The 51,952-nt window shown below is 65.0% G+C and carries 61 protein-coding genes, 2 tRNA genes and 2 pseudogenes; 60 read left to right on the top strand and 5 right to left on the bottom strand.

Annotated elements, in window-relative coordinates; translation table 11 throughout:
• From O9335_RS02060 to rpoC, 10 genes and pseudogenes are all read left to right on the top strand, one after another.
• Positions 1-119 (top strand): annotated as a pseudogene (locus tag O9335_RS02060) (elongation factor Tu); the annotation flags it as partial.
• Positions 120-134: 15 nt separating this feature from the next.
• Positions 135-210: transfer RNA gene (locus tag O9335_RS02065), tRNA-Trp, on the top strand.
• 121 nt (positions 211-331) lie between these two features.
• Positions 332-715 carry a preprotein translocase subunit SecE gene (secE, locus tag O9335_RS02070; RefSeq protein ID WP_298382818.1) on the top strand — a complete coding sequence of 128 codons (384 nt, stop codon included), beginning with the start codon at positions 332-334 and terminating at the stop codon, positions 713-715.
• Between the two features lie 14 nt (positions 716-729).
• On the top strand, positions 730-1,293 hold the full coding sequence (gene nusG / locus O9335_RS02075) for a transcription termination/antitermination protein NusG (protein WP_298382821.1): 564 nt from the start codon (positions 730-732) through the stop codon (positions 1,291-1,293).
• Between the two features lie 200 nt (positions 1,294-1,493).
• Positions 1,494-1,925, top strand: coding sequence for a 50S ribosomal protein L11 (gene rplK / locus O9335_RS02080; RefSeq protein WP_298382824.1), 432 nt, complete (start codon positions 1,494-1,496; stop codon positions 1,923-1,925).
• Between the two features lies 1 nt (position 1,926).
• Positions 1,927-2,637, top strand: a complete 711-nt coding sequence (gene rplA / locus O9335_RS02085; protein WP_298382826.1) for a 50S ribosomal protein L1 — start codon at positions 1,927-1,929, stop codon at positions 2,635-2,637.
• Between the two features lie 234 nt (positions 2,638-2,871).
• Positions 2,872-3,384: a 50S ribosomal protein L10 gene (rplJ, locus tag O9335_RS02090; RefSeq protein ID WP_298382829.1), complete on the top strand. Its 513-nt coding sequence runs from the start codon at positions 2,872-2,874 to the stop codon at positions 3,382-3,384.
• A 42-nt stretch (positions 3,385-3,426) separates the two neighbouring features.
• Positions 3,427-3,804, top strand: a complete 378-nt coding sequence (rplL, locus tag O9335_RS02095; protein ID WP_127682639.1) for a 50S ribosomal protein L7/L12 — start codon at positions 3,427-3,429, stop codon at positions 3,802-3,804.
• Positions 3,805-4,193: 389 nt separating this feature from the next.
• Entirely contained in the window at positions 4,194-8,321 is a 4,128-nt protein-coding gene (rpoB, locus tag O9335_RS02100) for a DNA-directed RNA polymerase subunit beta (protein ID WP_298382836.1), read from the top strand.
• A 20-nt stretch (positions 8,322-8,341) separates the two neighbouring features.
• Complete coding sequence (gene rpoC / locus O9335_RS02105) at positions 8,342-12,556, top strand: DNA-directed RNA polymerase subunit beta' (RefSeq protein ID WP_298382839.1); 4,215 nt, start codon at positions 8,342-8,344, stop codon at positions 12,554-12,556.
• Positions 12,557-12,631: 75 nt separating this feature from the next.
• On the opposite strand, the gene O9335_RS02110 is transcribed toward rpoC, so the two are convergent.
• On the bottom strand, positions 12,632-13,114 hold the full coding sequence (locus O9335_RS02110) for a putative toxin-antitoxin system toxin component, PIN family (RefSeq protein ID WP_298382841.1): 483 nt from the start codon (positions 13,112-13,114) through the stop codon (positions 12,632-12,634).
• A 117-nt stretch (positions 13,115-13,231) separates the two neighbouring features.
• Between O9335_RS02110 and rpsL the strand changes: the two genes are divergently transcribed.
• From rpsL to O9335_RS02290, 36 genes are all read left to right on the top strand, one after another.
• Positions 13,232-13,606 carry a 30S ribosomal protein S12 gene (rpsL, locus tag O9335_RS02115; RefSeq protein ID WP_298382844.1) on the top strand — a complete coding sequence of 125 codons (375 nt, stop codon included), beginning with the start codon at positions 13,232-13,234 and terminating at the stop codon, positions 13,604-13,606.
• 88 nt (positions 13,607-13,694) lie between these two features.
• Complete coding sequence (gene rpsG / locus O9335_RS02120) at positions 13,695-14,165, top strand: 30S ribosomal protein S7 (protein WP_298382847.1); 471 nt, start codon at positions 13,695-13,697, stop codon at positions 14,163-14,165.
• A gap of 69 nt (positions 14,166-14,234) precedes the next feature.
• Positions 14,235-16,337 (top strand): elongation factor G, encoded by a 2,103-nt coding sequence (gene fusA / locus O9335_RS02125; protein ID WP_298382850.1) that lies wholly within the window; start codon positions 14,235-14,237, stop codon positions 16,335-16,337.
• A 109-nt stretch (positions 16,338-16,446) separates the two neighbouring features.
• Entirely contained in the window at positions 16,447-17,637 is a 1,191-nt protein-coding gene (tuf, locus tag O9335_RS02130; protein ID WP_298382852.1) for an elongation factor Tu, read from the top strand.
• Between the two features lie 46 nt (positions 17,638-17,683).
• Positions 17,684-17,995: a 30S ribosomal protein S10 gene (gene rpsJ / locus O9335_RS02135; RefSeq protein WP_127682645.1), complete on the top strand. Its 312-nt coding sequence runs from the start codon at positions 17,684-17,686 to the stop codon at positions 17,993-17,995.
• 262 nt (positions 17,996-18,257) lie between these two features.
• Positions 18,258-18,926 (top strand): 50S ribosomal protein L3, encoded by a 669-nt coding sequence (gene rplC / locus O9335_RS02140; protein ID WP_298382856.1) that lies wholly within the window; start codon positions 18,258-18,260, stop codon positions 18,924-18,926.
• Positions 18,926-19,546 (top strand): 50S ribosomal protein L4, encoded by a 621-nt coding sequence (rplD, locus tag O9335_RS02145; RefSeq protein WP_298382858.1) that lies wholly within the window; start codon positions 18,926-18,928, stop codon positions 19,544-19,546. Before rplC ends, rplD begins: the two co-directional genes overlap by 1 nt.
• Complete coding sequence (gene rplW, locus O9335_RS02150; RefSeq protein ID WP_298382861.1) at positions 19,543-19,857, top strand: 50S ribosomal protein L23; 315 nt, start codon at positions 19,543-19,545, stop codon at positions 19,855-19,857. The genes rplD and rplW overlap by 4 nt, the downstream gene beginning before the upstream one ends.
• The gene (gene rplB, locus O9335_RS02155) at positions 19,857-20,681 is read left to right on the top strand and encodes a 50S ribosomal protein L2 (RefSeq protein WP_298382863.1); all 825 of its coding nucleotides are present in this window, start codon (positions 19,857-19,859) and stop codon (positions 20,679-20,681) included. Before rplW ends, rplB begins: the two co-directional genes overlap by 1 nt.
• 12 nt (positions 20,682-20,693) lie before the next feature.
• Entirely contained in the window at positions 20,694-20,972 is a 279-nt protein-coding gene (gene rpsS / locus O9335_RS02160; RefSeq protein ID WP_127682649.1) for a 30S ribosomal protein S19, read from the top strand.
• A gap of 11 nt (positions 20,973-20,983) precedes the next feature.
• On the top strand, positions 20,984-21,313 hold the full coding sequence (gene rplV, locus O9335_RS02165; protein WP_298382866.1) for a 50S ribosomal protein L22: 330 nt from the start codon (positions 20,984-20,986) through the stop codon (positions 21,311-21,313).
• A 16-nt stretch (positions 21,314-21,329) separates the two neighbouring features.
• Positions 21,330-22,139 (top strand): 30S ribosomal protein S3, encoded by an 810-nt coding sequence (gene rpsC / locus O9335_RS02170; RefSeq protein ID WP_298382868.1) that lies wholly within the window; start codon positions 21,330-21,332, stop codon positions 22,137-22,139.
• A 2-nt stretch (positions 22,140-22,141) separates the two neighbouring features.
• Complete coding sequence (rplP, locus tag O9335_RS02175; RefSeq protein ID WP_127682652.1) at positions 22,142-22,558, top strand: 50S ribosomal protein L16; 417 nt, start codon at positions 22,142-22,144, stop codon at positions 22,556-22,558.
• An 11-nt stretch (positions 22,559-22,569) separates the two neighbouring features.
• Positions 22,570-22,770: a 50S ribosomal protein L29 gene (gene rpmC, locus O9335_RS02180; protein ID WP_298382872.1), complete on the top strand. Its 201-nt coding sequence runs from the start codon at positions 22,570-22,572 to the stop codon at positions 22,768-22,770.
• A complete protein-coding gene (gene rpsQ, locus O9335_RS02185) occupies positions 22,767-23,039 on the top strand; it encodes a 30S ribosomal protein S17 (RefSeq protein WP_298382875.1) in 273 nt (90 codons plus the stop codon). Before rpmC ends, rpsQ begins: the two co-directional genes overlap by 4 nt.
• Before the next feature lie 76 nt (positions 23,040-23,115).
• Positions 23,116-23,631, top strand: a complete 516-nt coding sequence (locus O9335_RS02190) for a peroxiredoxin (protein WP_298382878.1) — start codon at positions 23,116-23,118, stop codon at positions 23,629-23,631.
• A gap of 213 nt (positions 23,632-23,844) precedes the next feature.
• Positions 23,845-24,213: a 50S ribosomal protein L14 gene (rplN, locus tag O9335_RS02195; RefSeq protein WP_210809882.1), complete on the top strand. Its 369-nt coding sequence runs from the start codon at positions 23,845-23,847 to the stop codon at positions 24,211-24,213.
• 25 nt (positions 24,214-24,238) lie between these two features.
• Positions 24,239-24,556, top strand: a complete 318-nt coding sequence (gene rplX / locus O9335_RS02200) for a 50S ribosomal protein L24 (protein WP_298382884.1) — start codon at positions 24,239-24,241, stop codon at positions 24,554-24,556.
• An 11-nt stretch (positions 24,557-24,567) separates the two neighbouring features.
• Positions 24,568-25,107: a 50S ribosomal protein L5 gene (gene rplE, locus O9335_RS02205; protein ID WP_298382887.1), complete on the top strand. Its 540-nt coding sequence runs from the start codon at positions 24,568-24,570 to the stop codon at positions 25,105-25,107.
• A gap of 8 nt (positions 25,108-25,115) precedes the next feature.
• Positions 25,116-25,421, top strand: coding sequence for a 30S ribosomal protein S14 (gene rpsN / locus O9335_RS02210; RefSeq protein ID WP_127682659.1), 306 nt, complete (start codon positions 25,116-25,118; stop codon positions 25,419-25,421).
• A gap of 24 nt (positions 25,422-25,445) precedes the next feature.
• Positions 25,446-25,841, top strand: coding sequence for a 30S ribosomal protein S8 (rpsH, locus tag O9335_RS02215; RefSeq protein ID WP_298382891.1), 396 nt, complete (start codon positions 25,446-25,448; stop codon positions 25,839-25,841).
• Positions 25,842-25,858: 17 nt separating this feature from the next.
• Positions 25,859-26,392, top strand: a complete 534-nt coding sequence (gene rplF, locus O9335_RS02220; RefSeq protein ID WP_298382894.1) for a 50S ribosomal protein L6 — start codon at positions 25,859-25,861, stop codon at positions 26,390-26,392.
• A gap of 11 nt (positions 26,393-26,403) precedes the next feature.
• Positions 26,404-26,763 carry a 50S ribosomal protein L18 gene (gene rplR / locus O9335_RS02225; RefSeq protein ID WP_298382897.1) on the top strand — a complete coding sequence of 120 codons (360 nt, stop codon included), beginning with the start codon at positions 26,404-26,406 and terminating at the stop codon, positions 26,761-26,763.
• A 19-nt stretch (positions 26,764-26,782) separates the two neighbouring features.
• On the top strand, positions 26,783-27,301 hold the full coding sequence (rpsE, locus tag O9335_RS02230; protein ID WP_298382900.1) for a 30S ribosomal protein S5: 519 nt from the start codon (positions 26,783-26,785) through the stop codon (positions 27,299-27,301).
• Between the two features lie 20 nt (positions 27,302-27,321).
• Complete coding sequence (rpmD, locus tag O9335_RS02235) at positions 27,322-27,504, top strand: 50S ribosomal protein L30 (RefSeq protein WP_298382903.1); 183 nt, start codon at positions 27,322-27,324, stop codon at positions 27,502-27,504.
• Between the two features lie 22 nt (positions 27,505-27,526).
• On the top strand, positions 27,527-27,958 hold the full coding sequence (gene rplO, locus O9335_RS02240; RefSeq protein WP_298382905.1) for a 50S ribosomal protein L15: 432 nt from the start codon (positions 27,527-27,529) through the stop codon (positions 27,956-27,958).
• 17 nt (positions 27,959-27,975) lie between these two features.
• A complete protein-coding gene (gene secY, locus O9335_RS02245) occupies positions 27,976-29,295 on the top strand; it encodes a preprotein translocase subunit SecY (RefSeq protein WP_298382908.1) in 1,320 nt (439 codons plus the stop codon).
• 34 nt (positions 29,296-29,329) lie between these two features.
• Positions 29,330-29,548 (top strand): translation initiation factor IF-1, encoded by a 219-nt coding sequence (gene infA / locus O9335_RS02250; protein ID WP_223907181.1) that lies wholly within the window; start codon positions 29,330-29,332, stop codon positions 29,546-29,548.
• Positions 29,549-29,609: 61 nt separating this feature from the next.
• Positions 29,610-29,723 (top strand): 50S ribosomal protein L36, encoded by a 114-nt coding sequence (rpmJ, locus tag O9335_RS02255; protein WP_035036301.1) that lies wholly within the window; start codon positions 29,610-29,612, stop codon positions 29,721-29,723.
• Positions 29,724-29,762: 39 nt separating this feature from the next.
• A complete protein-coding gene (rpsM, locus tag O9335_RS02260; protein ID WP_298382913.1) occupies positions 29,763-30,128 on the top strand; it encodes a 30S ribosomal protein S13 in 366 nt (121 codons plus the stop codon).
• 29 nt (positions 30,129-30,157) lie between these two features.
• Positions 30,158-30,562 carry a 30S ribosomal protein S11 gene (rpsK, locus tag O9335_RS02265; RefSeq protein WP_298382916.1) on the top strand — a complete coding sequence of 135 codons (405 nt, stop codon included), beginning with the start codon at positions 30,158-30,160 and terminating at the stop codon, positions 30,560-30,562.
• 229 nt (positions 30,563-30,791) lie between these two features.
• Entirely contained in the window at positions 30,792-31,415 is a 624-nt protein-coding gene (gene rpsD, locus O9335_RS02270; RefSeq protein ID WP_298382920.1) for a 30S ribosomal protein S4, read from the top strand.
• A 137-nt stretch (positions 31,416-31,552) separates the two neighbouring features.
• Positions 31,553-32,542, top strand: a complete 990-nt coding sequence (gene rpoA / locus O9335_RS02275) for a DNA-directed RNA polymerase subunit alpha (RefSeq protein ID WP_298382923.1) — start codon at positions 31,553-31,555, stop codon at positions 32,540-32,542.
• Between the two features lie 106 nt (positions 32,543-32,648).
• Complete coding sequence (rplQ, locus tag O9335_RS02280; RefSeq protein ID WP_298382926.1) at positions 32,649-33,041, top strand: 50S ribosomal protein L17; 393 nt, start codon at positions 32,649-32,651, stop codon at positions 33,039-33,041.
• A 161-nt stretch (positions 33,042-33,202) separates the two neighbouring features.
• Positions 33,203-33,279, top strand: a tRNA-Met gene (locus tag O9335_RS02285).
• Positions 33,280-33,524: 245 nt separating this feature from the next.
• Positions 33,525-34,031, top strand: coding sequence for a host attachment protein (locus O9335_RS02290; RefSeq protein WP_298382928.1), 507 nt, complete (start codon positions 33,525-33,527; stop codon positions 34,029-34,031).
• 9 nt (positions 34,032-34,040) lie between these two features.
• Here O9335_RS02290 and O9335_RS02295 read toward each other — a convergent pair whose 3' ends face one another.
• Positions 34,041-34,988: a helix-hairpin-helix domain-containing protein gene (locus tag O9335_RS02295; protein ID WP_298382931.1), complete on the bottom strand. Its 948-nt coding sequence runs from the start codon at positions 34,986-34,988 to the stop codon at positions 34,041-34,043.
• Positions 34,989-35,330: 342 nt separating this feature from the next.
• Between O9335_RS02295 and O9335_RS02300 the strand changes: the two genes are divergently transcribed.
• The 4 genes from O9335_RS02300 to O9335_RS02315 all read left to right on the top strand — a co-directional run bounded on the left by O9335_RS02300 (position 35,331) and on the right by O9335_RS02315 (position 39,975).
• Entirely contained in the window at positions 35,331-36,287 is a 957-nt protein-coding gene (locus O9335_RS02300; RefSeq protein WP_367185394.1) for a glycosyltransferase family 2 protein, read from the top strand.
• Positions 36,284-37,900, top strand: a complete 1,617-nt coding sequence (locus O9335_RS02305) for a glycosyltransferase family 39 protein (protein ID WP_298382937.1) — start codon at positions 36,284-36,286, stop codon at positions 37,898-37,900. The genes O9335_RS02300 and O9335_RS02305 overlap by 4 nt, the downstream gene beginning before the upstream one ends.
• A 249-nt stretch (positions 37,901-38,149) precedes the next feature.
• Positions 38,150-38,668, top strand: a complete 519-nt coding sequence (locus tag O9335_RS02310; RefSeq protein ID WP_298382940.1) for a hypothetical protein — start codon at positions 38,150-38,152, stop codon at positions 38,666-38,668.
• Positions 38,669-38,676: 8 nt separating this feature from the next.
• Positions 38,677-39,975, top strand: coding sequence for a cyclopropane-fatty-acyl-phospholipid synthase family protein (locus O9335_RS02315; RefSeq protein ID WP_298382943.1), 1,299 nt, complete (start codon positions 38,677-38,679; stop codon positions 39,973-39,975).
• Between the two features lie 561 nt (positions 39,976-40,536).
• On the opposite strand, the gene O9335_RS02320 is transcribed toward O9335_RS02315, so the two are convergent.
• The 3 genes from O9335_RS02320 to O9335_RS02330 are packed head-to-tail and all read right to left on the bottom strand — an operon-like array spanning position 40,537 to position 42,502.
• Positions 40,537-41,214 (bottom strand): DUF3047 domain-containing protein, encoded by a 678-nt coding sequence (locus O9335_RS02320; RefSeq protein WP_298382946.1) that lies wholly within the window; start codon positions 41,212-41,214, stop codon positions 40,537-40,539.
• The gene (locus O9335_RS02325) at positions 41,211-41,846 is read right to left on the bottom strand and encodes an NrsF family protein (RefSeq protein ID WP_298382950.1); all 636 of its coding nucleotides are present in this window, start codon (positions 41,844-41,846) and stop codon (positions 41,211-41,213) included. The genes O9335_RS02320 and O9335_RS02325 overlap by 4 nt, the downstream gene beginning before the upstream one ends.
• Positions 41,843-42,502: a sigma-70 family RNA polymerase sigma factor gene (locus O9335_RS02330; protein WP_367185393.1), complete on the bottom strand. Its 660-nt coding sequence runs from the start codon at positions 42,500-42,502 to the stop codon at positions 41,843-41,845. Before O9335_RS02330 ends, O9335_RS02325 begins: the two co-directional genes overlap by 4 nt.
• Before the next feature lie 24 nt (positions 42,503-42,526).
• On the opposite strand from O9335_RS02330, the gene arsS reads away from it, so the two are divergent.
• From arsS to O9335_RS02380, 10 genes and pseudogenes are all read left to right on the top strand, one after another.
• Entirely contained in the window at positions 42,527-43,486 is a 960-nt protein-coding gene (gene arsS / locus O9335_RS02335; RefSeq protein ID WP_298382957.1) for an arsenosugar biosynthesis radical SAM (seleno)protein ArsS, read from the top strand.
• The gene (locus O9335_RS02340) at positions 43,483-45,633 is read left to right on the top strand and encodes an FAD-dependent oxidoreductase (RefSeq protein ID WP_298382960.1); all 2,151 of its coding nucleotides are present in this window, start codon (positions 43,483-43,485) and stop codon (positions 45,631-45,633) included. Before arsS ends, O9335_RS02340 begins: the two co-directional genes overlap by 4 nt.
• Entirely contained in the window at positions 45,618-46,415 is a 798-nt protein-coding gene (locus tag O9335_RS02345; protein ID WP_298382964.1) for a DUF547 domain-containing protein, read from the top strand. The genes O9335_RS02340 and O9335_RS02345 overlap by 16 nt, the downstream gene beginning before the upstream one ends.
• Entirely contained in the window at positions 46,412-47,089 is a 678-nt protein-coding gene (locus O9335_RS02350) for a TIGR04283 family arsenosugar biosynthesis glycosyltransferase (protein ID WP_298382967.1), read from the top strand. The genes O9335_RS02345 and O9335_RS02350 overlap by 4 nt, the downstream gene beginning before the upstream one ends.
• Positions 47,086-47,703: a TIGR04282 family arsenosugar biosynthesis glycosyltransferase gene (locus O9335_RS02355; RefSeq protein ID WP_298382970.1), complete on the top strand. Its 618-nt coding sequence runs from the start codon at positions 47,086-47,088 to the stop codon at positions 47,701-47,703. Before O9335_RS02350 ends, O9335_RS02355 begins: the two co-directional genes overlap by 4 nt.
• Positions 47,700-48,839 carry an FAD-dependent oxidoreductase gene (locus O9335_RS02360; protein WP_298382973.1) on the top strand — a complete coding sequence of 380 codons (1,140 nt, stop codon included), beginning with the start codon at positions 47,700-47,702 and terminating at the stop codon, positions 48,837-48,839. Before O9335_RS02355 ends, O9335_RS02360 begins: the two co-directional genes overlap by 4 nt.
• Positions 48,839-49,729 (top strand): phosphate/phosphite/phosphonate ABC transporter substrate-binding protein, encoded by an 891-nt coding sequence (locus O9335_RS02365; RefSeq protein ID WP_298382976.1) that lies wholly within the window; start codon positions 48,839-48,841, stop codon positions 49,727-49,729. The genes O9335_RS02360 and O9335_RS02365 overlap by 1 nt, the downstream gene beginning before the upstream one ends.
• 2 nt (positions 49,730-49,731) lie before the next feature.
• A complete protein-coding gene (gene phnE / locus O9335_RS02370; RefSeq protein WP_298382979.1) occupies positions 49,732-50,574 on the top strand; it encodes a phosphonate ABC transporter, permease protein PhnE in 843 nt (280 codons plus the stop codon).
• Positions 50,571-51,371, top strand: coding sequence for a phosphonate ABC transporter ATP-binding protein (locus tag O9335_RS02375; RefSeq protein ID WP_298382982.1), 801 nt, complete (start codon positions 50,571-50,573; stop codon positions 51,369-51,371). The genes phnE and O9335_RS02375 overlap by 4 nt, the downstream gene beginning before the upstream one ends.
• A pseudogene (locus O9335_RS02380) lies at positions 51,368-51,952 on the top strand (hypothetical protein); the annotation flags it as partial. The gene O9335_RS02375 and the pseudogene O9335_RS02380, both read left to right, overlap by 4 nt.

The following is a 51,952-nucleotide window of genomic DNA, read 5'->3' on the forward strand; positions in this document are numbered from 1 at the left end:
ACGTCAGCATCACCGTCAAGCTGATCGCCCCCATCGCCATGGAGCAAGGCCTGCGTTTCGCCATCCGCGAAGGTGGCCGCACCGTGGGTTCGGGCGTCGTGGCAACCATCGTCGAGTAAATCGTTTCAGGCCGCAGGGGCATAGCTCAATTGGCAGAGCGTCGGTCTCCAAAACCGAAGGTTGGGGGTTCGAGACCCTCTGCCCCTGCCACCCAGGCCTGAATCACAACCGATCCGCAAGGATTTGCCAGCCAGCCCGCTGCGGTGACAACACCGCGCGGGCTTTGCTGCTGGTGGTGCTGTCTCGCAAGGGGCGGTGCTGAACGAGAAACATGTCCATGACCCAAGTCGAAACCGTTCACACTGGCGCTGACAAGGCCAAACTGGCTGCCGCTGCATTGATGGTGGTGGGCGGTCTGGTGGCCTACTACCTGCTCGCCAAGCAAGGCGTCTATGCGCAATGGGGCGCTTTGCTGGCCTTGGTCGCGGTGGCGGTGTTGTTGTTTTTCACCTCGGAGTCCGGCAAGCAGTTGGTGGCCTACGGCCGCGACAGCTGGCGCGAGGCGCGCAAGGTGGTGTGGCCAACGCGCAAAGAATCCCTGCAAATGACGGGCTACGTCTTCGCCTTCGTGGTGGTCATGGCCTTGTTCCTGTGGGCGACCGACAAGACCTTGGAATGGGTCATCTTCAGCCTGATTCTGGGCTGGACGCGCTGAAGGGTGGGATGGCAATGAGCGAACAACAAAGCACCGAGAGCGGCAGCCCGAAGCGCTGGTACGTGGTGCACGCTTACTCCGGCATGGAGAAGGCGGTCGAGCGCAACCTGCGCGAGCGCATCGAGCGGGCCGGGATGCAAGACAAGTTCGGCCGCATCTTGGTGCCGACTGAAGAGGTCGTGGAGCTCAAGAACGGCAAGAAATCGATCACCGAGCGCCGCTTCTTCCCGGGTTATGTGCTGGTGGAGATGCTGCTGGACGACGATTCTTGGCACTTGGTCAAGCACACCAGCAAGGTCACAGGCTTTGTCGGTGGGGCCCGCAATCGTCCCGCGCCGATCTCCGAAGCCGAGGTCATGAAGATCGTCAACCAGATGCAAGAAGGCGTGGAAAAGCCGCGCCCCAAGTTCGAGTGGACGGTGGGCGAGGTGGTGCGTGTGAAGGATGGTCCGTTCGCCGACTTCAATGGCGCCATCGAGGAAGTGAACTACGACAAGAGCAAGGTGCGCGTGTCGGTGACCATCTTCGGTCGCGCCACGCCCGTCGAGTTGGACTTCGGTCAGGTTGAAAAAGTCTGAGCCAGCGGCTCAGACTTTTCGGCGAAGGGCGAAGCCCTTAGCCGAAAGGTCTCCAGGCATGTCAGAGCCTGATTCGGGCAACCGAATCCACTGGCCGCGGTAGCCGGGCGCGTTTCCCGGCATGAGGAGCCAGCCGCTCGTTCAGGGCTGGCGTTTGTACTCGGGGCGGTCGTGTTTCGACCGCTCCTCAGGAGTGAGATATGGCAAAGAAAATTGTCGGCTTCATCAAGCTGCAAGTGCCGGCCGGCAAGGCGAACCCTTCGCCCCCGATCGGCCCCGCGCTGGGTCAGCGCGGTCTGAACATCATGGAGTTCTGCAAGGCGTTCAACGCCAAGACGCAGGGCGTGGAGCCGGGTCTGGTGCTGCCGGTGGTCATCACCGCCTTCGCTGACAAGAGCTTCACCTTCGAGATCAAGTCGCCGCCCGCGACCGTGCTGATCAAGAAGGCCGCAAAGATCGACAAGGGTTCGCAGCGCCCGCACCTGGACAAGGTCGGCAAGCTGAACCGCGCCCAGTTGGAAGAAATCGCGAAGGTCAAGATGAAGGACATGAACGCCGCCGACCTGGACGGCGCGGTCCGCATCATCGCGGGCTCGGCCCGGTCGATGGGCATCATCGTGGAGGGCGTGTGACATGGCTAAGTTGACGAAAAAGCAAAAGGCCGTGGCCGGCAAGGTCGAATCGACCAAGCTGTATCCGCTGGGTGACGCCCTGGCCCTGGTGAAGAGCCTGGCCACCGCCAAGTTTGACGAGTCCATCGACGTGGCCGTGCAACTCGGTGTGGATGCCAAGAAGTCGGACCAAGTCGTTCGTGGCGCTGTCGTGCTGCCCAACGGCACCGGCAAGACCAAGCGCGTGGCCGTGTTCGCCCAGGGCGCCAAGGCCGAAGAGGCCAAGGCCGCGGGTGCTGACGTGGTGGGCATGGAAGACCTGGCCGAGCGCGTCAAGGCCGGCGACATGCCCTTTGACGTCGTGATCGCCTCGCCCGACACGATGCGCGTCGTCGGTACCTTGGGCCAGATCCTGGGCCCCCGTGGCCTGATGCCGAACCCGAAGGTGGGCACCGTCACCCCCGATGTCGCCACGGCCGTGAAGAACGCCAAGGCCGGTCAGGTGCAGTTCCGCGTTGACAAGGGCGGCATCATCCACGCCACGATCGGCCGTCGTTCGTTCGACGACGACAAGCTGGCGGGCAACCTGCGTGCGCTGGTCGAAGCCCTGAACAAGGCCAAGCCGGCCTCGAGCAAGGGCGTGTACCTGCGCAAGGTGGCGCTGTCGTCGACCATGGGCGTGGGCGCCCGGGTTGACGTGTCCTCGATCAACGCTCAGGCCAACGCGGCCTGAGTTTGAAGTGGTGGCCGTGGTCCTTCGGGGTCACGGGCCATCCAAGACCGCTGGTGCGGGGCAACCCGCTTAATGACCCACCCTCGGGTGGGGCGTCAGCGCAGATGGCGTACCCGCCGACAAGGAATGTCCCGTGTGTGCTCACGCGCTTCGGGGGCTCCAAGACGGCAAGGTCGCTGAAACCGGTGCGGTGCAAGGGCGTCAGCCTGCGCGCCGCGATGTGAGGAGAAGACCTTGAGTCTGAATCGCAACGAGAAGGCAGCCGTCGTCTCGGAAGTGGCAGCGCAAGCCGCCAAGTCCCAGACGCTCGCGATCGCCGAGTACCGTGGCCTCACCGTGGAAGCTCTGAACAAGCTGCGCGTCGACGCGCGGAGCAAGGGTGTGTACCTTCATGTGCTGAAGAACACCCTGGCCCGTCGCGCTGTCGCCGGCACCTCGTTCGAGCCCGCGGCGGAGCTGATGGTCGGTCCGCTGATCTACGGCTTTTCTGAAGATGCTGTCGCTGCCGCGAAGGTGGTGGCCGACTTCGCCAAGAGCAACGACAAGCTGGTCCTCAAGGGTGGCGCCTACAACGGCAAAGCCCTGGATGTGAGCGGCCTGAAGACCCTGGCTTCTGTGCCCAGCAAGGAAGTTTTGCTGTCGCAGATCGCCGGCTTGCTCAAGTCGCCCGTGCAGCGCACCGCTGCCGTGCTGGCGGCCCTGGCGGCCAAGCGTGGCGAGGGCGCCGAAGCCCCCGCCGCCGCGTAAGCATCTGTTTTTCAATACACCAACGATTCAAAGGAGCCCCAAATGGCTTTCGATAAAGACGCTTTCCTGACCGCCCTCGACAGCATGTCCGTGATGGAACTCAATGACCTGGTGAAGGCCATTGAAGAGAAGTTCGGCGTGTCCGCCGCTTCGATGGCTGCCCCCGCCGCTGGCGGTGGTGGCGCTGCCGCCCCGGCCGCTGAAGAGAAGACCGAATTCAATGTCGTGCTGCTCGAAGCCGGCGCCAACAAGGTTGGCGTCATCAAGGCCGTGCGCGAAATCACCGGTCTGGGCCTCAAGGAAGCCAAGGACCTGGTCGATGGCGCCCCCAAGACGGTCAAGGAAGCCTTGCCCAAGGCCGACGCTGACGCCGCCGTCAAGAAGCTGGTGGAAGCCGGCGCCAAGGCCGAGGCGAAGTAAATCGGCGCTCGGCGACTGCGCCGGGCCATCTCGCTCCTGCGATGCTCGCCGTACGGCAGTACGGCTGCGCTTCTCGAAGCGACCTGGCTCCGGCTCGCGACGCCGCCCTCCGAATCACGCACCAAGGCTGGATCCGCAAGGGTCCGGCCTTGTGTTCATTTCTTTGAGACCCTGCGAAAGGACCCGGCAGCCCTACAATGCTGGGTTTTTCCGTAGGTTCTCTGATCCGACTGCAGAGAACGGGTTTGGTCGAGCCGAGGGCGCAATGCCTTCGGTTGTCTGCCAGCGACGGGTAGTGGCCCGTCACCGAACCTCGAATGCAATGTTCGAGACGCCAGTCGTCCGACGCGCCGTCTGATCCCCGGCCGTCACCCCTCCTCGGAGCTTTCATGGCGCAAGCAACCCCCTACAGCTACACGGAGCGCAAACGCATCCGCAAGAGCTTCGGCCAGCGCGACAGCGTGCTGGGCGTGCCTTATCTGCTGACGATGCAGAAGGACTCTTACAAGGCCTTCCTCCAGAAGGACCTGCCGCCAGCGCAGCGCAAGCCCGAGGGCTTGCAGGCCGCCTTCTTGTCGGCCTTCCCGATCGTCTCGCACAACCAGTTCGTCGAGATGCGCTTCCTCGACTACGGCATGGCCAAGCCAGCCTTCGACGAGCGCGAGTGCCAGCAGCGCGGCTTGACCTTCTCGGCAGCCGTGCGCGCACGCCTGCAGATGATCATTTACGACCGCGAGAACAGCACGCCGTCGAACAAGGTCGTCCGTGAAGTGAAGGAGCAAGAGGTCTACATGGGCGAAGTGCCCCTGATGACCGACTACGGCAGCTTCATCATCAACGGCACCGAGCGCGTCATCGTCTCGCAGTTGCACCGTTCGCCTGGCGTGTTCTTCGAGCACGACAAGGGCAAGACGCACAGCTCGGGCAAGCTGCTGTTCAGCAGCCGCATCATTCCTTACCGCGGCTCGTGGTTGGACTTCGAGTTCGACCCGAAGGACATCCTGTACTTCCGGGTCGACCGCCGTCGCAAGATGCCGGTCACCATCCTGCTCAAGGCCATTGGCCTGAGCCCGGAACAGATCCTGGCGCACTTCTTCGTGTTCGACAACTTCCGCCTGATGGACGTTGGCGCTCAGATGGAGTTCGTGGCGGAGCGTCTCAAGGGCGAAGTGGCCCGCTTTGACATCACCGACAAAGACGGCAAGGTCATCGTCGAGAAGGACAAGCGCATCACCGCGCGTCACATCAAGCAGTTGGAGGCCGGCGGCACGCAGTACGTGTCGGTGCCCGAAGACTTCCTGGTGGGTCGTGTGCTGGCCAAGAACATGATCGACCCCGACACGGGCGAGATCATCGCCAAGGCCAACGACGAGTTGACCGAGGCCCTGCTGAAGAAGCTGCGCGCGGCCGGCATCAAAGAGTTGCAGTGCCTCTACACCAACGAGTTGAGCGAAGGCGCCTACATCAGCCAGACGCTGTCGCTGGACGAGACGGTCGACCAGTTCGCCGCCCGCGTGGCCATCTACCGCATGATGCGCCCCGGCGAGCCGCCCACCGAAGACGCGGTTGAAGCCTTGTTCAACCGTCTGTTCTACAGCGCCGACACCTACGACCTGAGCCGCGTCGGCCGCATGAAGTTCAACGCCCGCGTGGGCCGCGACACCAGCGAAGGCGCCATGGTCTTGTCGAACGAGGACATCCTCGACGTCGTCAAGATCTTGGTCGAACTGCGCAACGGCCGTGGCCAAGTGGACGACATCGACCATTTGGGCAATCGCCGGGTGCGCTGCGTGGGCGAACTGGCCGAAAACCAGTACCGCTCGGGCTTGGCGCGCATCGAAAAGGCCGTCAAGGAACGTCTGGGCCAGGCCGAGACCGAAAGCCTGATGCCGCACGACCTGATCAACTCCAAGCCCATTTCCGCGGCGCTCAAGGAGTTCTTCGGCGCGTCGCAGCTGTCGCAGTTCATGGACCAGACCAACCCCCTGTCCGAGATCACGCACAAGCGTCGCGTCTCGGCCCTGGGCCCGGGCGGTTTGACCCGCGAACGCGCCGGCTTCGAAGTGCGTGACGTGCACCCGACCCACTACGGCCGCGTGTGCCCGATCGAAACGCCGGAAGGCCCGAACATCGGCCTGATCAACTCGCTGGCCTTGTTCGCCCGCCTGAACGAGTACGGCTTCCTGGAGACGCCGTACCGCCGCGTGGTGGACGGCCAAGTGACCGACCAGATCGACTACCTGTCGGCCATCGAAGAAGGCAAGTACGTCATCGCCCAGGCGAACGCCAAGCTCGATGCCAACGGCAAGTTGGTGGACGAACTGGTGTCGGCCCGCGAAGCCGGCGAATCGGTGCTGCTCAGCCCCGAGCGTGTGCAGTACATGGACGTGGCGCCGGCGCAGATCGTGTCGGTGGCCGCCTCGCTCGTGCCCTTCCTGGAGCACGACGACGCGAACCGCGCGTTGATGGGCGCCAACATGCAGCGCCAGGCCGTCCCGACCCTGCGTCCCGAAAAGGCCTTCGTGGGCACGGGCGTGGAGCGCGTGGCGGCCAAGGACTCGGGCACCGTCGTGGCGGCGCGTCGTGGTGGCGTGGTCGACTACGTGGACACGAACCGCATCGTGATTCGCGTGAACGACAACGAGACGGTGGCCGGTGAGGTGGGTGTCGACATCTACAACCTCATCAAGTACCAGCGCTCCAACCAGAACACCAACATCCACCAGCGTCCGATCGTCAAGCGCGGCGACCGCGTGGCGGCCGAGGACATCATTGCCGACGGCGCCTCGACCGACCTCGGTGAGTTGGCCCTGGGCCAGAACATGCTGGTCGCCTTCATGCCCTGGAACGGCTACAACTTCGAAGACTCGATCCTGATCTCCGAACGCGTGGTGGCCGACGACCGCTACACCTCGATCCACATCGAGGAGCTGGTGGTCATGGCCCGCGACACCAAGCTGGGCAGCGAAGAAATCACCCGCGACATTCCCAACCTGTCCGAGCAGCAACTGAGCCGCCTGGACGAGTCGGGCATCGTCTACATCGGCGCCGAGGTCAACCCCGGTGACGTGCTGGTGGGCAAGGTCACGCCCAAGGGCGAGACCACGCTGACGCCGGAAGAAAAGCTGCTGCGCGCCATCTTTGGCGAGAAGGCCAGCGACGTGAAGGACACCTCGCTGCGCGTCGACCAAGGCACGCAAGGCACCGTCATCGACGTGCAGGTCTTCACCCGCGAAGGCATCCCGCGCGACAAGCGCGCCCAGCAGATCATCGACGACGAGCTCAAGCGCTTCCGCCTGGACCTGAACGACCAGCTACGCATCGTCGAGGCCGACGCGTTCGACCGGATCGAGAAGCTGCTGGTCGGCAAGGTGGCCAATGGCGGTCCGAACAAGATCGCCAAGGGCAGCACCATCTCCAAGGAGTACCTGAGCACGGTCGACAAGCACCACTGGTTCGACATCCGCCCGGCGGATGACGACGTGGCCAATCAGCTCGAGTCGATCAAGAACGCCAACGAGCAAACCCGTCACAGCTTCGACCTCGCCTTCGAAGAGAAGCGCAAGAAGCTCACCCAGGGCGACGAGTTGCCCGCGGGCGTGCTGAAGATGGTCAAGGTCTACCTGGCCGTTAAGCGCCGCCTGCAGCCCGGCGACAAGATGGCCGGCCGTCACGGCAACAAGGGCGTGGTGTCCAAGATCGTTCCGGTCGAAGACATGCCCTACATGGCCGATGGCACACCATGCGACATCGTGCTGAACCCGCTGGGCGTGCCCTCGCGGATGAACGTCGGTCAGGTGCTGGAAGTCCACCTGGGCTGGGCGGCCAAGGGCATTGGCCAACGCTTGGGCGACATGCTGCAGCGCGAAGCCAAGCTGGCTGAACTGCGCCAGTTCCTGGAAACCTTCTACAACCAAAGCGGCGGTCGCAAGGAGTCCCTGAAAGACCTGAGCGATGCCGAGGTGCAAGCCATGGCCAAGAACTTGGCCTCGGGCGTCACCTTCGCCACCCCGGTGTTCGATGGTGCCAAGGAAGAAGAAATCCGCGCCATGCTGCACTTGGCCTACCCGGACGACATCGCCGCCAAGAAGGGCCTGACCGCCACGCGCACGCAGTGCATGCTGAGTGACGGCCGCACGGGCGAGCAGTTCGAGCGCCCGGTCACCGTCGGCTACATGCACGTGCTCAAGCTGCACCATTTGGTGGACGACAAGATGCACGCCCGCTCGACCGGCCCGTACAGCTTGGTGACCCAGCAGCCGCTGGGCGGCAAGGCGCAGTTCGGTGGCCAGCGCTTCGGTGAGATGGAAGTCTGGGCGCTGGAAGCCTACGGCGCCTCGTACATCCTGCAGGAAATGCTGACGGTCAAGTCCGACGACGTGAACGGCCGCACCAAGGTGTACGAGAACATCGTCAAGGGTGAGCACTCGATCGACGCCGGCATGCCGGAATCGTTCAACGTGTTGGTCAAGGAAATTCGTTCGCTCGGTATCGACATCGAGCTCGAGCGCAACTAAACAAGGAACAGGAGAACGACATGAAAGGTTTGCTGGACCTGTTCAAGCAGTTCACGCCCGACGAGCACTTCGACGCGATCAAGATCGGCATTGCCTCGCCGGAAAAGATCCGTTCGTGGTCCTTCGGGGAAGTGAAAAAGCCCGAGACCATCAATTACCGCACCTTCAAGCCGGAGCGTGATGGCCTGTTCTGCGCCAAGATCTTTGGCCCGATCAAGGACTACGAGTGCTTGTGCGGCAAGTACAAGCGCCTGAAGCACCGTGGCGTCATCTGCGAGAAGTGCGGCGTTGAAGTCACCCAGACCAAGGTTCGTCGCGACCGCATGGGTCACATCGACCTGGCCGCGCCCTGCGCCCACATCTGGTTCCTGAAGAGCCTGCCCTCGCGCTTGGGCCTGGTGCTCGACATGACCTTGCGCGACATCGAGCGCGTGCTGTACTTCGAGGCCTACGTCATCGTCGACCCCGGCATGACGCCGCTGAAGAAGTTCGGCATCCTGACCGAAGAGCAGCACGACGCCGAGCGCGAAAAGCATGGTGATGAGTTCGTCGCCCTGATGGGTGCTGAAGGCATCCAGCGCTTGCTGGCCGACATGGACCTGGACGTTGAGATCGACAAGATCCGCAACGACATGACGGGCTCCGAGCTCAAGATCAAGAAGAACTCCAAGCGCCTGAAGGTGCTGGAAGCCTTCAAGAAGAGCGGCATGAAGCCCGAGTGGATGGTCATGAACGTGCTGCCCGTGCTGCCGCCGGACCTGCGTCCGCTGGTGCCGCTGGACGGCGGTCGCTTCGCGACCTCGGACCTGAACGACCTGTACCGCCGCGTCATCAACCGCAACAATCGCCTGGCGCGCTTGCTCGAGTTGAAGGCCCCGGAAATCATCGTGCGCAACGAAAAGCGCATGCTGCAAGAGTCGGTGGACAGCCTGCTGGACAACGGCCGTCGCGGCAAGGCTATGACGGGTGCCAACAAGCGTCCGCTGAAGTCCCTGGCCGACATGATCAAGGGCAAGGGTGGCCGCTTCCGCCAGAACCTGCTGGGCAAGCGCGTCGACTACTCCGGCCGTTCGGTCATCGTGGTGGGCCCGACCCTCAAGCTGCACCAGTGCGGTCTGCCCAAGCTGATGGCGCTGGAGCTGTTCAAGCCCTTCATCTTCTCGCGCCTCGAGGCGATGGGCATCGCCACCACCATCAAAGCGGCCAAGAAGGAAGTCGAGTCCGGCACGCCGGTGGTCTGGGACATCCTCGAAGAGGTCATCAAGGAGCACCCGGTTCTGCTGAACCGCGCCCCAACGCTGCACCGCCTCGGCATCCAGGCTTTCGAGCCCGTGCTGATCGAAGGCAAGGCCATTCAGTTGCACCCGCTCGTTTGCGCGGCCTTCAACGCCGACTTCGACGGTGACCAGATGGCCGTTCACGTGCCGCTGTCCATCGAGGCCCAGATGGAAGCCCGCACCCTGATGCTGGCCTCCAACAACGTGCTGTTCCCGGCCTCGGGCGAGCCTTCCATCGTGCCGTCGCAAGACGTCGTGCTGGGCCTGTACTACGCCACCCGAGAGCGCATCAACGGCAAGGGCGAAGGCATGGTCTTCGCGGACCTGGCTGAACTGCAGCGGGCGTTGGACAACGGCCAAGTGGAAATCACCGCCCGCGTCAGTGTGCGTTTGACCGAGTACCGCAAGGTGGGCGACGACTTCGTGCCCGAATTGCGCCTGCGCTCCACCACCGTGGGTCGCGCGCTGCTCAGCGAAATCCTGCCCAAGGGCCTGCCGTTCGAGAACATCGACAAGGCGCTCAAGAAGAAGGAAATCTCGCGCCTGATCAACGCCTCGTTCCGTCGCTGCGGTTTGAAAGAAACCGTGGTGCTGGCCGACAAGCTGATGCAAACCGGCTTCAAGCTGGCCACCCGCGCCGGCCTGTCGATCGCCATCGACGACATGCTGGTGCCGGCCGAGAAGCACACCCTGATCGAGGCCGCCGAACGCGAGGTCAAGGAAATCGAGAAGCAGTACGTCTCGGGCCTGGTGACCGCCGGTGAGCGCTACAACAAGGTGGTGGACATCTGGGGCAAGGCTGGCGACGACATCGGCAAGAAGATGATGGACCACCTCAAGGTCCAGAAGGTGGCCGACCGCCACGGCAAGCAGGTCGATCAAGAGTCGTTCAACTCCATCTACATGATGGCCGACTCGGGCGCGCGGGGCTCCGCCGCCCAGATCCGCCAGCTGGCCGGCATGCGCGGCCTGATGGCCAAGCCCGACGGCTCCATCATCGAAACGCCCATCACGGCCAACTTCCGTGAAGGCCTGAACGTGTTGCAGTACTTCATCTCCACCCACGGCGCCCGCAAGGGCCTGGCGGACACGGCGCTGAAGACCGCGAACTCGGGCTACCTCACCCGCCGCTTGGTGGACGTGACGCAAGACTTGGTGGTGACCGAAGACGACTGCGGCACCGACCATGGCATGCCCATGCGCGCCTTGGTCGAGGGCGGTGAAGTCATCGAATCGCTGCGCGATCGCATTCTGGGTCGTGTGGCAGCGATCGACATCCTGCACCCCGAAACCCAAGCGGTGCTCGTGCCCGCCGGCACCATGCTGGACGAAGATACGCTGGACGTGGTTGAAGCGGCCGGTGTCGACGAGGTCAAGGTTCGCACGCCGCTGACCTGCGCCACCCGCTACGGCCTGTGCGGCAAGTGCTACGGCCGCGATCTGGGCCGCGGTGGCTTGGTGAACCACGGCGAAGCCGTCGGCGTCATCGCCGCCCAGTCCATCGGCGAACCCGGCACGCAGCTGACGATGCGCACCTTCCACATCGGGGGCGCCGCGTCGCGTGCTGCCGTGGCCAGCAGCGTCGACGCCAAGAGCGAAGGCATCATCGGCTTCAACGCCACGATGCGCTACGTGACCAACAGCAAGGGCGACCTGGTGGTGATTTCGCGCTCCGGCGAAATCGTCATCAGCGACCAGCACGGCCGCGAGCGCGAGCGTCACAAGGTGCCGTACGGCGCGGTGCTCAGTGTCAAGGCGGACCAGACCGTCAAAGTCGGCACCGTGTTGGCCAACTGGGACCCGTTGACCCGCCCGATCATCACGGAATTCGCCGGCACGGCGAAGTTCGAGAACGTCGAGGAAGGCGTCACCGTCGCCAAGCAGGTGGACGAAGTCACCGGCCTGTCGACCCTGGTCGTGATCGATCCGAAGCGCCGCGGCTCGGCCAAGGTCGTGCGCCCGCAGCTCAAGCTGCTGGACGCCGGCGGCCACGAGGTCAAGATCCCCGGCACCGACCACTCGGTGACCATCGGCTTCCAAGTGGGCGCCCTGATCCAGGTTCGCGACGGCCAGGAAGTGGGCCCCGGCGAAGTGCTGGCCCGCATCCCCGTCGAAGGCCAAAAGACCCGCGACATCACGGGCGGTCTGCCGCGCGTGGCCGAGCTCTTCGAAGCCCGCTCGCCCAAGGACAAAGGCGTGTTGGCCGAGCAGACCGGCACGGTCTCCTTCGGCAAGGAAACCAAGGGCAAGGTGCGCTTGCAGATCACCGATCCGGACGGCAAGGTCTGGGAAGAGCTTGTGCCCAAGGACAAGAACATCCTGGTGCACGAAGGCCAGGTGGTCAACAAGGGCGAGCCCATCGTCGACGGTCCGGCCGATCCGCAGGACATCCTGCGCCTGCTGGGCATCGAAGAACTGGCGCGCTACATCGTGGACGAGGTGCAGGACGTCTACCGCCTGCAAGGCGTGAAGATCAACGACAAGCACATCGAGGTGATCGTTCGCCAGATGCTGCGTCGCGTGCAGATCGCCGATTCTGGCGAGTCCACCTACATCGCCGGCGAGCAGGTCGAGCGGTCGGAGATCCTGGACACGATCGACAAGTTGCGCGCTGCCGGCAAGGTGCCGCCCACCTACACCGACGTGCTGCTGGGCATCACGAAGGCCTCGTTGTCGACCGACTCCTTCATCTCTGCCGCATCGTTCCAGGAAACGACGCGCGTGTTGACCGAAGCCGCCATCATGGGCAAGCGCGACGACCTGCGCGGTCTGAAGGAAAACGTCATCGTCGGCCGTCTCATCCCCGCTGGCACCGGCATGGCATACCACAAGGCCCGCAAGGTCAAGGAAGAGATGGACGAGACCGAGCGCAAGGCCATCGCGCTGCAGGAGGCCGAAGAACTGGCGGCCATGCAGTTGGCGGCCTTGGACGCCAAGGGCGAGGGCGACGACGCCTGACTGCTGCCTCCACCACCGCGTTGACCAAGGGCGGCCTCCGGGCCGCCCTTTTTTCCGGTTCGTTGGCGACTTGCGTCAGGTCCAACCCAAGCGCTGCAGACCCGACTCGGGCGTCTCGATCGTCACGCCGAGCGCCAGCGCCCGTCGACGATGGGCCAACAAGGCTCGGTCGCGACTCCACAGCCAAGCCGGGCGCAGCGCGTGGGCGGTGTCGAGGAACTTCTGGTCGTCGGCGTCGCGGCAGCGCCAGGGCGCTCGGGGCGACTCCGCCACCAGGCGCGGACGCCACGGCATCTCAGGCGGCGTGGCGCCGACCGGGCAGCCGGGGAGTCGGCCGCGGGCCAGCACATGGGTCCACTCTTCCAGCATCGCGGGCGTCGCCACCCAATCCAGGCCGGGCAGGCGCTGGGCCAAAACCTCGACGCGCGGGTCGCGGAACACCCAAAGGTCGAACAAGACGTGGGTGTCCAGCAACACCGGGCCCTGCCAAGAGAGCGTCTGGACCTCTGTCCACGAAGCCGGCGGACTCCCCGTCTTGCTCAGGTGGCGGCTTTGCATATAATCGACGGCTTTTCTCTGCGCGGGCGTCATGGCGTCCGCGGCCCACGCATCCTAGCCGCCTGGGCGGCAAGAGAAAGATTTCATTCGCTGACTTCAAACGGGAACAAGTCACCCATGCCAACCATCAACCAGCTCGTGCGCCACGGCCGTCAGGCCGAAGTCACGAAATCCAAGTCGCCTGCGATGCAGAACTGCCCGCAGCGCCGCGGCGTTTGCACCCGCGTCTACACCACCACCCCCAAGAAGCCGAACTCGGCGCTCCGCAAGGTGGCCAAGGTGCGCTTGACCAACGGGTTCGAGGTCATCTCGTACATCGGCGGTGAAGGCCATAACCTGCAAGAACACAGCGTCGTGCTCGTGCGCGGCGGTCGTGTGAAGGACTTGCCTGGCGTGCGCTACCACATCGTTCGTGGTTCGCTCGACCTGCAGGGCGTCAAGGATCGCAAGCAGGCCCGCTCCAAGTACGGTGCCAAGCGTCCCAAGAAGTAATCCCCGGGCTCCAAGCCCAGTAAGTGGGTGGTGCTGTTGATGGCCACCCGAGGCTGAATAAGCCAACTGAAGACACCAAGGAAGAGAAATGCCACGTCGTCGCGAAGTCCCCAAGCGCGAGATCCTGCCGGATCCGAAGTTCCACAATGTTGACCTGTCCAAGTTCATGAACGTGATCATGGAATCAGGCAAGAAGGCCGTTGCCGAGCGCATCATCTATGGCGCGCTGGAGCAGGTGGAAAAGAAGTCGGGCAAGGACCCGTTGGAAGTGTTCACGATCGCGTTGAACAACATCAAGCCGATGGTCGAGGTGAAGTCCCGCCGCGTCGGCGGTGCGAACTACCAAGTTCCCGTGGAAGTTCGTCCCGTCCGCCGGATGGCTCTCGCCATGCGCTGGCTGAAGGAATCGGCGCGCAAGCGTGGTGAAAAGTCGATGGCCCAGCGCCTGGCCAACGAGCTGCTGGAGGCCGCTGAAGGTCGCGGCGGCGCGATGAAGAAGCGTGACGAAGTCCACCGCATGGCCGAAGCCAACAAGGCCTTCTCGCACTTCCGCTTCTAATCTTCAGCCCCCTCAGCCGCCGCGGGTTTCTACCAACCCGTCGGCGGCTCACGCATTTCGGAGCAAACCATGGCCCGCAAGACCCCCATCGAGCGTTACCGCAACATCGGTATCAGCGCCCACATCGACGCCGGCAAGACCACCACGACCGAGCGCATCCTCTACTACACCGGTGTGAACCACAAGATCGGTGAAGTGCACGATGGCGCTGCCACGATGGACTGGATGGAGCAGGAGCAAGAGCGTGGCATCACGATCACCTCGGCGGCGACCACCTGCTTCTGGAAGGGCATGGACCTGTCCTACCCCGAGCACCGCTTCAACATCATCGACACCCCTGGGCACGTCGACTTCACCATCGAAGTCGAGCGCTCGATGCGCGTGCTCGATGGCGCTTGCATGGTCTATTGCGCTGTGGGCGGCGTGCAGCCGCAGAGCGAAACCGTTTGGCGTCAGGCCAACAAGTACAAGGTCCCCCGCCTGGCCTTCGTGAACAAGATGGACCGCACCGGCGCCAACTTCTTCAAGGTCGTGGACCAGATGAAGACGCGCCTGAAGGCGAACCCGGTGCCCATCGTCATCCCCATCGGTGCCGAAGACAACTTCAAGGGCGTGGTGGACCTCATCAAGATGAAGGCCATCATTTGGGACGAAGCGTCCCAAGGCATGAAGTTCGAGTACCACGACATCCCGGCCGAGTTAGTTGAGGTGTCCAAGGAGTGGCGCGAAAAGATGGTCGAGGCCGCGGCCGAGGCCACCGAAGAGCTGATGAACAAGTACCTGGAAACGGGCGACTTGAGCGAGGCTGAGATCAAGGCTGCCATCCGCCAGCGCACCATCGCCACGGAAATCCAGCCGATGCTGTGCGGTACCGCCTTCAAGAACAAAGGCGTGCAGCGCATGCTCGACGCCGTCATCGACTTCCTGCCCTCGCCGGTGGACATCCCCCCGGTCGGTGGCACGGACGACGACGAAAAGGACGTGACCCGCAAGGCCGACGACAGCGAGAAGTTCGCTGCCCTGGCGTTCAAGCTGATGACCGACCCCTACGTCGGCCAGCTCACCTTCGTGCGCGTCTACTCGGGCGTGCTGAAGTCGGGCGACTCTGTCTACAACCCGATCAAGGGCAAGAAAGAGCGCATCGGCCGCATCTTGCAGATGCACGCCAACCAGCGCGAGGAAATCTCGGAGATTCTGGCCGGCGACATCGCCGCTTGCGTGGGTCTGAAGGAAGTGACCACGGGCGAAACCCTGTGCGATCCGGACGCCCTGATCACGCTGGAAAAGATGGTCTTCCCTGAGCCCGTGATCTCGCAGGCCGTGGAGCCCAAGACCAAGGCCGACCAGGAAAAGATGGGCGTCGCTCTGGGTCGTCTGGCCAAGGAAGACCCGTCGTTCCGCGTGCGCACCGACGAAGAAAGCGGTCAGACCATCATCTCCGGCATGGGCGAGCTGCACCTGGAAATCATCGTCGACCGCATGAAGCGTGAGTTCGGCGTGGAAGCCAACGTCGGCAAGCCGCAAGTGGCCTACCGCGAAACCATCCGCAAGTCGGCCTCCGACGTGGAAGGCAAGTTCGTTCGCCAGTCGGGCGGCAAGGGTCAGTACGGCCACGTCGTGCTGACCATTGAGCCGCAAGAGCCGGGCAAGGGCTTCGAGTTCGTCGACGCCATCAAGGGCGGCGTGGTGCCTCGCGAGTTCATCCCCGCGGTTCAGAAGGGCATCGAAGACACCCTGCCCAACGGCGTGTTGGCCGGCTTCCCGGTGGTCGACGTGAAGGTCACGCTGACCTTCGGCTCGTACCACGAAGTCGACTCGAACGAAAACGCGTTCAAGATGGCCGCTTCGATGGGCTTCAAGGAAGCCTGCCGCAAGGCCAGTCCCGTCATCCTCGAGCCCATGATGGCCGTGGAAGTCGAGACGCCGGAAGACTACGCCGGCTCGGTGATGGGCGACCTCTCCAGCCGTCGCGGCATGGTGCAGGGCATGGACGACATGGTCGGCGGTGGCAAGGTCATCAAGGCCGAAGTGCCGCTGAGCGAGATGTTCGGCTACTCCACCACGCTGCGTTCGATGTCGCAAGGCCGCGCCACGTACACGATGGAGTTCAAGCACTACAGCGAAGCGCCGAAGAACGTCGCCGACGCCATCATCACGGCGCGCGCGAAGTAAATCCCCATGGTCTGCGGGCCGCTCGCCACCGGTGCCAGTCCCGGTGGATGCCGGGCGGCTCGACAGACCTTAAACCCCCGACTGGCATTGCTCTTTGTTGGAGATTGAAATGGCAAAAGGTAAATTTGAACGCACCAAGCCGCACGTCAACGTTGGCACGATTGGCCACGTGGACCACGGCAAGACCACGCTGACGGCTGCGATCGCGACGGTGCTGTCGAAGAAGTTTGGCGGCGAAGCCAAGAAGTACGACGAAATCGACGCGGCACCCGAAGAGAAGGCGCGCGGCATCACCATCAACACCGCCCACGTCGAGTACGAGACGGCCAACCGCCACTACGCCCACGTGGACTGCCCGGGCCACGCCGACTACGTCAAGAACATGATCACCGGTGCCGCTCAAATGGACGGCGCCATCCTCGTGTGCTCGGCCGCCGACGGCCCCATGCCCCAGACCCGCGAGCACATCCTGCTGGCCCGTCAGGTGGGCGTGAAGTACATCATCGTCTTCCTGAACAAGTGCGACATGGTCGACGACGCCGAGCTGCTCGAGCTGGTCGAAATGGAAGTGCGTGAACTGCTCAGCAAGTACGACTTCCCCGGCGACGACACCCCCATCATCAAGGGCTCGGCCAAGCTGGCCCTGGAAGGCGACACGGGCGACCTGGGCGAACAAGCCATCATGCGCCTGGCCGACGCCCTGGACAGCTACATCCCCCAGCCGGACCGTGCCATCGACGGCGCCTTCCTGCTGCCCGTGGAAGACGTGTTCTCCATCTCGGGCCGTGGCACCGTGGTGACCGGTCGTGTCGAGCGCGGCATCATCAAGGTCGGCGAAGAAATCGAAATCGTCGGCATCCGCGACGTGCAGAAGACCACCGTCACCGGCGTCGAAATGTTCCGCAAGCTGCTGGACCAAGGCCAAGCCGGCGACAACGTCGGTGTGCTGCTGCGCGGCACCAAGCGCGAAGACGTGGAGCGCGGCCAAGTGCTGGCCAAGCCCGGCTCCATCAAGCCCCACACCCACTTCACGGGTGAGGTCTACATCCTGTCCAAGGACGAAGGCGGCCGTCACACCCCGTTCTTCAACAACTACCGTCCCCAGTTCTACTTCCGCACCACGGACGTGACGGGTTCGATCGAGTTGCCGAAGGACAAGGAAATGGTCATGCCGGGCGACAACGTCAGCATCACCGTCAAGCTGATCGCCCCCATCGCCATGGAGCAAGGCCTGCGTTTCGCCATCCGCGAAGGTGGCCGCACCGTGGGTTCGGGCGTCGTGGCAACCATCGTCGAGTAATCAACCTTGAGGCCGGCGCCCTGCGCAAGCGGGGTGCTGGAACACCATGCAAAAGCAAAAAATCCGCATCCGCCTCAAGGCCTTCGATTACAAGTTGATCGACCAATCGGCTCTGGAAATCGTCGACACCGCCAAGCGTACCGGCGCCATCGTCAAGGGCCCGGTGCCCCTGCCGACTCGCATGGAGCGTTTCGACATCCTGCGTTCGCCGCACGTCAACAAGACCAGCCGCGACCAGTTCGAGATCCGCACCCACCAGCGCCTGATGGACATCGTCGACCCGACCGACAAGACCGTGGACGCGCTGATGAAGCTCGACCTGCCGGCTGGTGTTGACGTCGAGATCAAGTTGCAGTGATCGACCGCTGACGACTCTCGGGCCTTGTGGCCGCGAGGCCGTGAGCCTCAACAAGGCGACCCCCGGGTCGCCTTGTTGCTTTTGACCGCTGCATAGAGATTTTCTTGCCAGCGAGACGTGAGGGCCTCTATACTCGCGGGCTTTCCCGCATTTTGGGGAAAGTGGCGCTTGCCCGGCGAAAGCTGGCTTGCGCCAAAGGGCGCCCGGCCAATCGCTGTCGGGTGTGTCAAACAAAGGCCTCAACATGAGGCTGGAGAAAGCAATGAGTCTTAGCAATCGTCTCGGATTGCTGGGCCGCAAGGTGGGCATGATGCGCATCTTCACGGACGATGGTGACACCATCCCCGTGACGGTGCTGGATGTGTCCAACAACCGCGTGGCTCAGGTCAAGACGCAAGAGAGCGACGGCTATACCGCCATTCAGGTGGCGTATGGCGAGCGTAAGGCCTCTCGCGTCAGCAAGCCGGAAGCCGGTCACTTCGCCAAGGCGGGTGTTCAAGCCGGTGAAACGCTCAAAGAATTCCGCGTGTCGGCCGACGTGGCCGCTGAATACAAGCCGGGCGCCGTCGTGCCCGTGACTTTGTTCGCCGTGGGTCAGAAGGTGGACGTGCAGGGCACTTCCATCGGCAAAGGCTTCATGGGCACCATCAAGCGCCACAACTTCGGCTCGCAGCGCGCGTCGCACGGCAACAGCCGTTCGCACAACGTGCCGGGTTCAATCTCGATGGCGCAAGACCCGGGTCGTGTGTTTCCGGGCAAGAAGATGTCGGGTCACCAGGGCGACGAAACCGTCACCACCCAGAACCTCGACATCGTCCGTATCGACGAAGCCCGCCAGCTCTTGCTGGTGCGCGGCGCCGTCCCGGGCAGCAAGAACGGCCACGTCGTGGTGCGTCCGGCTGTCAAAGTCAAGGCGAAAGGAGCCCAGTGATGCAACTCGAGCTCCTGAACGAACAAGGCCAGGCCTCCGGCAAGGTGGACGCGTCTGACGCCGTCTTTGCCCGCGACTACAACGAAGCCCTGGTTCACCAGGTCGTCGTCGCCTTCCAGGCCAACGCCCGCCAGGGTACCCGCGCCCAGAAGGATCGCGGCGAGGTCGCGCACTCCACCAAGAAGCCGTTCCGCCAAAAGGGCACCGGCAACGCGCGTGCGGGCATGACCTCTTCGCCCTTGTGGCGTGGAGGCGGTCGGATCTTCCCGAACCGTCCCGACGAAAACTTCAGCCACAAGCTGAACAAGAAGATGTACCGCGCCGGTATGGCGTCGATCTTGTCGCAGCTGGCTCGCGAAGGCCGTCTGGCCGTGGTCGACTCCATCAAGGTCGATGCCCCGAAGACCAAGCTGTTGGCCGCCAAGTTCAAGGCCATGGGCCTGGAATCGGTGCTGGTGATCGCCGACGAAGTCGACGACAACCTGTTCCTGGCTTCGCGCAACCTGCCCAACGTGCTGGTCGTCGAGCCCCGCCACGCCGACCCCCTGTCGCTCGTGCACTTCAAGAAGGTGTTGGTGACCAAGGGTGCCGTGGAGCAGCTCAAGGAGATGTTCGAATGAGCGCGCCCAAGTTCGATGAGGGCCGCCTGGCCCAGGTGCTGTTGGCCCCGATCGTGAGCGAAAAGGCCACGACGGTCGGTGAGAAGCACAACCAGGTGCTGTTCAAGGTGATGCGCGACGCCACCAAGCCGGAAATCAAGGCGGCCGTGGAACTGATGTTCAAGGTCGAAGTGGCCTCGGTCAGCGTCGTCAACGTCAAGGGCAAGACCAAGCGCTTCGGGGGCCGTGTCGGTCGCCGTGACCATGTCAAGAAGGCCTATGTCGCCCTCAAGCCGGGTCAAGAGCTGAACTTCTCCGGGGAGGCTGCGTAATGCCTGTCGTCAAAGTCAAACCCACTTCGCCCGGCCGCCGTGCCGTGGTCAAGGTGGTGCATCCGCACCTGCACAAGGGCGAGGGCCATGCGCCCCTGCTCGAGCCGCAAAAACAGAAGTCCGGTCGCAACAACAACGGCCATGTGACCATGCGTCACAAGGGCGGCGGTCACAAGCACCACTACCGCGTGGTCGATTTCCGTCGCAACAAGGACGGTATTCCGGCCAAGGTCGAGCGCATCGAGTACGACCCCAACCGCACGGCGCACATCGCTTTGGTGTGCTATGCCGACGGTGAGCGCCGTTACGTGATCGCCCCGCGTGGCGTGGAAGTCGGTGCCGTGCTGATGTCGGGCGCCGAAGCCCCGATCAAGCCGGGCAACGCCTTGCCGATCCGCAACATCCCCATCGGTTCGACCATCCACTGCGTGGAACTGCTCCCGGGCAAGGGGGCTCAGATCGCCCGTTCGGCGGGTACGTCGGTCACTCTGATGGCCCGCGACGGCGCCTATGCTCAGATCCGTTTGCGTTCGGGTGAAGTGCGTCGCGTGCACATCGATTGCCGCGCCACCCTGGGCGAAGTCAGCAACGAAGAGCACAACCTGCGCCAGTACGGCAAGGCCGGTGCCAAGCGTTGGCTGGGCATCCGCCCGACGGTCCGTGGTACGGCCATGAACCCGGTGGACCACCCGCACGGTGGCGGCGAAGGCCGCACGGGCGAGGGTCAGGTGCCGGTGTCGCCGTGGAACACGATGACCAAGGGCTTCCGCACCCGCAGCAACAAGCGCACGCAGACGTTCATCGTCTCGCGTCGCAAGAAATAAGGGGTTGGCCAAATGAGTCGCTCGCTTAAGAAGGGCCCGTTCGTCGACGCCCACCTGATGGCCAAGGTCGAAAAGGCCGCCGCCAACAAGGACAAGAAGCCGATCAAGACCTGGTCGCGCCGCTCCACGATCCTGCCCGAGTTCATCGGTTTGACCGTGGCCGTGCACAACGGCCGTCAGCACGTGCCCGTGTACGTGACCGACCAGATGGTTGGCCACAAGCTCGGCGAATTCGCGCTGACGCGGACCTTCAAGGGTCACCCGGCCGACAAAAAGGCCGGTAAGAAGTAAGGATGCCAACGATGGAAACCAAAGCAATCGTTCGCGGCGTTCGCCTCTCCTGCGACAAAGGCCGCCTCGTGGCGGACATGATTCGCGGCAAGAAGGTGGACCAGGCGCTCAACATCCTGAGCTTCACCCAAAAGAAGGCCGCCGGCATCATCAAGAAGGCGCTCGAGTCGGCCATCGCCAACGCCGAGCACAACGACGGTGCCGACATCGACGCCCTGAAGGTGACTTCCATTTACGTGGAGCAAGGCACCGTTCTGAAGCGTTTCACCGCGCGCGCCAAGGGTCGTGGCAACCGCATCAGCAAGCCCACGTGTCACATCTACGTGACCGTCGGCAACTGAGGGGGCACAGAGGACTATGGGACAAAAAATCCATCCGGTTGGCTTCCGCCTGCCCGTCACCCGCAACTGGTCGTCGCGCTGGTACGCGTCGAGCCGCAACTTCGCCGGCATGCTGGCCGAAGACCTGCAGGTTCGCGAGTTCCTGAAGGCCAAGTTGAAGAATGCCGCCGTCTCGCGCATCCTGATCGAGCGTCCTGCCAAGAACGCCCGCATCACCATCTACTCGGCCCGTCCGGGTGTGGTGATCGGCAAGAAGGGCGAGGACATCGAGAACCTCAAGGCCGAGCTGGCCAAGCGTCTGGGCGTGCCCGTCGCGGTCAACATCGAAGAAGTGCGCAAGCCCGAAGTCGATGCCCAGTTGATCGCCGACTCGATCACCCAGCAGCTCGAAAAGCGCATCATGTTCCGCCGTGCCATGAAGCGCGCCATGCAGAACGCGATGCGCCTGGGCGCCCAAGGCATCAAGATCATGAGCGCCGGTCGTCTGAACGGCATCGAAATCGCCCGCACCGAGTGGTACCGCGAAGGCCGCGTGCCGCTGCACACCCTCAAGGCCGACATCGACTACGGTTTCAGCGAAGCCAAGACCACTTACGGCGTCATCGGCGTCAAGGTCTGGGTTTACCGCGGCGACCGCCTGGCCAATGGCGAAGCCCCCGTGCTGAAGAGCGTGGAAGGCGAAGACGATCGTCGCAACCGCCGCCCTGGCCGTCCGGGTCCGGGTCGTGGCCGCGATGGCAAGCCGGGTGAGGGCGGTGACCGCCCCGCAGCCAAGCGCGTGGTGCGCAAGCCGGCTGATGCCGGCGCCGCGCCCAAAGGAGAGTAAACATGCTGCAACCTGCTCGTCGCAAATTCCGCAAAGAGCAAAAGGGCCGCAACACCGGCGTCGCCACGCGTGGCGCCCAAGTGTCGTTTGGCGAATTCGGATTGAAGGCCACCGAGCGTGGTCGCATCACCGCTCGCCAGATCGAAGCTGCCCGTCGTGCCATCTCGCGCCACATCAAGCGCGGCGGCCGCATCTTCATCCGCATCTTCCCCGACAAGCCGATCTCCAAGAAGCCGGCCGAAGTGCGGATGGGTAACGGCAAGGGCAACCCCGAGTACTACGTGGCTGAGATCCAGCCCGGCAAGGTGCTCTACGAACTCAACGGCGTGCCCGAAGCACTGGCCCGCGAAGCGTTCACTCTGGCTGCAGCCAAGCTGCCGCTGAAGTGCACCTTCGTCGAGCGTCAGATCGGCGCCTGAAAGGGAACACCATGAAGGCATCTGAACTGCGCACCAAAGACGTTGCGGCCCTGGAAGCCGAGGTCAAGTCGCTGCTGAAAGCCCATTTCGGCCTGCGCATGCAAAAGGCCACTCAGCAACTGAGCAACCACGCCCAACTGGGCAACACGCGCCGCGACATCGCCCGCGTGAAGACCATCTTGGCCGAGAAGAAGAAAGAGGCTGCCCAATGACGACGCAAGCCGCCACCAAAGTCACCCGCACCTTCGTGGGTCGCGTGGTCAGCGACAAGCGCGCCAAGACGGTCACCGTCTTGGTCGAGCGTCGCACCAAGCACCCGCTGTACGGCAAGATCGTCGCCACCTCGCGCAAGTACCACGCCCACGATGAGCAGGGCGCGTACAAGATGGGCGATGTGGTCGAGATCACCGAAAGCAAGCCCATCTCGAAGACCAAGAACTGGGTCGTGACCCGCTTGGTCGAAAAGGCCGAAGCCGTCTGAGCTTGTTCGACGTCCGTTGATGATCTTCAAGCCGCGCCCCGATCCGGGCGCGGCTTTTTTCCTTCAGGAGCACGCCATGTGGCAAGTTGGAGATGCGGTTCCGGCCGCGACCGTTTACGAGTACAACGCCGTGGCAGGCGAGGGCTGCCCCATCGGTCCAGCTGCGGTGGACCTGGCCGCCGCCTCGCAGGGCAAAACCATCGCGTTGTTCGCACTGCCCGGCGCCTACACCCCCACCTGTTCGGCCAAGCACCTGCCGGGCTATGTCGAGTTGGCCACCGAATTCCGGGCGGCTGGCGTCGATGAGATCTGGTGCTTGTCGGTGAACGACGCCTTCGTCATGCACCACTGGGGGCAGGCCCAGGGCGCCACCGGCGTGGTGCGGATGCTGGGCGATGGCTCGGCGATTTTCACGCAGGCCGTCGGCCTGGTGCTCGACCTCACGGCCAAGGGCATGGGCGTGCGCAGCCAGCGCTACGCCGCGCTGTTGGTGGATGGCCGCGTCGCCGTCCTACAAGTCGAGGCGCCGGGGCAATTCGACGTCAGCAGCGCTTCGGCGCTGCTGGCCGCTGCGAGGGCCCGAACGGCTTGAGTGGTGGTTTTTGCACTCAGGGCTTGACCGCAGCCGTGAGTGCCTTGCATAATGCTTGGCTTCGCTGACTTTGGGTTGGCGCCACGTTCGTGAGCGCGCCGAAGTCGGCTTCAGACCTCAAACCGCTGCGCGATGGGCCGTCAGGCCCGCCGCAAGGCTTACGGGCCCAAGACTGACCGAGTGCCAAGTGCTCGGGGCAAGTTGGGAATTGACATGATCCAAATGCAATCGCGACTCGACGTCGCGGACAACACGGGCGCGAAGTCCGTCATGTGCATCAAGGTGCTGGGTGGCTCCAAGCGTCGCTACGCCGGTATCGGTGATGTGATCAAGGTCAGCATCAAAGAAGCAGCGCCTCGTGGCCGCGTCAAGAAGGGCGAGGTCTACAACGCTGTGGTGGTGCGCACCGCCAAGGGCGTCCGCCGCCAAGACGGCTCGCTGGTGAAGTTCGACGGCAACGCTGCCGTCCTGCTGAACGCCAAGCTCGAGCCCATCGGCACCCGCATCTTTGGCCCGGTCACGCGCGAGTTGCGCAGCGAACGATTCATGAAGATCGTTTCGTTGGCGCCGGAAGTGCTCTGAGTCTGGCGACCGCTAAAGGACTGTCATGAACAAGATTCGCAAAGGCGACGAGGTCATCGTGTTGACCGGTCGCGACAAGGGCAAGCGCGGCACGGTGACCGCGCGCGTTGACGCCGACCATGTGTTGGTCGAGGGTGTCAACGTGGCCAAGAAGCACGTGAAGCCAAATCCCATGAAGGGGACGACCGGCGGCGTGGTGGACAAGGTGATGCCCATCCATCAATCGAATGTGGCGATCTACAACGCAACGACCGGAAAAGCCGATCGCGTTGGGGTCAAGCTGCTTGACGACGGCCAAAAAGTGCGCGTCTTCAAGAGCAGCGGCGCCGAAATCAAGGTTTGACGGGGACCGACATGGCTCGTTTGCAAGCGTTTTACCGCGAAAAAGTGGTGCCCAGCCTCGTTGAGAAGTTTGGCTACAAGTCGGTCATGGAGGTGCCTCGCATCACCAAGATCACCCTCAACATGGGCGTCAGCGAAGCTGTTGCCGACAAGAAGGTCATGGACCATGCCGTGGGCGACCTGACCAAGATCGCGGGCCAGAAGCCGGTGGTCACCAAGTCGCGCAAGGCCATCGCCGGCTTCAAGATCCGCGAAGACGTCCCCATCGGGGCGATGGTCACCCTGCGTGGTGTGCAGATGTACGAGTTCCTGGATCGCTTCGTGACGATCGCGCTGCCTCGCGTGCGTGACTTCCGCGGCATTTCGGGCCGCTCCTTCGATGGCCGTGGCAACTACAACATCGGCGTCAAAGAGCAGATCATCTTCCCCGAGATCGAGTACGACAAGGTGGATGCCCTGCGCGGCTTGAACATCAGCATCACCACCACCGCCAAGAACGACGAAGAAGCCAAGGCTCTGCTGCAGGCTTTCAAGTTCCCCTTCAAGAACTGAGGCACGCCATGGCAAAGCTTTCTCTCAAGCAGCGCGAACTGAAGCGCGAGCAACTGGTGGCCAAGTTCGCGAAGAAGTACGCCGAACTCAAGGCCATCATCAACGACGCCAAGCGGAGCGACGAAGAGCGCTACGCGGCGCGCCTGGCACTGCAGCAACTGCCGCGCAATGCCAACCCGACACGCCTGCGCAACCGCTGCGAACTCACGGGCCGCGCCCGTGGCACGTTCCGCACCTTCGGCCTCGGCCGCAGCAAGATCCGTGAACTGGCCTTCAAGGGTGACATCCCCGGTGTCATCAAGGCCAGCTGGTAATCGGCAGGATTTGGAGAGTACCCCATGAGCATGAGTGATCCGATCGCCGACATGCTGACGCGCATCCGCAATGCGCAGTCGGTCGAAAAGTCGAGCGTGAGCATGCCCTCCTCCAAACTCAAGCTGGCGATCGCCAAGGTCTTGAAGGACGAGGGTTACATCGAGAACTTCGCGGTGCGTGGCGACGCTGCCCGCCCCGAGCTCGAAATCGAATTGAAGTATTACGCGGGTCGTCCGGTGATCGAGCGCATCGAGCGCGTCAGCCGCCCGGGCCTGCGTGTGTACAAGGGCCGCCATGACATTCCCAACGTCATGAACGGTCTGGGTGTGGCCATCATCACGACCCCCAAGGGCGTGATGACCGACCGCAAAGCCCGCCAAGCCGGTATCGGCGGCGAAGTGCTTTGCTACGTCGCCTAATCGCTAAAGGAGTCGCAATGTCCCGCGTTGGAAAAATGCCGGTCGCGATCCCGCAAGGCGTGGATGTGACCCTGTCGGCCGACACCATCAGCATCAAGGGTGCGATGGGCACGCTCGCGCGTCCCCAAATCGCCCAGGTGAAGGTCGCCCAAGAAGGTTCCGCGCTGAATTTCGCGCCGACCAACGAATCCGCCGAAGCCAATGCCCTGAGCGGCACCGTGCGCGCCCTCGTGGCCAACATGGTGCAAGGCGTGAGCAAGGGCTTCGAGCGCAAGCTGACCCTGGTGGGCGTGGGCTTCCGTGCCCAGGCCCAAGGCCAGAAGCTCAACCTGCAGATCGGCTTCTCGCACCCTGTGGTGAAAGACATGCCGGCCGGGATCAAGGTCGAGTGCCCCTCGCAGACGGAAATCGTGATCAAGGGTGCGGACCGCCAGGTGGTGGGCCAAATCGCCGCCGAAGTTCGCGCCATCCGTCCGCCTGAGCCCTACAAGGGCAAGGGCATCCGCTACGCGGACGAGAAGGTCACGATCAAAGAGACCAAGAAGAAGTAAGGAGCCGCGCCATGTTGAACAAGAAACAACAGCGACTGCGTCGCGCGCGTCAAACCCGCGTTCGCATCGCGCTGCAGCGCAAGGCCCGTCTGACGGTCTTCCGCTCCAACCTGCACATCTACGCCAGCGTCGTCAGCGAAGACAGCAGCAAGGTGCTGGCCACCGCCTCCACGGCCGAAAAGGAATTGCGCGACGCCCTCAAGGGCAACGGTGGCAACGTCGCCGCCGCCCAATTGGTGGGCAAGCGCATCGCCGAGAAGGCCAAGGCGGCGGGCGTCGAGGCTGTGGCCTTCGATCGCGCTGGCTACGCCTTCCACGGCCGCATCAAGGCCTTGGCCGAAGCAGCCCGCGAAGCCGGTCTGAAGTTCTAAGCATTCGGAAGCAGAGCAAATGGCAAAGTTTCAACCCCGCGTGCAAGACGAAGGTCGTGACGACGGTCTGCGCGAAAAGATGATCGCGGTGAACCGTGTCACCAAAGTGGTGAAGGGCGGTCGCATCCTCGGTTTCGCGGCGCTGACGGTGGTCGGCGATGGCGATGGCCGCATTGGCATGGGCAAGGGAAAGGCGCGTGAAGTGCCGGTCGCCGTGCAAAAGGCCATGGAATCGGCCCGTCGCAACATGGTCAAGGTCAGCCTGAAGAACGGCACCGTGCACCACAACGTGATCGGCGAACACGGCGCGGCTCGCGTCATGCTGGCCCCGGCTCCCACCGGTACCGGCGTGATTGCCGGCGGCCCGATGCGCGCAGTCTTCGAAGTGATGGGCGTGACCGACATCGTGAGCAAGAGCCACGGTTCGACCAACCCCTACAACATGGTTCGCGCCACGCTGGACGCCCTCAAGCGCGCCAGCACGCCGTCCGAGATCGCTGCCAAGCGCGGCAAGTCCGTCGAAGAGCTGTTCAGCTGATCGGCGGCGAGGAGAGCCACATGTCTGAAAAGAAAACCGTGACCGTCAAGCTGGTTCGCAGCGTGGCTGGCACCCGCGAGTCTCACCGCGCCACCGTGCGTGGTCTGGGCCTGCGCAAGCTGAACAGCACGCGCACCCTGGAAGACACCCCCGCCGTGCGCGGCATGATCACCAAGGTCCAGTACCTGGTGCAAGTGCTGTAACGGCTGGCGCAAGGACAAGAACATGCAACTCAACAGCATCAAGCCCTCGGAAGGCTCCAAGAAGGTCAAGCGTCGCGTCGGTCGCGGCATTGGCTCGGGCCTGGGCAAGACGGCCGGTCGCGGCCACAAAGGTCAAAAGTCCCGCGCGGGTGGCTTCCACAAGGTCGGCTTCGAAGGCGGTCAAATGCCGCTGCAGCGCCGCCTCCCGAAGCGTGGCTTCAAGTCGGCTTCGCTGAAGTACAACGCGGAAGTCAACCTGACCGACCTGCAGCGCCTGGGCGCCGAGGAAGTGGACGTTCTGACCCTCAAGGCCGCCGGTCTGGTGGGCGAAATGATCAAGAACGTCAAGGTGATCAAGTCGGGCGAGTTGTCGCGCAAGGTGGTGCTCAAGGGCATCGGCGCGACCGCGGGTGCCAAGGCGGCCATCGAGGCGGCCGGTGGCCAAGTCGCTTGATCGGTTGAAGGCGGCCTGTGGCTTCTAGCGCGCAACAGCTGGCACGTGGCGGTCGCTTCGGCGACCTCAAGCGTCGGCTCTGGTTCCTCCTGCTGGCCCTGGTGGTCTACCGGGTGGGCGCACACATCCCGGTGCCGGGGATCGACCCCGATCAGCTCAAGCAGTTGTTCAGCAGCCAGCAAGGCGGCATCCTGAGCCTGTTCAACATGTTCTCGGGCGGGGCGTTGTCGCGCTTCACCGTGTTCGCGTTGGGGATCATGCCGTACATCTCGGCGTCGATCGTCATGCAGCTGATGACGTACGTCGTCCCCAGCCTCGAAGCCTTGAAGAAAGAGGGCGAGGCGGGCCGGCGCCAGATCACGCAGTACACGCGCTATGGCACTTTGGGCTTGGCATTGTTCCAATCGTTGAGCATCGCGGTGGCGCTGGAAAGCTCGCCTGGCTTGGTGATTGCGCCCGGCTGGGGCTTCCGCTTGACCGCAGTCACCAGCTTGGTTGCTGGCACGATGTTCTTGATGTGGCTGGGTGAGCAGATCACCGAGCGCGGCTTGGGCAACGGCATCTCGATCTTGATTTTTGCCGGCATCGCCGCCGGGTTGCCTGGTGCCATCGGCGGCTTGGGCAGCTTGGTCAGTTCGGGCGCCATGTCCATCATCGTGGCCTTGTTCATCATCGCTCTGGTGGGCCTGGTGACGTGGGGCGTGGTGTTCGTGGAGCGCGGTCAACGCAAGATCTTGGTCAACTACGCCAAGCGGCAGGTCGGCAACAAGGTGTACGGTGGGCAGTCGTCGCACCTGCCCTTCAAGCTGAACATGGCCGGCGTCATCCCGCCGATCTTTGCCTCGTCGATCATTTTGTTGCCCGCCACGCTGGCCAGCTGGTTCGGTGCTGGGGCGCAGGAAGGCCCGCTGCGTTGGTTGAAGAACGTGGGCGACGCTTTGCATCCTGGGCAGCCGATCTACGTGATGCTGTACGCCGCGGCCATCGTGTTCTTCTGCTTCTTCTACACGGCCATGCAGTACAACAGCCGTGAGACCGCCGACAACCTGAAAAAGGGTGGTGCGTTCATTCCAGGCATCCGTCCGGGCGAACAGACTGCCAAGTACCTGGACAAGATTTTGGGTCGCTTGACCCTCGTCGGGGCGGTTTACATCACCTTGGTGTGCTTGTTGCCCGAATTCCTGACCTTGAAGTACAACGTCCCGTTCTACTTTGGCGGCACGTCGCTGCTGATCATCGTGGTGGTGACGATGGACTTCTGGGCGCAGGTGCAGAGCTATGTCATGAGTCAGCAGTACGAGTCGCTGCTGAAGAAGGCGAGCTTCAAGGCCAGTTGAGAGAAGAAGTTTTCCGCAATGATTTGAAGACGCCATGGCCAAGGACGACGTCATTCAGATGCAGGGTGAGATCGTTGAAAACCTGCCGAACGCGACGTTTCGCGTGAAGCTTGAAAACGGTCACATCGTCCTTGGTCACATCTCCGGCAAGATGCGCATGCACTACATCCGCATCCTGCCGGGGGACAAGGTCACCGTTGAGTTGACCCCGTACGACTTGAGTCGTGCTCGCATCGTGTTCCGGGCGAAGTGAGCGAAAGCAGTCCCCGGAAACCGTCGGAAGACGCCAAAGTATTTAGGTCCAGGAGCAGAACATGAAAGTTTCGGCATCGGTCAAGAAGATGTGCCGCAATTGCAAGATCATCCGCCGCAAGGGTGTGGTGCGTGTGATCTGCACCGACCCGCGCCACAAGCAGCGCCAGGGCTGATCAGGCCGCCTGGACACAGCAGAGCATTAGAGGAAGACCATGGCACGTATCGCTGGTATCAACATCCCGCCGCAAAAGCACACCGAGATCGGTCTGACGTCGATCTACGGCATCGGCCGCACCACCGCGCAAAAGATCTGCACGGCGTGTGGCGTCCCGTTCGACAAGAAGGTCAAGGACCTGTCCGATGCCGAACTGGAAAAGATCCGTGACGAGATCGGCAAGATGACCATCGAGGGCGACCTGCGCCGCGAAATGTCCATCAACATCAAGCGCTTGATGGACCTGGGCTGCTACCGCGGCTTCCGTCATCGCCGTGGTCTGCCGATGCGCGGCCAGCGCACCCGCACGAACGCCCGCACCCGCAAGGGCCCGCGTCGCGCCGCCGCGACCGGCAAGAAGTAATCCGCGGCAGGAACTGAAGAAAGATCAAGATGGCCAAGTCCCCGAACAACTCCGCCGCCCAACGCGTTCGCAAGAAGGTCCGCAAGAACGTGGCCGATGGCGTCGCGCATGTGCACGCGTCGTTCAACAACACGATCATCACCATCACCGACCGCCAAGGCGGTGCCCTGAGCTGGGCTTCGTCGGGTGGTCAAGGCTTCAAGGGTTCGCGCAAGTCGACGCCCTTCGCTGCCCAGGTGGCTGCTGAAGTTGCAGGTCGTGCTGCCCAAGAGCAAGGCATCAAGAACCTGGACGTCAAGATCAAGGGCCCGGGCCCCGGTCGCGAGTCGTCGGTTCGTGCCTTGGCCGCCCTGGGCATTCGCATCACCTCCATCTCTGACGTGACGCCGGTGCCGCACAACGGCTGCCGTCCCCAGAAGCGCCGTCGCATCTGAGTCAGGGTTTCAACCAATCTGGAGAACTTGCGTGATAATCGCAAGTTTTCCGATGGCCGGCGGGCTCCTGATGGGAGCCGCCGGCGCTTTTCGTTGGCGTGCTGCCGAAGGCCCTGCGGGGCTGTCGGAGAGCGCCAAACCCAAGCCCACCGTCTGAGCGCACAAAAGCAAATCCGCCAGACTCGCGCCCTTCGCAAGCGGGGCGTCAGATTGAACCAGGATCAACAACGTGGCACGTTATCTCGGCCCCAAGGCCAAACTTTCCCGCCGTGAAGGCACCGACCTGTTCCTGAAGAGCGCTCGCCGCGCCATCAGCGACAAGGCCAAGTTCGACACCAAGCCTGGCCAGCACGGCCGCACCTCGGGTCAGCGCACCAGCGACTTCGGCATCCAGTTGCGCGAAAAGCAAAAGGTCAAGCGCATGTACGGCGTGCTCGAGCGCCAGTTCCGCCGCTACTTCGCTGAGGCCGAACGCCGCAAGGGCTCAACTGGTGTCAACCTGCTGACGCTCCTGGAATCGCGCCTCGACAACGTCGTGTACCGCATGGGCTTTGGCTCGACCCGCGCAGAAGCGCGTCAGTTGGTGTCGCACAAGGGCATCCAGGTCAATGGGCAAACCGTCAACATCGCCTCTTTCATGGTCAAGGCCGGTGACGTGGTGTCGGTGCGCGAAGGCGCCAAGAAGCAACTGCGCATCGTCGATGCGCTGAAGCTGGCTGAATCCCTCGGCTTCCCGGCCTGGGTGCAGGTGGATGTGAGCAAGATGGAAGGTGTCTTCAAGAAGACGCCGGACCGCGACGAGTTCGGTGCCGAGATCAACGAATCGTTGATCGTCGAGTTGTACTCGCGCTGACCGATTGGCTTGGCTTCGCTGGCGCAGACGTGCGCCGGTGGCGAAGCCTTGCCTCCAGTGCCGGGGTTGCCAGGGGGCGGCTCCGGTTGCTTCCTCAGCCCTCGGTGGTGCACCCGGGGGATTGAAAGAAAGAGCCCATGCAAACGAATCTGCTCAAACCCAAGTCGATCAACGTCGAGCCGCTCGGTGGTCACCGTGCCAAGGTCACGTTGGAGCCGTTCGAACGCGGCTACGGCCACACGCTGGGCAATGCCCTGCGTCGTGTGCTGCTGTCTTCGATGGTGGGTTATGCGCCGACCGAAGTCACGATCGCTGGGGTGCTCCACGAGTACTCCACCGTGGACGGCGTGCAGGAGGATGTGGTCGGCATCATGCTGAACCTCAAGGGCGTTACCTTCCGCCTCCACAATCGCGAAGAAGTCACGCTGATCCTGCGCAAGGAAGGCGAAGGCCCGGTCACTGCCGCTGACATCCAGACGCCGCACGACGTCGAAATCATCAACCCCGATCACGTCATCTGCCATCTGGCCCAAGGCGGCAAGATTGACATGCAAATCAAGGTCGAGAAGGGCCGTGGCTACGTGCCAGGGAACCTGCGCCGCTTCGGCGACGAGCCGACCAAGGCCATCGGTCGCATCGTGCTGGACGCCTCGTTCTCGCCCGTTCGTCGCGTCAGCTACGCCGTCGAAAACGCCCGCGTTGAGCAGCGCACCGACTTGGACAAGTTGGTGATGGAGATCGAAACCAACGGCGCCATCTCGCCCGAAGAAGCGATCCGTGCCTCGGCCAAGATCCTGGTGGAGCAGTTGGCCGCCTTCGCCCAGCTGCAAGGCACCGACCTCGTTGACGCCTTCGACGCGCCCGCTCAGCGTGCCGCATCGTTCGACCCGATCCTGCTGCGCCCTGTCGACGAGCTGGAGCTGACGGTGCGTTCGGCCAACTGTCTGAAGGCCGAAAACATCTATTACATCGGCGACCTGATTCAGCGCACCGAGACCGAGCTGCTCAAGACCCCGAACCTGGGCCGCAAGTCGCTCAACGAAATCAAGGAAGTGCTCGCTTCGCGCGGCCTCACTTTGGGTTCGCGCCTCGAAAACTGGCCACCCGTTGGCTTGGACAAGCGCTGATCTGTTTTCACCAGGGCAGGGGGAGCCCCTGAAGACAAGCTCCCCATCGGTGCAACCGCCAGTACCTGATCCGGCTGGCGGCAAAACATAGGAAAGGAACAGCACCATGCGTCACCGTAACGGTCTCCGCAAACTCAATCGCACCAGCGAACACCGCGCCGCCATGCTTCGCAACATGGCCGTGTCCTTGCTCAAGCACGAGGCCATCAAGACCACCGTGCCCAAGGCCAAGGAACTGCGCCGCGTGGTGGAGCCCCTGATCACGCTGGCCAAGGAAGCCACCGTGGCCAACCGCCGTCTGGCGTTCAACCGCTTGCGCGATCGCGACGTGGTCACCAAGCTGTTCAACGAATTGGGCCCGCGTTTCGCCACCCGTCCGGGCGGCTACACCCGCATCCTGAAAATGGGCTTCCGCGTGGGCGACAACGCCCCGATGGCCTTCGTTGAGTTGGTGGATCGCCCCGCCACGGCCGAAGCCGCTGAGGCTGCCGCCGAGTGATCGGGCCGGCAGCTGCCGTGTTGTGAAAAGGGCCGGTTCACCGGCCCTTTTTTGTTGCTGGACACTCCAGGCGAGCGCAGCACGCCAAGCTGAATTCGAACTTGAACACAGCGTGCTGCGCGAGTGCCCAAAAGCTGTGCTATAGTCTAAGGCTTCCCTGACGCGGGGTGGAGCAGCCCGGTAGCTCGTTGGGCTCATAACCCAAAGGTCGCAGGTTCAAATCCTGCCCCCGCAACCAGTATTTCTCCAGTGCCTGACCAGCACTTAGCAAAGCCCACCACCCGGTGGGCTTTGTGCTTTTCCGGCGCTCTGTGACGAGTCCTGTGTCGTCACAGGAAAGCGCGCCTGTCCCTACCCCGTGGTCACTGTGACGGACTGCTCTGCAGGCCGGCGTTGAGATGCCTCAACCGGACTGGGCCGCTTGGGCGCCACGATGGAGCCGGGGTGGCCGGTGGGGCGACCCGATGGAGGCAGGAGGGCGCCATGGGCTTGGAACGACAGGTGGAGGCGGCCACGGTTCCAGCGCTGGATTGGCTGGTGGTGGCCAACGCCGCGTGGGCGCGCGTGTACGAGCGCGATGCGGCGCAAGGGGCGATGCGCGAGCGGTTCAGCAAGGTTCATGAGGAGGGACGAGCCCAGGGGGGCGCGTTGGGGCGAGGTCGGCCGGGGCGGGTGCGCAAGGGCGTGATGTCCACCGCTTTCGAGCCGCACACGCATCCGCGTGAGCGCGAACGAACCCGGTTTGCGCGAGCCTTGGCGGCGCTGCTGGAGCGGGAGGCGGTTGGGCACCGGATGGCGGGTTTGGTGCTGTTGGTCTCGAACCCCTTTCTGGGGGACTTGAGGGCTGCGCTGGGGCCGGCGTCCCGGGCGGTGTTGAAAGGGGCTTGGCCGGTGGACGTGACGGGGTTGCAGGGCGCCGAGTTGGAGCACCGCGTGAGCCAGTTGCTGCATCTGCACCTGCAGCCTTTGGGTGGCGGGTCGGCGTCCTGACGGGCGGGCTCAGGGTCGCGCGAGGACCGTGGGTGGGGGCAGGGTGGCCTGCAGCGCGTACCAGCGGCTGCATTCGTCCTCGCGGCCGCGCACCACACGCCGACCTAGCAGGGCGCCGCGCCACGCGGTGACCACGGTGTAGGGCCGCTCGTGGTGTTGGTCGTCTTCGGCGTACAGCAGCACGGCGTCGCGCACGGGGTGGGGCGCGTCGGCGCGGGCCGAGGGGCCGTACAGCGCCGTGAGGTGCCAACCCGGTCGTTGGGTGTGCAGCACGGGCAGTTCGGTGGCCCCACCGGGCGGGCGGCGTCGCGCGGTGATCTGCGGCAGGCGGCCGGCTTGCGCTTGATGGCGGTACTCCTGGTCCACGGCCAGCAGCAGTTCCACCGGGGGTTCGGTGCCGGGGGGAGCGGGGCGCCAGCGGCCGCCGGTGCGGCGTTGGCGTTGAAGACGCTCGGCCAAGGCGGCCTCCAGGGCGGCTGCGCGGCGTGGGCCGATGCCGGGGATCAGGTCGAGTCGCCCTTCGCGGGCCACGACGCTGAGGCCCTCGAGGGTGTCCACGCCCAACTCGTCGTGCAGGCGATGGGCCAGGGTAGGCCCCACGCCGGGCAGGGCGCACAGGGCCCACTCGGGTGCGCTGCTGCCGCGCAAGCGTTCCAGTTGCGTCCAGTGTCCGGTGCTCAGTTGTTCGGCCAGGGCAGCGGCGATGTGCGGCCCAATGCCGGGCAGGGCGTCCAGGGCCGCCAACCCACCGTGGGCGAAGACGTCGTGCACGGGCTGGGCCCAGCGGGCGACGGTGTTGGCGGCGCGTCGGCACGCGCCCACCCGGAAGGGGTTGTCCCCCTGGGCTTGCAGCAGGGCGGCCATTTCGCGCAGGGATTGGGCGAGGGTGCGGTTGTCGGCCACCGGCGCTGGGGGGGCCGGGGGCCGCGCGGCGCCGGCGGGGCGGTCTTTTTGCATCCAGCGATCGTGGGCGGCTGCTCCGGACGCGGCATTGAGCACGCGCAAGCCGCCGCTGCGGACATCGGCTGGCGAGTCGCTTGCTGGGCATTGAGGGGGCTCAATCGGGCCTGGAGTGGCTGTCGTTGAATGGGAGCGTGCGGTGGAGCGTTCGGATGCGGACGCCGACGCTGGGTCGCCCCATGGCCATGGGAAGTAGCGATGGTGGTTTCAAACCATGACGATGAGCGTCTCGGGCTGGGCCCGTGGCGGGCGCTGCGGCCCTCCGGACCCGAGGCGGGCGCGACGCGAGCTGCGCCCGCGGGCCGTGCGACCGTCAGTGACTTGCGGCGCCGCGTGCCGGTGCGCCGGGGGCTGCCCTCGCTGTCTTGCGTGATCCCGTGTCACAACGAAGCCGAGAACCTCGCGGAGCTGCTGCCACGCCTGCGCGAAACGCTGGACCGCTGCGCGCGGGCTTGGGAGGTGGTGCTGGTGGATGACGGCAGCACCGATGCCACGCCCTTGGAGCTGGCGCGTTGGGTGCAGACTCCGGGCTTTCGGGCGCTGCAGTTGTCGCGCCATTTCGGCAAGCAGGCTTCCTTGACGGCCGGCTTGGCCGGGGCAGATGGCGAGGTCGTGGTCATGATGGACGCCGACTTGCAGCATTCGCCCGCGCTCATCGCTGCCTTCGTGAACCACTGGCGTGCTGGCGCCGACGTGGTGTACGCGGTGCGCGATGACCGCCACGACGAGGGCTGGCTCAAGCGCCTCGGTGCGCGTTGGTTCTACCGCTTGGTGAACGCGGCCGATCGGTTCGAGTTGCCGGCCGGTGCTGGGGACTTTCGCTTGATGGATCGCCAGGTGGTTCGGGCCCTGCTGGCACTGCCGGAGCGCAACCGGTTCATGAAGGGGCTGTACGCCTGGGTCGGGTTCAAGTCGGTGGCGTTGCCCTACCAACCCGGGAAGCGTTCGCACGGCAAAAGCCACTTCGATGCGTTGCGGCTCATCCGGCTGTCGCTGGATGAGCTGACAGCGTTCACCACGTGGCCGTTGCGCGCGGTCAGCGTGGTGGGTTTCGCGCTGGCGTTGCTGTCCTTCGGCTATGGCGCTTTCCTGACCGTGGCCTACCTGGTGGCAGGACATCCGGTCAGTGGTTGGACCACCATCGTCGTGAGCCTGCTGCTGTTGGCGGGCATCCAGTTGATTTCGCTGGGCGTGGTGGGCGAGTACGTGGGGCGCGTCTTCGAGGAGGTGAAGGCGAGGCCCTTGTTCATCGTGGCGAACGAGGCCGGCCGAGGCTTGAAGGACATGCTCCCATGAACGACGCAACGCACCGCCCCGTGGCGGCCGACCCAGCCGCCCAGCGCCAGGGCTGGTTGGAGGACACGTTGATGGTGGCGGCGCTGGCGGCCGTTTGGTTGGCGGCGTTGGCCTGGGCGAGGCCCTTGATGCTGCCCGACGAGGGCCGCTACGTCGGCGTGGCGTGGGAAATGCTGCGCTCCGGCGAGTGGCTGACGCCCACCCTGAACGGCATGCCCTACTTCCACAAACCGCCGCTCATGGCCTGGATCACGGCCGGTGCCATGGCCGCGCTGGGCCCCCACGCGTGGGCGGCGCGGGCTGCGCCGCTGTTGGGGGCGTGGCTTGCGGTGCTGGCCCTTTACGTGTTTGCGCGCCGGTGGAGCTCAGGCGGCATTGCCAAGCGCAGCGCCCTGGTGCTGGTGATGCAGCCGATGGTCTACCTGGCGGCCCAGTTTGCGAACCTGGACATGCTGGTGGCGGGTTGCATCAGCGCCACGGTGTTGGGGTGGGCGCACGCAGCCCTGCGCTTCGAGCAGGGCCAACCCAGCCCAGCCGTGCGCGATGGGGCCTATGCCCTGGCCGCCTTGGGCGTGCTGGCCAAGGGTTTGATCGGCGTCGTGTTGCCGGTGTTGGTCATCGTGGCGTGGCTGGCCTGGCGCCGGCGCTGGAGCACCTTGCGTGCCCTGCTGTCGTGGCGGGGCGCCCTGCTGTTCGCGGTGCTGGCGGTGCCCTGGTTCGTGCTCATGCAGTGGCGCTACAGCGGCTTTCTGGACTACTTCTTCATCGTCCAGCACGTGCAGCGCTTTGCCGGCAGCGGCTTCAACAACGTGCAGCCGTTTTGGTTCTTTCCGGTGGTGCTGGCGCTGCTGTGGCTGCCCTTTTTGCCCTGGTTGCGGCCGGCCCTTGCGGGCGCGTTCTACCGCGACGCGGAGCGAGGCGCTGTGCGTCAGTTGATGGCGGTGTGGGCCGGGGTCGTCGTGCTGTTCTTCTCCCTGCCCGAATCCAAGCTCGTGGGCTACGTGCTGCCCAGCGCCCCGCCCCTGGCCTACCTGGTGGCCGATGCGGTGGCGGCCCGCTGGGGCTCGGCGCCGGCGGTGTGGCCGCGTCGGTGGTGGGGGTTGAGCGTGGCCCTGGCCGCCGCGGTGGGCTTGGGGGTGGTGGTGGCGCTGGCCATCGAGCCGCGACGCTCGACCCGCGAGTTGGGCGAGGCCCTGGCCCAAGTCCAGCGTGGGGCGGAGCCGGTCTACATGGTGCAGGGCTACTACTTCGACCTGCCCCTGTACGCGCGTTTGCAGTCGCCCGTGCACGTGGTCGAGGCGTGGTCCAGCCCCGAGGCGCAGCGCCGCGACACCTGGCGCAAGGAGCTGTTGGACGCCCAGCGCTTGGCCGGCGCGCCGCAGCCATCTTGGTTGATCGAGCCCGGTGCATGGCCCGCCGCGCTGTGCCAAGCGCCGGTCAACTGGGTGATCGGCCCGGCGAATGCCGCCGACCGCCACCCATTTCTTCGGCACGACAACGAGGTGGCCCGGCTGCGGGGCACGACGCTGTGGCGCGTCGTCACCGACCCGGGCTCGCCGGCGGCCGTGCTGCGCTGCCCAGCCGCCTCCACCGAAGAATCGTCCGGTCGGTGAACCCCACAACCGCCGGGACGATGTTGACGCACGACCGTTCGTGCGCAGAGGCGCGGCGTCGGCCGGATGCCCAGCCGCGTGTGGCCTGCGGAGCGTCTCGCTCCTGGTCGCAAGGGTGAGCGCGCTGCGCCTGCGGCTGGGCCCGAGCTGGGCCCACTGAGCCGCTGGATCGCCGCGCGTTGAGGGCGCGCAATCGCCCGCGGGGGCGCGTCGGCATCCTCGGTGGCCCCCAAACCCAAGGAGTCTGCGATGCGCGATTCAAGAACCCAGCGGCACCGGCAGCCAGCGGTGCGCGTGGCGATCACCGGTCTGGCCACGGCCTCGATGGTGGCGGCCTTGGCCGCCTGCACGTCGATGGGGGAGGGCAGCGGTAGCACCCGCGACAACCCCTCCCCCGTGCGTTTTCAATGGACCAGCCGCGACGGCGGCAACACCGGCACCATGCGCGCCGAGATGTCCGGCGGCGCGGTGTTCGAGGGGCCTTTCTTGCAGATCAGTGCCACGCTGCGCCTCGAGGTCTTGGACCCGATGTGGGTCGGTTGGCGGCGCGGCTGGAACGATTGGCGCTACTGGGGCCCCTACGCCGAGCCGGCCTTCGTCACCCGCTACTCGGGGCGCGTCGTCGCCAATTTGCGCGGGCCGGGCGAGGAGCGCATGCGCTGCCGCTTTCACTTGAACGAGCCGGCGCAGGGCATGCGCGGCGGTGGGCAGGGCGAGTGCCAGGCCACGGGCGGCCGTGTCGTGGATGCCGTGTTCAGCGCATCGTGAGGTCGAACATGCGGCCCCTCACCTCCTCCCCCACCTTGTCGTCTCGCCCGGGCAGGCTGCCTCAGCGGCCCCAGGCCGATGCTGCGCCGCGCCAGCCCTGGCTCTTGCGTCCCCAGGCCTGGTTTCATGGGCTGGCCGAGCGCGCCGGTCAGGCCTTCGCCGTCGAGTTCCCCGATGGCGAACTCCTGCTGGCCGGTCGCGGCGAGCCTCGGTTCCGCTTGGTGTTCCGCAGCCCCGCGGCCTTGCGGGCCGTTTTGTTCCGCGGGCATGTCGGCTTGCTGGAGTCCTACGCCGATCAGCAGATCGAGCTCGAAGGCGACTTGCCCACCGCCTTTTCCACCGCCATGGCGGCGGGCTTGGACCTGCAACCCAACCGCTGGAACCGCCTGATGAACCGCCTGCACGAGTGGCGCCACTCGGCGGCCTCCCACGGCCGGGCCAAGGCCAATGCGCGCGCGCACTACCCGCACCCGCCGGACTTCTACCGGCATTGGCTGGACGAGGAGGGCTTGGTCTACACCTGCGGCTACTGGCCCGACGGCACCCAGACCCTGGAGCAGGCGCAGAGCCAGAAGATCGACCACGTGTGCCGCAAGCTGCGGCTGCAGCGAGGCGATCGCTTCGTCGACCTGGGCTGCGGTTTTGGCGGCTTCTTGCTGCGCGCCCACCAAACCACGGGCGCGACCGGCGTCGGTGTGAACACCACCACCGAGCAGGTGCATTGGTTGCGCGAGGAAATCGTGCGCCGTGGCCTGTCGTCCCACCTGCAGGTGCGCGAGGCCGACTTCCGCGAGGTCGACGGCCTGTACGACAAGGTGGTGTCGATCGGCGTGCTGGAGCACGCCGGCCGCGGCCTGTTGGACGAGGCGATCCGCGCGCACGCCGCTTACCTCAGGCCCGGCGGGCTGGGCCTGCTGCACTTCGTGGGCCACATCGGCACGCAGGAAACGGACCTGTTCATCCGCAAGCACATCTTCCCGGGCGGGTGGTTGCCCGACATCTCCGAGGTCTTGTCGGCCCTGGAGCGCCACGGCCTGGAGGTGGTGGACGTGGAGAACCTGCGCCGCCACTACGCGCTCACGCTGGACGTGTGGGCCGAGCGCTTCGACCGGCATTGGCCGGAGATCCGGGCGATCGACCCCACGCGCTACGACGAGCGCTTCCGGCGCCTGTGGATGAGCTACCTGCTCGGCAGCGCGGAGAGCTTCCGCTTCGGGCGCACGCACCTGTTCCAGATCGTTTTCAGCCAAGGCAGTCTGGGCAAGAACGATTACCCGATGGGGCGCGAGTTCCTCTACACGCCCTGAGCCCCCCGAGCCGAACCCGTCGCGTTCGGCTCGGCCCCGTCGCGATCGCGAGGCCCCGGCGCAGGCCGGGTGCGGGCGAGGGAGCTGACAACAAAGTCTTGACCTTGCGGTCAATGTCTTGAACGACTTGCCAGATGGTCGCACTGGCACGATGTCAATGTCTTGAACAGCCAGCGCTCAGCTGTCCCAGCCTGCACCCCCGTGGCCACCTAGCCAGTGGCTACTGTGCAGCGACTGCTGCCAATCAGATGAACGCGGTGGGCGGCCGCTCACCGCCACAAAGAGGACATTTGGTCTGAGCTAGTTGCTGCCTCACACCGACGATTCCTCCCGCCAAGTTAGGGTCCTCAAGGGCCCCCACTTCGAGGCACTGTGAAGCGCACGTTGGGAGCCAGCCGTGCGTCAAGCCCCGCCGTTGACGAAGATCCGCCTTATTGCCGCCTGGGCCTGACCTTGAATCACGATGCACCCTGCGGAGATCTGACCGTCCCGGCGAACCAGTTTCCCGAACCGACAGCAGATCGAAAGTCAGTCGCGGCTCGATTCACCCATCAACGCTGCCTATTGGCAACTCTCCTGAATACCGACCAGCTTCAGCGCTGAGAACTCAGTGACCACCGACTCCCCCGTGTTGTCGGTGTCCGCCGCCACTGCCAAGAGCACCGGCTTGGCGCCGGTAGGCAACCAAGTCTTTACGTCATCTGCCAAGTTCCGACGCTCTTGCACCCATTGCCCAGCCATAGATGCACCAGTGCGCTGAACCACCATGCGGGTCTGCGAGGTGTAGGCGTTGGGGGCGTGATGACCTGCCGGATAGCGGTTGTCCCACACGTAGTTCAGTGCAGCGTCGGGCACGGCGTTGCCATGCAGACGGCGCGCGATGGCGAGTTGGGCCCGGGTCGACCAGTCCAGGCTCTCCGGTGGCAGGCGAAAGGCGACGTACAAGCGTGCCGCGTAGTCGTCACCGGTTTTCTTGCGCATGTCGGCGCTCTTCAAGGGCCCGCTGATGCGCCAGCGCCAGCACAGCACGGGCCGAGCCGCCAAATCCACTTCGATGGGACGCGCCCACAGCGACATGCTGGACTGCGAACTGATGCTCAGCACCGCCGTCTCGGCGTTGACCTCAAATCGATTGGGGCGCAGGCCAGACCCCAGTCGCAGTTCCTGCCAGCCCTCCGTTGCATCCCAGGTTGCGGACAACACCACGGCCCCGGCCAACGCTGCGATGGTGGCGCTCACCAGCGCAGCTTTCTCGTCCCGAGGGCAGCCCCTGCCGCCATGCAGATCAAGATGCCGCAGGAGTACCAGACCGCCACAAAGGACGGGCTGGCTTCTGGGCAGGCCAGGGCGTAGGCGGCGGCAGCTGCGCAGCCGGCCAAGAGGCCCAGCGCAGCCCCAGCCTGGCGCGCACTGCCCACCGGCAAGCCTTGCCCAGAACGCATCGCCAGTAACAAGGCCGGCAATGCCAGGGCGCTGAGTGTGAGCGGGCACTGCCACCACGTTGCGCCCAGTAAAGCCGGCATGCGCGAGCCCTCGGGCAGCAGCCACAGGCTGCCCAGGCCCAGCACAGCAAGCAACAGCCACGCGACCTCCAGCCTGCGCCGCGAGGGCGCCGTTGGGCTGGCTGGGCGGGCCGTTCGAAGCAGCCAATGCCAGCCCAAAGTCGCCAAAGCCGCCACCGGCAGCAGCTTGATCCAAGGCGTTGGGCTGGCGAACGCTGCCGTTGGCAACGGACCGATCAAGGTCAGCGCCAACACCGTGGCCAGCAGCCATCCCCAACCCAATGAGGGCAACAGGCGTCTGCCCACGGGCAAGGGCTGCGCTGGCCCAACCCCCTGAGCCAGCAAGTCGATCAAGGCGTCGGTCTTCATGGTTTGCCCCTCACCTGCGCCGCCAGCCGTTTGAGGCCGCGGTGCACCTGCACTTTGATGGCGGACTCGCTGGCGCCCGTCGCTGCAGCGGCCTCGGCCCCACTCAGCCCGGCCAAATGCGTCAGCTCGATGGCGCGGCGCTGGGCCTCGGGCAGGGTCTCCAGCAGCTGGTGCAAGTCGCGGCGCGCTTCTTGCGAGGCCTGCCCGCCGTCATCGGTCAACGCATCCCCCTCGTCGGCGGCATCGTCGATACCCAGCATCCGGGGCTGCCGACCTCGGCGTCGCCAGTCGTCGATGAGACGGTGCCGGGCCACTGCCAAGATCCAAGCGCTCACCGGCACCGAGCCGTCGTAGCTGCCCCGGTGCAGGTGCAGCGACAGCAGAACTTCTTGCACCATGTCCTCGACCTCGTCCGGCTGATCCGGCATGCGCCGCCTGATGTAAGCACGCAATCGCCGAGCTATCAGCGACAGGGCGTGCCGGTATGCCGCCTCGTCGCCGGACTGCCCGCGATCCCACCAGGGGCGCAATGCGGCCTCAAAGTCGGCGGGCTGGGCAGATGTCATGCAATACGTCGGCAGCGCCGGGTTGGTTACACAAAATGATTGTGGCCTTGCCTGTAACCGCGGATGGGGCGCCACCGTATTGGCATGCATCGACCGCTTTGGATGGACCCTTCGATGCACCCCACCTTGCCCCTTCTGCAGGCCACCGACTTCCCCGCGGTGCGCCGCCGCCCGCTGGACACCCTGCAGGTCAACCTGGGCTACAAGTGCAACCAAAGCTGCGTGCACTGTCACGTGGCGGCCAGCCCGCAGCGCACCGAGATGATGGACGCCGAGACCATCGACTTGGTGATTGAGGTGCTGCGCGAGCGTCGCGTCGCCTTGTTGGATCTCACGGGCGGCGCGCCAGAGCTCAACGTCGAGTTCCGGCGCCTAGTGGTGGCGGCACGGCAATTGGGTGTCCGCGTCATCGACCGCTGCAACCTCACCATCTTGTCTGAACCGGGTCAGGAGGACTTGGCCGAGTTTTTGGCCGCGCAGCAAGTGGAAGTGACCGCCTCACTGCCTTGCTACAGCTTGGAACGCGTGGACCGTCAGCGCGGCGAAGGGGTGTTCGACCGCTCCATCGCCGGACTGCAAGCCCTCAATCGCTTGGGCTACGGCGTGCCGGGCTCCGGCTTGGTGCTGAACCTGGTCTACAACCCTCAAGGTGCTGTGCTGCCGCCGCCGCAAGGCCCCCTGGAGGCCGACTACAAACGCGAGTTGATGCAGCACTTCGGCATTCAGTTCAATCAGTTGTTCGCGCTGACCAACATGCCAATCCAGCGCTTTGGTAGCAGTTTGATTAGCAAGGGGCAGTTCAAGCCCTACATGCAACTGCTCAAGGACAGCTTCCAGGCTGCCAACCTCGACACCGTGATGTGCCGCAGCCTGGTCAGCGTGGACTACCAGGGCCAGTTGTACGACTGCGACTTCAACCAAATGCTGCAGTTGCCCGCCGGAGCCCCCGCGCTGCGCCACCTGCGCGACTTGCTGGGCAACGACACCGCTGGGGCTCCCATCCGTGTGGCCGACCACTGCTACGGCTGCACCGCCGGCCAGGGCTCCAGTTGCGGCGGGGCTTTGGCCGCATGAAGCGCGCGGTCATTCTGGTGGCCGCGTTGCTGGCGGCCCTTCTGCTGTCGCGGCATTTGGGTCTGACCGAGTGGTTGAGCCTCGACAACCTGAAGGCCCAGCAGGTGGCCTTGCAAGTCCAGGTGGCGGCGCAGCCCTGGCAAGCGGCCCTGGTGTTCTTCGGGCTGTATGTGGCGGTCACGGCTGTGTCGCTGCCGGGGGCCGCCGTGCTTACCTTGGCGGCTGGCGCGCTGTTTGGTTTTTGGCAAGGACTGCTACTGGTGTCGTTCGCTTCGTCGCTGGGCGCACTCTTGGCCTTCCTTGTGGCCCGCTACTTGCTGCGCGACACCATCCAACACCGTTTCGGCACGCGGCTGGCGCCGCTGAACGAGGGCGTGGCGCGCGACGGACCGCTTTACCTGCTGAGCCTGCGCTTGGTGCCACTGTTTCCCTTCTGGCTAGTGAACTTGCTGATGGCGCTGACCCCACTGCGCGCCGCGCCGTTTTACGGCGTGTCGCAGTTGGGCATGCTGCCGGGAACAGCGGTGTTCGTGAACGCCGGCACGCAGTTGGCGGCCGTGGGCGCACTTAGCGATGTGCTTTCAGCGCCGCTCTTGGCCTCTTTCGTGCTGCTGGGCCTGTTTCCTTTGATCGCAAAGGGCTTGATGGGCTGGCTGCAGCGCCGCAAGGCGTACGCCGGCTATCAGCGCCCCAAGCGCTTTGACCGCAACCTGATCGTCATCGGCGCGGGCGCCGGCGGCTTGGTGACCAGCTACATCGCCGCGGCGGTGAAGGCAAAGGTGACGCTGGTCGAGGCCCACCTCATGGGAGGCGACTGCCTCAACTTTGGTTGCGTGCCCAGCAAAGCGCTGATCCGCTCGGCAAAGGCTGCGCAAGCCTTGCGCGAGGCCGAGGGTTTCGGCCTGAAGGCTGTGCAGGCGGAGGTGGACTTCGCCGCTGTCATGGAGAGGGTGCAACGCGTGGTGAGCGACATCGAGCCGCACGACTCGGTTGAGCGTTACACCGACTTGGGCGTGGACGTGGTGCAGGGCCGGGCGCGCCTGCTCGACCCATGGACGGTGGAGATCGCTCGAGCCGACGGAAGCACCCAGCGCTTGACAACCCGCGACATCGTCATCGCCACCGGCGCGCGGCCTTTCGTGCCGCCTCTGCCCGGTCTGGAAGCTGTTGGCTGCTTCACCTCGGACACCATTTGGGGCTTGCGCGAAGCACCGCGTCGCTTGTTGGTTTTGGGCGGTGGCCCCATCGGTTGCGAGTTGGCACAAGCCTTCGCGCGCCTCGGGATCGCAGTCACCCAGGTGGAAATGGCCCCACGCCTGATGGGCCGCGAAGACCCCGAGGTCTCATCGCTGGTGCAACAGGCACTGGAACGCGACGGCGTACGCGTGCTCACTGGCCACCAAGCCTTGCGCGCAGAACTCAGCGACGGGGAGCGCCGCCTGTGGGTGAAGCAGGGCGAGATCGAACAGGCCATTGCCTTCGACGCCCTGCTGGTGGCCGTGGGCCGCGAAGCGCGCGTCAGCGGCTTCGGGCTGGAAGAGTTGGGCGTGCCACTCAGTGCGCGCAAGACCATCGCCGTCAACGAACGCTTGCAGTCGCTGAAGTTCCCCAACCTCTACGCGGTGGGAGATGTGGCCGGCCCCTACCAATTCACGCACACCGCTGCGCACATGGCTTGGTACGCCGCGGTCAACGCCCTGTTCGGTCGATTCAAACGGTTTTCGGTGGACTACCGCGTGGTGCCCTGGGTCAGCTTCACCGACCCCGAAGTGGCGCGCGTGGGCCTATCTGAGACCGAGGCGCGCGAGCGCAGCATCGAGGTGGAAGTCACCCGCTACGGGCTGGACGACCTGGACCGTGCGATCACCGAGGACGCGGCCCACGGCTTCGTCAAAGTGCTCACCGCGCCTGGCAGCGACAAGATCTTGGGCGTCACCATCGTGGGGCATCACGCGGGCGAGTTGCTGGCCGAGTTCGTGCTGGCGATGAAGCATGGTCTGGGCCTGAACAAGATTCTGGGCACCATCCACGCCTACCCCACCTGGGTGGAAGCCAACAAGTACGCCGCCGGCACCTGGAAACGCGCCCACGCCCCCGAGAAGCTGCTGGCCTGGGTGCAGCGCTACCACGCATGGGAACGCGGCTGATGCAGCGGCGCGCCTTGCTGCTGGCCGTGCTGCCGCTCACCAAACATGCGCAGTCGCACGCGCAGTCATACGCGCAGTCGCATGAGGCCTGGAGCACGCTGCTGCGCCAGCACGTTCGCCTGCTGCGCGGCGGTCAGGCCAGCCAGCTCGACTACCGGGGTATGGCCTCTCAACGCAAGGTTTTGCAGAGCTATCTGGCTGGGTTGAGTGCGGTGCCTTTGGCCACTTACCAAGCTTGGCCTCGCACGGCGCAGATGGCCCACTTGATCAATGCATACAACGCCTTCACCGTCGAACTGATCCTGAGCCGCTACCCGGCGCTGAGTTCGATCAAGGATGTCGGCAGCCTGCTTCGATCACCCTGGAAGCGCAAATGGGTGCCGCTGCTCGGCCAGACGCTGAGCTTGGACGAGATCGAGCACGAGCGACTGCGCCCTGTGTTCCGCGACCCCCGTATCCATTTCGCCGTCAATTGCGCCAGCATCGGCTGTCCGATGCTGCGTGAGGAGGCGTACCTGGCCGACCGCCTGGACGCCCAACTGGACCAGCAAACCGATCGTTTCCTCCGCGACCGCACGCGCAATCGTGTGGAGAACGGTGTGCTGTGGGTCTCGAAGATCTTCGATTGGTATGCCGACGACTTCGGCCCACGTCTGTCGACCTGGCTCGGCGGGCGCGCAGCGTTGCTGAGCGACAAGCCCGCGGAGCAGCAGGCAATCGCGGCCGAGGCGTTGCCCATCCGCTTCCTGGACTACGACTGGGCCCTGAACGACCCCCGATGAGCACCTTGTCCATCGTCATCCCCGTGCTCAACGAGGCAGCACGCCTGCCCGCCTGCCTCGCTGCCCTGCAATCCCTGCGTGCCCGGGGCGTGCAACTGGTACTGGCCGACGGCGGCTCGCAGGACGGCAGCCCTGCGCTTGCAGCGCCCTGGGTCGACCTGCTGGTGCATGCCCCGCGAGGGCGGGCGCGGCAGATGAACGCAGGCGCGGCCGCGGCGAGCGGCGAGCAATTGCTTTTCCTGCACGCCGACACCGATCTGCCCCAGGGTGCGGACGCGATGGTCAGCAAGGCACTGCGCGGCGGTGCCTCCTGGGGGCGCTTCGACGTGCTCATCGACGGGCGTTCGCGCTGGCTGCCGGTGGTGGCCTTCGGCATGAATCAGCGATCTCGCTGGACCGGCATCGCCACGGGCGACCAGGCGATCTTTGTGCGCCGCGACATCTTCGATCGGGTCGGGGGATTCCCCGACCAGCCGCTGATGGAAGACATCGAACTGAGCCAGCGCCTGCTGGCACATGGCCTGCGCCCGGCCTTCCTGCGCCCGCCTGTCGTCACGTCGGGACGGCGCTGGGACGAGCGCGGGACTTGGCACACCATCGTACTGATGTGGGCCCTGCGCTGGCGCTATTGGCGCGGTGAGTCGGCCCAGTCCATCTGGGAGGCCTATCGATGATCGCCGCCTGCCTGACCGTGCTGGCCAAGGCGCCCGTGGCCGGCATGGCCAAGACGCGGCTGATCCCCGCCCTGGGCGCCGATGGAGCCGCACGCTTGGCCGCACGCTTGCTCGACCACACCATGGCGGAAGCCGCTGCGACCGGCTTTGCGCACTTGCGTCTGCTGGGCAGCCCTGACGCCCAGCACCCCGCCCTGGCCCGCCATGCCGGCGTTGCCGCGCTGGGGTCGCAGTGCGAGGGCGATTTGGGCGCGCGGATGCTCCTGGCCTTGCGCGATGGCTTGGCCTCACAGCCCGCCTCGCTGATCATTGGCACCGACGCGCCGGCGCTCGACCGGCATCGGCTGCGGGAGGCGGCACTGGTCCTTGAGGCGAACGACGCCGTCGTCGTGCCAGCGCTCGATGGCGGCTATGCCCTGCTGGGCCTGAGCGCGCGCGCAGGCACGGTGCCGGAACTGCTGTTCAGTGGCATGACCTGGAGTACCGCCACCGTGATGGCCGAAACGCGCCAGCGGCTGCAACGGCTGGGTCTGCGCTGGGTTGAACTGGATGCGGTGAGCGACATTGACGAAGCCGCCGACTTGGCTCACCTCCCTGCCGGGTGGCTGGCATGAGCGCGTCGCCGCAACGGCGCCGCCGCCTGCTCTTGCTGGGTGGTGGCCATAGCCATGCGTTGACCCTGCTGGACTGGGCGCAGCGGCCACTGCCCACGTCGGATTTGGAGTTGGTGCTCGTCAACCCCAGCCGCCACAGCCTGTACTCCGGTCTGGTGCCCGCCTGGATGGCCGGTCGGCAAGCACTGGCAGCCTTGCAGATTGACCTGGCCGCCCTGTGTCAGGCAGCTGGGGCGCGCCTGATGCTCGGCGAGGCCGAGGCCTTGGACGCCCAGCACCAGCGCCTACGACTGAGCAACGGCGAGAGCCTGGATTACGACCTGTTGTCCGTGAACACCGGCTCGACGTTGCGGCCGCCCGAACATGCCGGCCCTTGCCTGACCCTGCGACCGCTGAGCCGGCTCATTCACGACTGGCCCGCATTCCTGCAAACCTGGCAGCATGAAGACGGTCCTTTGGCGCTGGACGCGGTCGGCGGTGGCGCCGCCGGGGTGGAGGTGCTGTTGGCGGTGTTGCATCGCCTGCACTTGCTGCGGCCGGATCGTCCGATGCAAGCGCGCTTGTTCAGCGCCTCCGATCGCCTCCTGGTCGGCCACCCCACAGGCGTGGCGCGTCGCGCCGAGTTGGCGCTACGGCAGGCCGGCGTCCAGCTCGCGCTGGGGCGACGCTGGCAACCGGGCGACAGCCCCGCCGGCAGTTGCCTGCTGTGGGCCGCCGGCGCCCAGCCACCGGCCTGGCTGGCGCGCTCCGGCCTGGCGCTCAGCAGCGACGGCTACTTGGCCGTGAACCCCTCGCTGCAAAGCCGCTCGCACCCCAGCGTCTTTGCCGCGGGTGACAGCGCCGCCTTCTCGCCACCGCTCGACAAGTCGGGCGTGCGGGCGGTTCGCATGGCGCCTACTTTGGCGGACAACCTTCGCGCCACCTGGGTCGGCCAGCCGCTGCAGGTGCATCGGCCGCAATCGGCCGTGCTGGCACTGCTGGCCTTGCCCGACGGGCGGGCCATTGCAAGCCACGCGCGCTGGGGCTCGGCGCAAGGGCGCTGGGTCGGTCGCTGGAAGGACGCCCTTGATGTCGGCTTCATGCGCCGCTTTGCGCCCGAGGCCCTGGCCTCTCTCAACCCTCCTGGAGTTTCTTGATGTCTTTGTTGCGTCGCAGCCTTGCCGCCACTTTGTTGAGCCTGCCGTTGCTGAGTCTGGCTCAGACCGACGGCGCCAAGCCACTGGTCTTCGGTGTCGGTCTGTTTCAGCCCGACCGCGAGAAGAACGACGCCACCTACCGGCCGCTGGCCGACCACCTGGCGCAGCGCCTGGGGCGAACGGTGCAGTTGCGCACCGTGGACAGTTGGGAAGGCCTGGCGCGCAGCCTGGCCAGCGGCGAGACCGACATCGCTTTGCTTGGGCCGTGGGGCTACGTGCTGGCCCACCACGAGGCGGGCGCGCAGGCGGTCGCCACCATCCTCTACGAGGGCAAGCCGGAATACCACGCCCTCATCGTCACCCACCCCGGCTCAGGCCTGCGCAGTGCGCAAGACCTGATTGGCCCCCAAGGCAAAGGGCGCACCTTTGCCTTTGGCGACAAGGGCTCGACCTCGGGCTACCTCATTCCGCTCCACTTCTTCCTACAGCAGGGCGTCGACCCCGAGAAGCACTTCGGCCGCGTGCTCTACACCAAGCACCAGGCCATTGAAACCCAAGTGGCCGCAGGCCAACTGGACGCGGGCGCCGACTACAACCGCAATCGCAACGCCATGATCGACCAGGGCCTGATCAAGGCCGATCAAAGCCGCGTAATCTGGCAGTCCCCTGCCTTGCCCAACGACGCCGTGGCGGTCCGCGCCGGGCTGCACACCGACCGCGCATTCGTGCAGCGACTGCAAAGTGCGCTCACCGAGGTCGGCCCCCTGTTGGCGGTCCGACCGCAGCTGCTGCCGGCCCGCTACACCGGCTTCGTGGTGGCCGACAACGGGGTCTACAAGCCGATCCGCGATGCCGGCTTGGCCACCGGCAAGCTGAGCCCCAAGCGCTGAGCATGAGTCTGCATCGCTTCGGCCTGGCTTACGCGCTGTTGCTGGCCGCCTGCCTGGGCAGCCTAGCGGCCCAAGGCGACCTGAGCCTGGGCCGCGCGCCCTGGGACAACCTGACCCGCACCTTGGGGGACTTTGCGCGGCCGAGTTTTTTGGACCTCTGGTTCGGGCCGGAACGGCTGGAATACCGCAGCGAAGACGGCGCGCTGCTCCGCGTTGAAGACCGTCGCGCCGTGGAAGCCAACTTTTTGCTCGCCGTCGGCCGCGGCGCCTGGGTGACGCTGCAGATCGCCACGCTCGGCTCGTTGCTGGCCGCTCTGTTGGCCTTGCCGCTGGCGTTGTTGGCGGCGCGCAACCTGCACGCCCCGCGCTGGGCGCAAGGCGCGGCGCGTGCCGTGCTGGACGCCACCCGTGCCGTGCACACCCTGGTCTTCGGCCTGCTGCTGGTGGGCATCGTCGGACTCGGTCCCATGGCCGGCATCTTGGCCATTGCGCTGCACAGCCTGGGCAGCTACGGCAAGCTGTTTGCGGAAAGCATCGAGTCCCTCGATATGGCGGCCGTCGACGCGGTGCGTGCCACCGGGGCCTCACCCTTGCAGGTGTTCGGCCGCGCCGTGCTGCCCCAGGTGGCGCCGCAATTCGTCGGTCACCACCTCTACGTCTGGGAATTCAACATCCGCGACTCCACCGTACTGGGCCTGATCGGTGCCGGTGGCCTCGGGCTTCTCATCACCGAGGCCGTCAGCCTTTTTCAGTGGAGCCGCTTGGCAACGCTGCTGATCGTCGTCATCTTGATGGTGGTGTCGTTCGATGCGCTGTCTCGGCGCTTGAGGGAGGCCCTGCTGTGACGGTCCTTGTCGAAGGCCTGCGCCTGCAACTGGGCGAGCGTTGCCTGCTGTCGATCCCTCAGCTGCACATCGCCCGCGGCGAGCGCGTAGCGCTGGTCGGCCCGAACGGTGCTGGCAAAAGCACGCTGCTGCGCCTTCTGGGCGGCCAGGCACCAGCGCCCTGGCAAGGTCGTCTGGAAGTACTTGGGCAGCCCGTGGCGTTAGCCCCCGCAGGCTTGCCGTGTCTACGCCGTCGTATCGCGCAGGTGCACCAAGGCTTGCACCTCGTCGACCGCCTCAGTGCCCGCGACAACATATTGATCGGTGCGCTAGCGCGCTGCGCAGGAGGCGATGCCTGGCGCGCTGGCCTCACCGGACGCTATCCGCCCGGCATCGAGGCCGAGGCCGACGCCTGGTTGCAGCGCGTGGGGCTGACCGCGCTGGCCCACAACCGCGTTGACCGGCTTTCGGGCGGTGAGCGGCAGCGCGTTGCCATTGGTCGTGCCGCCATGCAAGGTGCCGAGTTATTGATCGCCGACGAAGCGACCGCCCAGCTCGACCCCCAGGCGGCGGCGCAGGCCTGTGAGTGGCTGCACGAAGCGGCCGGTGAGGGCACCATGATTTCGGTGGTTCACCAACTGGCGTTACTGCCACGGTTGGCGACTCGTGTCATCGGGCTGCGAGGAGGGGCGGTCGTGCTCGATCGCTCCTGGGACGACAGCGCTTCGCTCCAGCGGGCGCTGACTGCGCTTTATGAACCGGGGCCGGTGACGACAACGACCACCCAAGGGGGACATCGCGAATGGAGCGGGACATGAGTTCGCCTGAAAACCAGGCCGGTCGCCTTTGTCCAATCGACTACCGCTACCGGCCGGAAGACATTGCCGCTGCGCCTACGCTGCCGGATCTTCAGGGGTTGGATGCGCTGTGGGTGGTCGGCGGCCTGTACGGCAACCGTGAGGCGCTAGATGCTGTGCTGATCGCGTACAGCGCCGATCCATCTCCGCGCAAGGCCCTGGTATTCAACGGCGACTTCCATTGGTTCGACGCTGACTCCGGATGGTTTGCCGACATCCAAGCCGAGGTCGATCGGCATTGGGCCACGCGTGGCAATGTCGAGACAGAGTTGGCGCGCCAAGGTGTTGGTGCGGCAGGCTGCGGCTGTGCCTATCCCGACGATGTGAGCGACGACACGGTGCAGTGCAGCAATCGGATCATTGAGCGCTTGCACGCCGTTGTGCCTAAAGACGTCCGCCCCCGCTTAGCCGCCTTGCCCCGCTTCCTGCGTGCCGAGGTCGGAGGCGTGGGGGGGGGGGGGCGGGGAGGCGGGGGGCCCCCACCCGCCCCCCCGGGGGGTTGGGAGCACGCGCAGAGGGATTTTGGTGGGTGGGAAAAACAA

This window comes from Inhella sp., assembly GCF_027532025.1.
In the GTDB taxonomy this organism is placed as follows: Bacteria; Pseudomonadota; Gammaproteobacteria; order Burkholderiales; family Burkholderiaceae_C; genus Inhella.

Bases quoted from the DNA above. Each gene is read 5' to 3' on its own strand.
- secE (WP_298382818.1), top strand. From the start codon at position 332: ATGTCCATGACCCAAGTCGAAACCGTTCACACTGGCGCTGACAAGGCC.
- nusG (WP_298382821.1), top strand. From the start codon at position 730: ATGAGCGAACAACAAAGCACCGAGAGCGGCAGCCCGAAGCGCTGGTAC.
- rplK (WP_298382824.1), top strand. From the start codon at position 1,494: ATGGCAAAGAAAATTGTCGGCTTCATCAAGCTGCAAGTGCCGGCCGGC.
- rplA (WP_298382826.1), top strand. From the start codon at position 1,927: ATGGCTAAGTTGACGAAAAAGCAAAAGGCCGTGGCCGGCAAGGTCGAA.
- rplL (WP_127682639.1), top strand. From the start codon at position 3,427: ATGGCTTTCGATAAAGACGCTTTCCTGACCGCCCTCGACAGCATGTCC.
- rpoB (WP_298382836.1), top strand. From the start codon at position 4,194: ATGGCGCAAGCAACCCCCTACAGCTACACGGAGCGCAAACGCATCCGC.
- rpoC (WP_298382839.1), top strand. From the start codon at position 8,342: ATGAAAGGTTTGCTGGACCTGTTCAAGCAGTTCACGCCCGACGAGCAC.
- O9335_RS02110 (WP_298382841.1), bottom strand. From the start codon at position 13,114: ATGCAAAGCCGCCACCTGAGCAAGACGGGGAGTCCGCCGGCTTCGTGG.
- rpsL (WP_298382844.1), top strand. From the start codon at position 13,232: ATGCCAACCATCAACCAGCTCGTGCGCCACGGCCGTCAGGCCGAAGTC.
- rpsG (WP_298382847.1), top strand. From the start codon at position 13,695: ATGCCACGTCGTCGCGAAGTCCCCAAGCGCGAGATCCTGCCGGATCCG.
- fusA (WP_298382850.1), top strand. From the start codon at position 14,235: ATGGCCCGCAAGACCCCCATCGAGCGTTACCGCAACATCGGTATCAGC.
- tuf (WP_298382852.1), top strand. From the start codon at position 16,447: ATGGCAAAAGGTAAATTTGAACGCACCAAGCCGCACGTCAACGTTGGC.
- rpsJ (WP_127682645.1), top strand. From the start codon at position 17,684: ATGCAAAAGCAAAAAATCCGCATCCGCCTCAAGGCCTTCGATTACAAG.
- rplC (WP_298382856.1), top strand. From the start codon at position 18,258: ATGAGTCTTAGCAATCGTCTCGGATTGCTGGGCCGCAAGGTGGGCATG.
- rplD (WP_298382858.1), top strand. From the start codon at position 18,926: ATGCAACTCGAGCTCCTGAACGAACAAGGCCAGGCCTCCGGCAAGGTG.
- rplW (WP_298382861.1), top strand. From the start codon at position 19,543: ATGAGCGCGCCCAAGTTCGATGAGGGCCGCCTGGCCCAGGTGCTGTTG.
- rplB (WP_298382863.1), top strand. From the start codon at position 19,857: ATGCCTGTCGTCAAAGTCAAACCCACTTCGCCCGGCCGCCGTGCCGTG.
- rpsS (WP_127682649.1), top strand. From the start codon at position 20,694: ATGAGTCGCTCGCTTAAGAAGGGCCCGTTCGTCGACGCCCACCTGATG.
- rplV (WP_298382866.1), top strand. From the start codon at position 20,984: ATGGAAACCAAAGCAATCGTTCGCGGCGTTCGCCTCTCCTGCGACAAA.
- rpsC (WP_298382868.1), top strand. From the start codon at position 21,330: ATGGGACAAAAAATCCATCCGGTTGGCTTCCGCCTGCCCGTCACCCGC.
- rplP (WP_127682652.1), top strand. From the start codon at position 22,142: ATGCTGCAACCTGCTCGTCGCAAATTCCGCAAAGAGCAAAAGGGCCGC.
- rpmC (WP_298382872.1), top strand. From the start codon at position 22,570: ATGAAGGCATCTGAACTGCGCACCAAAGACGTTGCGGCCCTGGAAGCC.
- rpsQ (WP_298382875.1), top strand. From the start codon at position 22,767: ATGACGACGCAAGCCGCCACCAAAGTCACCCGCACCTTCGTGGGTCGC.
- O9335_RS02190 (WP_298382878.1), top strand. From the start codon at position 23,116: ATGTGGCAAGTTGGAGATGCGGTTCCGGCCGCGACCGTTTACGAGTAC.
- rplN (WP_210809882.1), top strand. From the start codon at position 23,845: ATGATCCAAATGCAATCGCGACTCGACGTCGCGGACAACACGGGCGCG.
- rplX (WP_298382884.1), top strand. From the start codon at position 24,239: ATGAACAAGATTCGCAAAGGCGACGAGGTCATCGTGTTGACCGGTCGC.
- rplE (WP_298382887.1), top strand. From the start codon at position 24,568: ATGGCTCGTTTGCAAGCGTTTTACCGCGAAAAAGTGGTGCCCAGCCTC.
- rpsN (WP_127682659.1), top strand. From the start codon at position 25,116: ATGGCAAAGCTTTCTCTCAAGCAGCGCGAACTGAAGCGCGAGCAACTG.
- rpsH (WP_298382891.1), top strand. From the start codon at position 25,446: ATGAGCATGAGTGATCCGATCGCCGACATGCTGACGCGCATCCGCAAT.
- rplF (WP_298382894.1), top strand. From the start codon at position 25,859: ATGTCCCGCGTTGGAAAAATGCCGGTCGCGATCCCGCAAGGCGTGGAT.
- rplR (WP_298382897.1), top strand. From the start codon at position 26,404: ATGTTGAACAAGAAACAACAGCGACTGCGTCGCGCGCGTCAAACCCGC.
- rpsE (WP_298382900.1), top strand. From the start codon at position 26,783: ATGGCAAAGTTTCAACCCCGCGTGCAAGACGAAGGTCGTGACGACGGT.
- rpmD (WP_298382903.1), top strand. From the start codon at position 27,322: ATGTCTGAAAAGAAAACCGTGACCGTCAAGCTGGTTCGCAGCGTGGCT.
- rplO (WP_298382905.1), top strand. From the start codon at position 27,527: ATGCAACTCAACAGCATCAAGCCCTCGGAAGGCTCCAAGAAGGTCAAG.
- infA (WP_223907181.1), top strand. From the start codon at position 29,330: ATGGCCAAGGACGACGTCATTCAGATGCAGGGTGAGATCGTTGAAAAC.
- rpmJ (WP_035036301.1), top strand. From the start codon at position 29,610: ATGAAAGTTTCGGCATCGGTCAAGAAGATGTGCCGCAATTGCAAGATC.
- rpsM (WP_298382913.1), top strand. From the start codon at position 29,763: ATGGCACGTATCGCTGGTATCAACATCCCGCCGCAAAAGCACACCGAG.
- rpsK (WP_298382916.1), top strand. From the start codon at position 30,158: ATGGCCAAGTCCCCGAACAACTCCGCCGCCCAACGCGTTCGCAAGAAG.
- rpoA (WP_298382923.1), top strand. From the start codon at position 31,553: ATGCAAACGAATCTGCTCAAACCCAAGTCGATCAACGTCGAGCCGCTC.
- rplQ (WP_298382926.1), top strand. From the start codon at position 32,649: ATGCGTCACCGTAACGGTCTCCGCAAACTCAATCGCACCAGCGAACAC.
- O9335_RS02290 (WP_298382928.1), top strand. From the start codon at position 33,525: ATGGGCTTGGAACGACAGGTGGAGGCGGCCACGGTTCCAGCGCTGGAT.
- O9335_RS02295 (WP_298382931.1), bottom strand. From the start codon at position 34,988: ATGCAAAAAGACCGCCCCGCCGGCGCCGCGCGGCCCCCGGCCCCCCCA.
- O9335_RS02305 (WP_298382937.1), top strand. From the start codon at position 36,284: ATGAACGACGCAACGCACCGCCCCGTGGCGGCCGACCCAGCCGCCCAG.
- O9335_RS02310 (WP_298382940.1), top strand. From the start codon at position 38,150: ATGCGCGATTCAAGAACCCAGCGGCACCGGCAGCCAGCGGTGCGCGTG.
- O9335_RS02315 (WP_298382943.1), top strand. From the start codon at position 38,677: ATGCGGCCCCTCACCTCCTCCCCCACCTTGTCGTCTCGCCCGGGCAGG.
- O9335_RS02325 (WP_298382950.1), bottom strand. From the start codon at position 41,846: ATGAAGACCGACGCCTTGATCGACTTGCTGGCTCAGGGGGTTGGGCCA.
- O9335_RS02330 (WP_367185393.1), bottom strand. From the start codon at position 42,502: ATGCATGCCAATACGGTGGCGCCCCATCCGCGGTTACAGGCAAGGCCA.
- arsS (WP_298382957.1), top strand. From the start codon at position 42,527: ATGCACCCCACCTTGCCCCTTCTGCAGGCCACCGACTTCCCCGCGGTG.
- O9335_RS02340 (WP_298382960.1), top strand. From the start codon at position 43,483: ATGAAGCGCGCGGTCATTCTGGTGGCCGCGTTGCTGGCGGCCCTTCTG.
- O9335_RS02345 (WP_298382964.1), top strand. From the start codon at position 45,618: ATGGGAACGCGGCTGATGCAGCGGCGCGCCTTGCTGCTGGCCGTGCTG.
- O9335_RS02350 (WP_298382967.1), top strand. From the start codon at position 46,412: ATGAGCACCTTGTCCATCGTCATCCCCGTGCTCAACGAGGCAGCACGC.
- O9335_RS02355 (WP_298382970.1), top strand. From the start codon at position 47,086: ATGATCGCCGCCTGCCTGACCGTGCTGGCCAAGGCGCCCGTGGCCGGC.
- O9335_RS02360 (WP_298382973.1), top strand. From the start codon at position 47,700: ATGAGCGCGTCGCCGCAACGGCGCCGCCGCCTGCTCTTGCTGGGTGGT.
- O9335_RS02365 (WP_298382976.1), top strand. From the start codon at position 48,839: ATGTCTTTGTTGCGTCGCAGCCTTGCCGCCACTTTGTTGAGCCTGCCG.
- phnE (WP_298382979.1), top strand. From the start codon at position 49,732: ATGAGTCTGCATCGCTTCGGCCTGGCTTACGCGCTGTTGCTGGCCGCC.